The organism is Antrihabitans cavernicola, from assembly GCF_008297975.1.
Lineage (GTDB): Bacteria > Actinomycetota > Actinomycetes > Mycobacteriales > Mycobacteriaceae > Antrihabitans > Antrihabitans cavernicola.
In genome coordinates this window covers 455,858-510,925 of the sequence record NZ_VLNY01000001.1, presented here as the reverse complement: position 1 = coordinate 510,925, position 55,068 = coordinate 455,858, and the positions used below count along the sequence as shown (strand labels likewise).

Sequence of the window (55,068 nt, the reverse complement as noted above, 5' to 3'; positions counted from 1 at the left end):
CGAACAGCAGGCTTTCCTTCGTCGGAAAGAAGCCGAAGAAGGTTCGGGGTGCGATCCCCGCTGCCTTGGCGATGTCGGTGAGGGTGGTCGCCTCGTAGCCGCGTTCGGCGAACAAATCGCAGGCTGCGTCGATGATCGCTGATCGAGTCCGTATCCTCTTGCGCTCACGAAGCCCGAGCTCGGCCGTCTTCATGGCTGCCACTGTAGACGGATTCGTGCAGCTACCGCAATAATGCAGTTGACGCAAATTTGCAGTGACTGCATACTTGGATGATGGAAACACGAAGAGTTTTGATCAGCGGTGCTGGCATCGCCGGTGTCACCCTCGGGTACTGGCTCGCTCGTGACGGATTCGACGTCACGATTCTCGAGCGAACGCAACAACAACGCTCCAGCGGCAATCCCGTCGATATTCGGGGCGAGGCCATGTCGGTTGTGGCGAAGATGGGGCTGCTCGACGAGCTGCGCGCCTCGGCCACGACCGCACGTCGGGCGGTGATCGTCGCGGCCGACGGTTCAGCGGTGGCGCGGATGGCAACTCAGAACGACGTCGGTTCCGGACGCTCGAGCGAAGAGATCGAGATTCCCCGAGCAGACCTGGTCGGCGTGCTGATCCGTTCGGTGGCTTCGAAGGTCGACCTGCGCTGGGGTGAGAGCATCGCGTCACTCGCCCCGCGCGATCGCGGCGTGGACGTGACACTGACGTCGGGCGCGGAGATCACCGTCGATCTGGTGATCGGTGCGGACGGAGTGCGATCGCACACAAGAGGATTGGCGTTCGATGCGGACGCGCGGCGCACCTACCTCGGGCTCTACATAGCAACTACGCGCGCGCCGGATCTGGCCGTCCTGCCGGATGAAGTTCAGATCTACAACGAGCCAGGGCGGATGGTGAGCGTTCATCCCGGCACCGGCACGCCGATCATCGCGTATATGTTCCATCGACCCGAGGTGGCACGGTTCGACTACCGTGACGGCGACGCGCATCGCGCACTCGTCGCGGACGCCTTTGCGGGCGGTGGCTGGCGGACAGCAGAGTTGCTCGAACGCACGATGGCCAGTGACGACGTGTTCTTGGATGCGATTGCGGCTGTGCGAGTGCCGAATTGGTCGAATGGGCGCGTCGGGCTTGTCGGCGATGCGGCGTCCAGCGTCTCGCTACTGGGCAACGGCTCGTCGAAGGCGATCATCGGCGCGCACACATTGGCGGCCGAGTTGGCTGCGACCACCGACCACGCGCACGCGTTTCGCCGGTACCAGCAGATCCATCAGCCGAAGGTGTCGTCCGCAACGGCTGTCCGACTGGGAGCACGGTTTCTCGTGCCGAGGCACCGACTGGACCTGGCATTGCGGAACCGAGCGCTTCGGGCCGTGCGCTCATCGGCATGAGTTCCGCATTGGTTGCATTTCCTCCCGGAAAACGGGAGGAATTGCAACGGATCAGCAGGTCAGGCAACTCACGCTGTCAGCCTAGTTCCGCAAGCTTGCGTTCCAGCACCGTCCGCTCACGATCGTTGCTGCACAAGCGAACTGCCGATTCGAATTCGACGCGAGCCGCATCGGTCCGACCCAGCCGCTTGAGCAGTTCGCCTCGAACCGTCGGCAGCAGATGCGAATTGGTGAGCGAACCTGCAGCCACCAACTCGTCGACGAGGATCAAAGCGGCTGCCGGACCCTGTGCCATCGACACCGCTACCGCGCGATTGAGGTCGACCACCGGTGACGGCGCGAGCCGTCCGAGTGCTTCGTAGAGCAACACGATGCGATCCCAGTCCGTCGAACCCGCATCCGTTGCAACCGAATGGCATTCGGCGATCGCTGCCTGCAACCCGTAATAGCCCAAACCGCGACCGACGCGCATGGCCTGCGCGAGTTCCGCCCGGCCGCGCTCTATCGCCGACCGATCCCACCGCCGCCGATCCTGGTCCTCGAGCAGTACTGGCTCGCCGTCCGCGCCGGTACGTGCCGGAAACCGCGCGGCCGTCAATTCGAGCAGTGCCGCCAGCGAGTGAACCTCGGACTCGTCGGGCATCAGGTGCGTGAGGACGCGGGCAAGTCGTCGGGCCTCGCCTGCCAGATCGAATCGAATCAGATCGCCGCCCGAACTGGCCGTCGAACCCTCGGTGAAGATCAGATACACCACGCTGAGCACCGAGCCCAGCCGAGCGGTCCGCTCGTCCGCGGGTGGTACCTCGAACGGCACGCCCGCGGCACCGAGAGTCTTCTTGGCGCGGGTGATTCTGGCCTGGACGGTGGCTGCCGGGACCAGGAACGCTCGCGCGATCTCGTCGCTAGTCAGACCGCCGACCACCCGCAGCGTCAGTGCCACCTGAGCTTCCCGCGAGAGCAGCGGATGGCAGGAGACGAAGATCAGGGCGAGGACGTCGTCGTCGATCCGATCGGGATCCCACAGCTGGTCGTCCGCCTCGGGTGCCTCGTCCAATTCGCGGGCGATGCCTGCGTAGCGTGCGTCCAGCGCGGAGCGGCGTCGAAAGCCGTCGATCGCCCGCCGACGACCCACCGTGAGCAACCACCCCGCCGGATTACGGGGGACTCCTTCACGCGGCCAGTTCACGAGAGCCTCCGCGAGGGCTTCCTGCGCCAGATCCTCGGCCAGCACGAAATCGCCGGTGTAGCGCGCAAGCGCGCCGACGATCCGTGCCGACTCGATCCGCCATACGGCGGCGACGGCCTCGCGGCCCGTCGAGTCCGTCATCCTCAGAGCTGGCCCGTCGACTCGCGCCAGGCCCGCTCCTTCTGGATCCAGACGTTGTCCTGGGGAAGCTCGTCGATGGTGGTGACGCGGCGGATTTCCGCCTTGGAACCCTTGCCCGCCAGCGGGGCGCGCTTGGCCCACTCGACGGCCTCTTCCTTCGATGCGACGTTCAGCAGCCAGAATCCGCCGAACAGCTCCTTCGTCTCGCCGTACGGCCCGTCCGTCACCACCGGCGGCTCGGACGAGTAGTCGACGACCACGCCCGACGAGGCATCGGGGTCCAAGCCCTCGCACGACAGCAGGACACCCGCGCGGATCAGCTCGTCGTTGAACTTGCCCATCGAGTCCATGATCTCGTTGAAGTCGGCGCCCTCGAACGCCTCGAAGGTTTCATCGGTCGCGCGCATGATCAGCATGTACTTCATGGTGTGTCTCCTCGGTTTCTTCGAGCCTCGCTCGGGCTCGCTCGGCCATAGGTCGAACGGCCGCCGCCCGAATCGACAGCCGAGCAGAATCTTTTTCTTCGCGTCAGGCCGGGCGTCGCGCCAGCAAGCAGAACTCGTTGTAGATGAAGATCTTTCCCAGCTTGCGAGGGAACGGAAAGCTGAACGGAACCTGCGGAACAAGCCCGACGGTGCGACACAGCTCCACCAGATCGTCGCCGGTGGTGAAGCGTTCGTGCGTCGGGTCGCTGTCGTAGCCGCGCTCCTGCGGGCAAACGAAAAACACCTTGCCGCCGGGCTTGAGGAACTTCAGATATTCGCGCAGCAGCTTCTCGCCGCTGTCGGCGTCCATGTGCTCGATGACGTGGGCGAGCAGTATCCCGTCGAACGACGCAGGTGGTGTCGAACCCAGGAATTCTTTCGACGTGACGGCGTCGTAGCCCATCGACCGGGCGATGGCGACGGATTCCGAATTGTGGTCGACGCCGACGGAGCCTGCAGGGAGAACTGCCAGGTTGCGGCCGATGCCGCAGCCGACGTCGAGGGTTCGACCCAACCCTTGCCTGCGCAGATTCCAGTGGTACGGCGCCTGGACGTGCAGCGCCCGCTTCCACCAGACGGTCTGCTTCTTGCGTAATCGCTCCGCGTAATCGGCAGATTCTGTGCTCACAGTGGTCACCCTAATGTCACCTGGGTCACCGCCGGGGAATCCGACTTGGCGCGCGTCACGCCTCTGAGTAACCTGCGTTTACCGTTCGTGCATCGTTTTGTCACAGAGCAGTGACACGATCGGCGGCGCAACGGGTTCGGGACGTAACTTCTGGGAGCGGTTGAAATGCTAGCGAGAAAATTGGGTGCAGCAGCGGCTGCTGTAGCAGCAGTTGTATCCGGTCTGGTGGTCGGCGGCAGTTCGGTAGCGAATGCGGTTCCGGGCGCCTGCCCCGATCTGTATGTCGTTGCAATTCCCGGTACTTGGGAGACTTCCGACCACTCCGCAGCCCGCCCCGGCATGCTCACCAACGTGACGGCCGGATTGCCCGGCAACGTCCGCAGCGACTACGTCAGCTACGCCGCGACCGCTTTCCCGTGGGAGGGCGACGTCTACGGTCGCTCGAAGAATCAGGCCGTCGACAACGCGCGCGGCATGGTCGGCGCAATGGCACAGCAGTGCGGTAACACCAAGATCGCGCTCATCGGTTACAGCCAGGGTGCCGACGCTGCAGGCGACCTCGCGGCCGAGATCGGTACCGGCATCGGCGTCATCCCGCCGAACCGACTGGTGGCGGTCGGGCTGATTTCCGACCCGCGTCGGTCGCAGACCGACGCGCTGATCGGAGCGCCCGTCGCAGGTAACGGCGCAAGCGGCCCGCGTCCAGGCGGTTTCGGATTCGTCACGCCTGCGGTTCGTACCTTCTGTGCGGTCGGCGATCTGTACTGCGCAACGTCGAAGGACGATTTCGTGATGCGGTTCGCGGGCTTCCTCGCGCAGACCTCCGATCCGAACCCGGCCAAGTTCGGTCTGTACCAGCAGGAAGGCGCCGCGATTTTCGGCGACCTGATGACGTCCGGTGGCATTCCGCTGCTGCAGAGCCAGCTCAGCGATCAGGCCAACAAGGATCGCGTCAACCAGCTCGAGAAGTTCTACCAGTCGCAGATCCACACCGACTACGCCAACTATCCCGTGGACGGTGCCGGTAACTCGGCGACGTCGTGGGTGCGGAACTGGTTGCGCGACCTCGCCTGACCGAACGTCGGCTCACGGCTCGACCAGCCCCGACCTGATCGCATAGCGGGTCAGATCCAGTCGGTCGCGCATGCCGAGCTTCGCGAGAATGTTCGCGCGATGTCGGTCGACGGTCTTGGCGCTGATAACCAGGGTTTCGGCGATCTCCTTCGACGAGTTGCCCTCGGCGATCAGCTTCACGATCTCCTCTTCGCGCGGCGTGAGAATGCTGTCCGGCACTCGATCGCGTTGCAGGTAGTCGCGGATCAAGGCCGTCACCGCGCCCGGATAGATGAACGATTCGCCGCGCATTGCCGCCCGGCAGGCCTCGATCAGATCGCGATCCGCCACCGATTTGAGCACGTAGCCGCACGCGCCTGCCTTGAGCGCTTCGAAGAAGTACTGCTCGTTGTCGTACATCGACAAGATCAGAATGCGGATCCCCGGCGCCCGTCGCGAGATTTCGCGCGCCGCCTGAATGCCGGTCATGCGGGGCATCGCGATGTCGAGAATCGCGACGTCGACCAGGTCGGCGTCGGCGGCATCGACGGCTTCCGCGCCGTCGGATGCTTCGGCGACAACGGTCAGGTCGGGCTCGGCGTCGAGGATCAGTCGAAGGCCGCGCCGGACCAGTGCATGGTCGTCGGCGAGCAGGATCCGAATCATGCACGAGCCTTTCCGTTGGGGACGTCCAATCTGACCTCGGTGCCGCCGTCCGCCGGTGACGTGATGGTCAGCTCGGCGTCGACCAGCAGCGCGCGTTCGCGCATGCCGCGGATGCCCGCGCCGTCGTGGCGGACACCGCCGATGCCGTCGTCGACCACGCGCAGCGTCAGGGCGGTTGGATCCTTGGTCAGCCGCAGTTCGACGGCGCTCGCGTGCGCATGTCGGGTGACGTTGGTGAAGCTTTCCTGCGCGATGCGATACACCACCAATTCGACGTCGTTGCCGACCTCCAGCGGGCCCGGGTCGACGCGACGGGTGACGGGTATGCCGCTGATTCGGGAGAACTCGCTGCTCAGCGAGCTCAATGCGCTGTGCAGACCGAGATCGGCGAGCACGCCAGGTCGTAGGCGGTGCGCGACCTGTCGGACCTCGTCGAGGCTGGATCGCACCGTTTCCTGGACCGCGTGCAGTTCGGGGCGCAGCTCGGCGGGTGCGCGGTCGACCGCGTGTTTGAGCCCGAGCAGCACGACGGTCAGGCTTTGCCCGATCTCGTCGTGCAGTTCGCGCGCGATGCGCTGCCGCTCGCCCTCCTGCGCCGCGAGTGCGTGTGCACTGCTGGCGGTGCGTTCGGCTTCGAGACGATCGAGCATCGCGTTGAAGGTCTGGATCAGGTGTGTCAGATCTCCGCGCGGAGTCTTGTCGTCGATGCGGACTCCGGTGCGCAGCAGATCCACTCGTTGCATCAGTCCGGTGAGTTCCTCGAGTGGGGCCAAGCTGCGACGGACGAGCAGGGCGTTGGTGGCGACGATGATCGTCAAGCCGATCAGCAACACCGGAATCTCGGTCAGGTTGATCGGTGCCGACACCGTGGCGGGCGACAGCGCGAGGACCAGCGTGCCGATCGTGAAGACCAAGCCGTTGATGACGAACATGCGTCGAAACAGTGCGCGCGCAGGTTGGGTCGAGCGTGCGTCGAGCGCGGTGACCATGTGACCAGAGTTCCCCTGTGGTGCCCGGTTTGTCCATCGGGACCCGGCACCCACGCGTCTGCATAACGCACCCCCCATAGAGATGGGTGCTGGACCGGATAGTGCTCCGGACCTGCGGTGGCAAGACTTTGCACATGGAGATCAGTCGCAGCACCGTTCCCGGCGTCGGCGTGGTCCACCATCTCAGGACCCGGGGCGGTCAAAGCTTCGGCGTGCTCGTCGACGAATCGAACCATCGAACGCTGATGGTCTACGGCTGCGGACGTGGAGAAGCGGCCGACGTCGACGAGCCGCTGGAGACCATCGTGCTCGACGGCGACGAGGCCGATCAGGTTGCCGAAATGCTGCACAATCGCGCGATCGCCGACCGGCTCGCGACCGTAGAGCGGCGGCTCGCGCAATTGGTGGGGGAAGCGTCATGACCGTGACCAGTGCACGAAGGATCGCGGGCTTCGGCCGAGGAGATGACGTCATGCAAGCCGGCGATATCGCACAGCACGTTCCGACCGTCACCACCCGCGACACCGTCGCACGTGCTGTGCGGGTGATGGTGGTGAGTCGTCTACCCGGGCTGATCGTCGTCGACGATCGTGGCCGCCCCACTGTGGTGCTGCCGGGCACCCAGGTCCTGCGACTCGCGGTTCCCCGCGAGTACCAAGCGGATCCGGCGTTGGCTCGCACCATCGACGAGGCGCACGCGGACATCTTCTGGCTCGAGCTCGGCGACATGGTGGTCCGCGACTGTCTTCCTGGCCCGGCGACCACCCCGGTCACGGTGCCGCGCAACGCAACTCTGCTCGAGGTTGCCGCGCTGATGGCTCGCCAGCACAGTCCCCTGGTGGCGGTCGTCGAGCGGGACGGCACGTTGGTCGGGGCGATCACGTTGGAGCGCCTGCTCACCAGCCTGGCGGTACTCGGCCCCGACGACTGACCGGCGATGCCTCTCGGTGGCCCAATTGCGTTGGGCATCTTCGCTGTTGCGTTCTTCTTCATAGCCACCGAGAAGGCCGACAAGGTCAAGGTGGTGCTGATCGGCGCCGGTGTGATGGCGGCGCTGGGTCTGATCCCCGGCACCGAGGTGTTCTTCTCCGAGCACGAGGGCATCGACTGGAACGTCATCTTCCTGCTGCTCGGCATGATGATCATCGTCTCGATCATCAAGCAGACCGGGCTGTTCGACTACCTTGCGATCTGGGCCGCCAAGCGCTCCAAGGGCGAGCCCTATCGGCTGATGGTGATGCTGATGGGGATCACGGCGATCGCGTCGCCGTTCCTCGACAACGTCACGACGATCATGTTGGTCGCGCCGGTCACGGTGGTGGTGTGCAATCGGCTGCGGATCGCCGCGCAGCCCTATCTGATCGCGGAGGTGTTGGCATCCAACATCGGTGGTGCGGCAACACTGATCGGCGATCCGCCCAACATCATCATCGGTAGCCGAGCTGGGTTGACCTTCAACGACTTTCTCGCGAACATGGCGCCGATCGTGGTGATCACCTTCATTGCGTTCGTGCTGTTGACGCGCGTGCTGTTTCGAAAGTCGTTCCAGTACAACCCGGAGCACGTCGCGGCGGTGATGGCGCTGCAGGAGCGACGGGCCATCACCGACGTCAAGCTACTGGTGCGGTGCCTGGTGGTGCTCGGCGTCGTGGTGATCGGGTTCGTGCTGCATTCGGTGGTGCATCTGGAGCCGTCGATCGTGGCACTGCTCGGTGCGGGTGTGATGCTGCTGGTGTCGAAAGCCGAAGTGGGCGGCGTGCTTCGGGACGTCGAGTGGCCGACGCTCGTGTTCTTCATGGGTCTGTTCGTGATGGTGGCAGGCCTGGTGCACACCGGCGTGATCGAAGCGATGGGCACCTGGGCGGTGGAAGCGTTCGGCGACAACTACTTTGTCGCCGCGACGGCATTGCTGTTCGGGTCGTCGATCCTCGGCGCATTCTTCGACAACATTCCCTACGTCGCCACCATGGCCCCGGTAGTCGAAGGTGTGGTTGCCGAGGTGCCCGATCCGGAAACCGGTCGGGCACTGTGGTGGGCGTTTGCTCTCGGTGCCGATTTCGGCGGTAACGGCACAGCGGTCGCCGCGAGTGCCAACGTCGTCGCGATCGGCATCGCCGCGCGGACTGGTCACCCGATCTCGTTCTGGCAGTTCACCAAATACGGAATCGTGGTGACGTTCCTGACGACGGTGATGGCGTGGGTCTACGTGTGGTTGCGGTATTTCATGTAGTCACGCGCTGGCTCCGCCGTCGACCACGATGTCCTGACCCACGACGTACGACGCCGCATCCGACGCCAACCACAGGACAGCCGCGGCGATCTCGCTCGTATGTGCAGCTCTGCCAGAGGGATTCGCAGTGGCGAGACGAGCATCCCGATCACTCGGTGTTTCGCCGGGGCGTAGCGACATGGTCGTCTCCGTCGATCCCGGGCTGACCGCGTTGATGCGGATGCCGTCAGCGATGTTCTCCAATGCCGCCGTCCGGGTCAGCACACTCACCGCCGCCTTCGATGCGGCGTAGGCGCCCATCCCCGGTCTGCGTTGGTGCGCACCGATATTCGATGCGATGTTGACGATCGCGCCGCCGCCGCGCATCGCCGCGATCTGATGCTTCATGCACCACCAGAGGCCGCGGACGTTGGTGTCGAACAGGGCGTCAAAATCGCTGGTTTCCATCTCCGCAAGCGGTCCGGCACGCAGCAGACCTGCCGCGTTGACCGCAACGTCGATCGTGTTGTCACGCAGCGCAGTTGCTACCGATTCTTCTGCGGTGACGTCGATCGGTGCGATAGCGGCGTTGGGAATGAAGGTTGCCGTCTCGGCGAGGGCATCGCGTGATCGTCCTGCCAGCACGACATGCGCGCCCTGTTCGCCGAATGCGACGGCGACCGCGCGGCCGATTCCTGAGCCTGCGCCGGTGACAAAGACTGTGCGGCCGTCGAATTCGGTTGTGCTGCTATCCCGGGTCATCGGATCAGTCCCATCAAGGTGTCGACGGCGCGACGGTTCGCGGCATCGCTGTCAGCGACCCGTGCCGCGACCTGCAGGCCGTTGAGGGTGGCGTGGACGACGTCGGCCAACTCGTCCGACGACGGGCCGTCGGCGATGGTGCCGTCGAGCCGTCCCCGATCGATCAGAACGACCAGCAGATCGTGGAACTCGGCAAGGCTGTGGCGGGCCAATCCCGCGATCTCGGCGTCCGAACGCCCGACCTCCACAGCGGCGTTGACGACCATGCAGCTGCGTTGGTTCTCGACGTCGAACTGGCCGACGATCACGTCGTCGAGCAGGGCCCGAAGTAGCTCGCGGCCGGTACCGGTCCTGGTCAGATACGCCTGCCGTTCGACGTCCTTGGCAACGCCGTAGCGCTGCAGGGCCTGACGGTAGATCTCGTTCTTGCTCTTGAACGTGTTGTACAGGCTGCTGCGGGACAAGCCGGTCGAGCGGCACAGGTCCTCCGTGGACGTCCCCGCGTACGAGCCGTTCCAGAAGCAGTCCATCGCCTTGGCGACGACGTCATCGGTCGTGAACTCCCGTGGTCTGGCCATAGCCGCGAGCGTAGGCGTTTTGAACTGATCTGTCCAGAATTGGTCAGGCGGCGGGCTCCTGCTGCGTGGTGCAGTGGATTCCGCCACCGCCCGATGCGATTGCGTCGATGTCGAGTTGCACCACGCTGCGGCCTGGGAACAGCGTCTCCAGCTTCTGCTTCGCGTCGGCATCCGCCGCAGGGTCGCCGAACTGGGGCGCGATAACGCCGCCGTTGCAGACATAGAAGTTGATGTAGCCGGCAGCAAAATCTTCCGAGGGGGACTGCTCACGCAAATCCGTCGGGCCGTCGATGACGACGACCTCGATCTTGCGTCCGCGCGCGTCGGTGGCACCGTCGAGAATGTCGAGATGACGTTGGGTGACGTCGTGATCGAAGGATTGTGGGTCGGGGTCGTAGCCGGCGACCACCTTGCCCGGTCCGGCGAATCGGGCATAGAAATCGGTGTGGCCGTCGGTGATGTCCTTACCCGCGATGCCGGGCAGCCAGATGATCTTCTGCAGGCCGAGCACCCTGCCGAGTTCGGCTTCGACGTCGGACTTCGACCAGCCCGGATTGCGATTGGCGTTGAGAACACAACTCTCGGTGATGATCGCGGTGCCCTCGCCGTCCACCTCGATGCCACCACCTTCCAGCGTCAGATCGGTGCGCACCATCTCGGCGCCCGCCTGCGAGCACACGAATTGCGCCACCTTGGCGTCCTGGGCGTGCTCCTGCTTGTCGCCCCAGCCGTTGAAATTGAAGTTCAAGGCGGCGGCGGTTCCGTTGCCCTTGACGAAGACCGGTCCGGTGTCGCGCATCCACAGGTCGTCGAGCGGGGCCACCACAAGGTCGACGGTGGGTCCGACGAGGGTGCGCGCCTCGTCGAGATCCTCCTGTCGAACCAGCATGGTGACCGGCTCGAAGCGTGCGATCGTCTGCGCGATGGTCGCCAGGTTTCGGCGCACGTCCGGGAGTAGTTCGGCACCCCAGATGTCTTCGCTGGCACCGAAAGCCATCCAGGTGCGCTTGTGCGGATCGCCCTCGTCGGGCATGGTCCAGGCCCGTGGATCGGCTTCGGCGTGCGGTTGCGTTCCATCGGAATCGGTCTCACATGCCGACAGGACGATACCGGCGGTGGCCGCGAATCCCGCCTGGATGAAGAGTCGTCTTCGCACCTGTGACCTCCTGGTTTTCGAGTCACCATCTCACGTTTCGCACACTGTGGTCGACTACCTGTTGTGAGCTTGAAACCGTTCGATCAAGTGGTCGCCGAGTACGGGCCCATGGTGCTGCGCGTGTGTCGCGCGGTGCTGGGGCCCGTCGATGCGGACGACGCGTGGTCGGAGACGTTTCTGTCCGCGATGCGGGCGTATCCCGATCTCGACGACCGCGCGAACGTGGAGGCGTGGCTGGTGACGATCGCGCACCGACGAGCAATCGATGTAGTCCGAGTTGCGGGCCGCAATCCCGTTCCGGCGGAGGAACTGCCGGACCGCGCGTCGACGTTGGGCAACCCCGGTAGATCCGACCCGGATCTGTGGGCCGCACTGCAGGCGCTGCCGGACAAGCAGCGACAAGCCGTCGCCTACCACCATCTTGCCGGTCTGCCGCACGCCGAAGTTGCTCGGTTACTGGGTAATTCGACCGATGCTGCGCGGCGCGCCTGTGCCGACGGTCTCAAGACTCTGCGCACGCTCTACCCGAAGGAATTGCTATGACCGCATTCGACGAACCGTCCGACGGCGAGACCCTGCGCCGGCTACGCAACCGGCTGACGTCCGACGCCCATGCCGCGGGAATTCTCGATGTCGCATACCGAACCATCGATTCGCCGATCGGCACACTGCTTTTGGCGTCTACGCCGATCGGGTTGGTGCAGATCGCGTTCGAGAACGAGGATTCCGACGCGATTCTGACCATGCTGTCGGATCGAATCAGCCCTCGTGTGCTGGAGGCGCCGGCCCGCCTGGATGCTGCTGCCGCGGAGTTGGACGAGTACTTTGCGGGCACCCGCAGGCGTTTCGACCTGCCGCTGGATTTGCAGTTGGCCGGGGGATTTCGTCGGCAGGTGATAGAGCATCTGCGCGAAATCGACTACGGGAAGCGGGAGAGCTACGGCACGGTCGCTGCGGCGATCGGGAACCCGCGCGCTGTTCGCGCAGTCGGGACCGCGTGCGGACACAACCCGCTGCCGCTGGTGATTCCGTGTCACCGTGTTGTCCGAGCGGACGGGGCGATCGGGCAATACCGAGGCGGCGTCGAAGCAAAGACGGCCCTGCTGGCATTGGAGGCGGTATGAACGCTGTTGTGGACGAGCAGGACTGGGACGGTTTGTCGCAGCAGATCGATACCTATGGCTGCGCGCAGACCGGGTTGCTCCTGACACCCGACGAATGCGCGGAGTTCACGGCCATGTGGGATGACGTCGCACGGTTCCGCTCGACGATCGACATGGCCCGCTACCGCTTCGGGCAGGGCACCTACCGGTACTTCGGCGATCCGGTCCCCGACGCGATCATGGACCTGCGACGAACGTTCTATCGGCGGCTGCTGCCCATCGCGCGTGACTGGGCTGAGAAGCTGGGTGACCCGGCGCCGTGGCCGGACGACTTCGACGAATGGCTGGACGCCTGCCACCTTGCAGGCCAGTCCAAGCCGACGCCGATCCTGCTGCGATACACCGATGGCGATTGGAACGCCTTGCATCGGGACTTGTACGGCGACTTGGTGTTTCCGCTGCAGGTGGTGATCGGGCTCGACAGGCCACGTATCGATCACACCGGTGGCGAGTTCCTGCTGGTCGAGCAGCGGGCGCGTGCGCAATCGAAGGGCACGGTGACGGTGCTGGAACAGGGACACGGCCTGATCTTCACAACACGAGATCGGCCGACCCCGTCCTTGCGAGGATGGTCGAGATCGCCGGTGCGGCATGGTGTGAGCACAGTGCGGTCAGGAATTCGGCACACGCTCGGGTTGGTGTTGCACGACGCTGCGTGACTTGACTTGCACGGGGCAAGCACGGTGCTGCCGTGGGCTATCGGCCGCGCGCCATGTGTCCCGGCGGAGTATTCGGCGTGGAAGCACAGCATGGTCCTTGCCTAGGGATCGTCGTCGGCGGATTCGTTGGCCTGGTCGAGTAGTTCTTCTGGGTGGTGGCAGTGGTTGATTCTCGGTTTCTGTTCCGGATCGATATGTTTCGGTGCAATCCACAGGGTTCGGCCAGGGAATTCATGGTCGTTTCCGGCTTTGATGGTCTTCCAGCCGGTCTCGGTTTTGGTGATGAGGGCGTGGCAGCCGTCGCAGACGAATGTTTCGTTCTCGATATCGGTTTTGCCGTCGTCAGCCCATTCTTCGGGGTGATGGACCGCGCACAGCGATGGTGGCTTGTCGCATCGGGGTTTGGTGCAACCCCTATCGAAGGGGATCAGGACAAGGCGTTGTTCTCCGCTGGCGAGGCGGCTGGTTCTGCCGAGGTGCAACGGTCGGCCTGCGTGGTCGAAGATCGCCAACCACGGTCGCGTCTTTTCCGCCATTTTCAGTGCGTCGGGGACGGGGATACGACCGCCGGTCGCGGTGGTCGCGACCCCGGCGGCTTCTTCGAGCTGCTCCAAGGTCATCGTGATGATCGCAGTAACCGGTAAGCCGCGGTGGGTGCCGGATTCCCCGGACTCGAGGGCTATTTCGCAGATTCTCTTGAGCGCGTCGTGGTTGCGTTGGGCGGCGGTTCGCACATCTTTCGTGGCGGCGTCGGCGGGATCGGCCGGGTTCGGATCGTCGGGGTTGTTCATTCCTGGTTTGGCCTGCTTGGCGAGCAACGCATCCAGCAGGGCCCGCGCGGTGGGGTCGATGCATCCGGAGACCGGGGACATCAGATCCGGGCCTTGGGGGCCGATCCGAAACGCCCGTCGTCGGGCCCGGTCGCGGTCGTCGGTCAACTTCCCATCCGGATCCAGATAGGTCAGCAGCCGTTCACCGGCTTTCTGCACGTCTTCCGGTGTGCCCTCTTTCGCGCATTCGGCGAGGATCTTCTCCGCGTCGTCGCGGAGGGCCCGGGGTATGCCGGCGGGGACGTCGTGCATGACGGCGGCGATCTTGCGGGCATGCTCGGGTGAGATGTCACCGGATTGTTGGGCGGTGGAGGTGGCGGGAAGATCGACGGGAATCGGGTGTCCGCCGACGTCGTGCCAGGTACCCAGTTTCTTTGCCGCGGTGACGCGACCGGTGGCATCGGACCGGGACAGCCGGAGCACGTCTTGGAGGTACGACGCGGTCGAGGTGCACCCGGCTCGGCGTGGCATCGCCCGTTCGGTGGCCTGCACGATCAGCCGCGTCGAGACCGCAGCCAATCGACGGTTCACGCGTTCGACGATCCGCATCGCCTCGGCGATGTCGTCGTCGCAGAGTGGTGTGAAGTCGTCGTCGAGCACCGCGGACACCGCAGCAGCGAGTGCTGCAACAGGTCCTTCGGTGATCGAATGCATGTGCTAATTCTAGCGGCACCCACCGACACGAAATATCCTGAAACTGTTGGGGCTCATGGGAATTACTCCCAGCCGCCACTCCAGTGATCACGAGCAAATGGTGGCAATTTTCGTCTTGAACCCAAGGGGTCGATGCAACACGTCTGATCTGCGAGGAGTGTTGCAATGGCCTTTCCACCGTCACGTTTGTTGCTGCAACCGTTCTGGAATCGGGTTGCCGAGGGCCGTTCACCGGCTCAGGCTGCACTCGATATCGGCGTGGCTGAACACACCGGTCAACGCTGGTTCGGTGATGCTGGCGGTGTGAAACCTGCATACGCAGAACCGAAATCGGATGGCCCACGACCCCGGCTGACACTGGCCGATCGGATCGAGATCGAAATCGGTGTGCGTACCGACGAATCGATCCACTCGATCGCGAACCGGTTGCGGCGTGCACCGTCGACGATCAAACGCGAGATCGACAACGGGATCGAGCAACAGACCAGCCAGGACCACCCCTCGGGATACCGACGTAAACAATGTTTCGGGGCCCGCCAGTCCGGACGCACCGCACGGGTGGCGTACTCGGCGATCGCCGCGCAGCGACGTTCCGAACTGCGGGCTCGCCGACCCAAGCCGACGAAACTCGCCACCCACGATCGCTTACGTGAGGTAGTGCAGGATCGGTTGCAGGGCAAGTACAGCCCGGAACAGATCCAGGGCTGGCTGCGACTGGAATTTCCCGACGATCAGGACATGCAGGTGAGCGACGAAACCATCTACAAAGCGATCTACCTGCAAGGACGTGGCGGGCTCCGACGTGAGTTGCATGCCTGTCTACGCACCGGGCGTGCGCTGCGTAAACCTGCCCGTAGTAGCGACACGCGGGGACGGATCCCGAACATGATCAACATCGCCGACCGACCACCCGAAGCCGACGACCGCGCCATCGCGGGCCATTGGGAAGGCGATCTGATCATCGGCGCCGACAGCACCGCGATCGGAACAGTGGTCGAACGCCGCTCTGGGTTCGTGTTGCTGCTCCACCTTCCCGACAACCACACCGCAGCCACAGTCGCCGACCAAGTAATCCTGAAGATGAGTGCGCTGCCCAGAATCCTGCGTCGGACGTTGACCTGGGACCAGGGCAAGGAAATGAGCAACCACGCCCAGATCGCGTCGGCGACCGAGCTCGGCATCTACTTCTGCGACCCACACTCGCCCTGGCAACGCGGCACCAACGAAAACACCAACGGGCTCCTCCGGCAGTACTTCCCGAAAGGCACCGACCTCTCGGTCTTCCCCGCCGACTACCTCGACTACGTCGCCACCCAACTCAACAACCGGCCCCGCAAACGCCACGAATTCAAAACCCCCGCCCAGATACTCGACCAGATACTCTCCGAAACACCACCTGTTGCATCGACCGCTTAGATCCACCCGTAATTTCTGCCACCAATTGCTCGGTGTCGCGGGGCTTTCACATCATGATGTCGAGAATCGATAGACGGCTCCGACCCTATGGCGACGGGCTGCTCGGCCCGCCGCTGATCGCCGAAAGGAATGGCCATGGACTGGACACTCGAAGTTGTGAATCTGCCGGTCACCGATGTCGACCGCGCCATCGAGTTCTACCGGGACAATCTGGGTTTTCACCTCGACCATGACATCGAAACGCCACTGATGCGGGTCATCCAGCTGACGCCGACGGGCTCGGGTTGCTCGATCGTGCTGTCCCAGCAGGAGCAAAAGACGGACAACCCGACCAGTCTGCAGCTGGTGGTCTCCGATGCATACGCCGCCCGAGCGGAGCTGGCGGGACGGGGCGTCGAGGTCTCCGAGATGACTGTCTTCGACGAAGAACGCGACGCGTCGACGTTCTTCCATTTCGCCGACTCCGACGGCAATCGCTGGGCCGTCCAGCAGATCGCTGCGCGGGCGACGGTGCCGTTGGCGAAGTTGCTGGGAGATTCAGCGACGTAAGTACGCCTCGCGCCACCGAAGCACTCTGGCTACGAGGGCAAACCGTTCGAGTGGGCAAGGGAGCGCAACGCGTCGGCGAGTCCACGTAGCTGAGCGGGGGTGAGGTCGGCGGTCAGCGCGGCGTCGAGGCGATTGGCGATCGCGGTGCACGCAGCGAATACGTCGCGACCGCGGTCGGTCAAAGCCAAATTCTGACGCCGTCTGTCCGTGTCGTCGCGGATGCGTGTGATGAGTCCGCGCTGCTGCAAGTGATCCGCGAGCGCAACCACCAGGCTCGGCGCGACGCCCATGAGCTGGGCGACTTCCAGTTGCGACGTTGCCGCTCCGGACTCCAGCACTGACATCAGCCCGACATGCTTCGGCTTCAGCTCGTGTTCGTCGAGCCCGTCGGTCATCCGGGCGGTCGCCAATGTCCCCAACGTCCCCAGTCGAAACACCACCGTCGACGTCAAAGGCAGGTCCTTGTGTGCCGTCACAGTGCGATGCTACATTGCCAATATGATTCTAACTATGAATGATTTGCAAAGTGATGCAATGTCGGGCGCTGTCGCCGCCAGCAATGCCGCAGGTGCCATCGGGTCGATCGGGGCCGGACTCGTCGGCATGCGTCGGCCGATGCTGTTGATGCGCACCACCGGCGATGTCAGCTCAGCGGTCGACTTCTACGCGAACCTGTATGGGGTGCGGGCGATCCCACTCGGCGCGGCCTTGCTCGCGCTGCTGCGATGACCGCCGACACCCGCGACCGCAACGTAACTGCAATGGCCGCTGTGGGATTCGCGCTCTCGTGGGCTGTTGGGTTGACCGTCTTCTCGTCGTCGACATCTGTTCGTTCCACCGGAGCCGCCGTGATCGACACGTTTGCCGTTCATCAGGACCCAGCGATCGTCCAGTACGTCTTCACCGAAGGGATTCCAGCCATCACCTTGGCCGTGGTGGTATTCGGATTGGCACGATTCGCGAACATGACGGACCGGCTGAGGCTGATTCTGACGACGTGCGGGCTGGGTGCGGCGGCGGTGTCATCGGTCGAGTGCGCCTTGGGAATTCATCTTGTCGGCTGGGTTGTGCCACGTGCGGATGACGACGCTGCCGGGATGCTGTTCGATGCGATCAACAGACTCGACGGCGTGAAGATGATTCTTCTCGCGGCCGCAGCAGGCGTGACGGTCATGTTGGCGCGTGACGGCGCGCTGCCACGCTGGATGCTACTTCCCGCGATCGCGCTGGTCGTCACGATCCTGATCTCTGGTGTGGGCTATCTCTTTCTACTCAGCGGTCCAGCGGTTTTTGCGTGGGCATCATTGCCACTGCTGATCATGTGGGTGCTCAGCACTGGATTCGTTCTCCGGAAATCTCACGTCTCACCCGCGATGGCCGACTACACAGCATGACGACAACACTGACCACAACGATCCATCGCACCGCGCTAGCAACCCTCGAGATCGAGGCAAACGACGTCGGCATCACCCGAATTGCGTTCAGCGACAAGGAACCTACCGCCGAACAACCGGAGGGCCACATCGCCGACGCGATCGCGCAGATCGAGCAATATCTAGCGGGGGAGCGTCGTGATTTCACGCTCTCGCTGGACTGGTCGGCCGTCGGCGCGTTCGACGCCACCGTACTGCACGTGCTCGACGCGACGGTCGGCTACGGACAGACCATCAGTTACGGCCGACTGGCCGCATCGCTCGGACGGTCGGATGCCCGCAAGATCGGTGGTGCCATGGCGCGCAACAGGTTTCCCGTCGTCGTACCGTGCCATCGCGTCCTCGGAGCTACTGGCGACCTGACCGGCTACGCGGGCGGGCTGGTGATCAAGCGGGCTTTGCTCGACTTGGAATCGACGGACTTGATCCTCGACCTTGGGCGATAGCGGTCGCCTGCTCCTCGAGTTTTCGTTTCGCAGTCTTCGCTCGGAACCACATGTACAACGCCATGCACGGCAGGAGCAGGCCGCCGATGCCGAAGAGGACGAATTCCCAAGGGCTGGCGATATTGTCGACCAACCAGCCGAAGTTCTGGCCGAAGAAGCCGGTGACGAACGTCAGCGGCAGGAACACGGTCGACATGATGGTCAACTGCTCCATGAACGCACTCTGTCGCACGCTCACCTTGGTCTGCTCGACGGAGATGACCGCCATGTTGGCCTCCAGAATGGTGGCCAACAGGTCGCGCTGGGCGGAGACTTCCTCGTTGACGAGCACCAGGTGATCGTTGACGTCGCGGAAGTACGGCGTCAGCTCGTCGGCCCACCGGCCACGCTCGATGATCGCCGTCGCGGCCAGCAACGGGTGCACCGCGCGCCAGAAGTCGGTGACTTCGCGCCGGAGAAAGTAGATCCGCTCGGTGGGGGCGACGGCACCGGAGAACACCATGGCCTCGACGGCGTCGATGTCGTGTTCCAGATCGGCGACGACGGGTGTGTAGCTGTCGATCACCTGGTCCAGGATCGCCCACAGCACCGACTGTGTTCCCAACGCAAGCAGCTTGGGCCGCTGCTCCAATCGTTCACGGGCGCCGTGCAATTCACTTGCGACGCCCTGGCGCACGGTAATCACGAAGTTGCTGCCGATGAACACGCTGATCTCGCCGAAGTCGACGCTGCCGTTGTCGTAGCGGGCGGTTCGCAGGATCACCAGGTGGAAATCGTCGTCGCCGTACTGCTCCACCTTGGGACGCAGATGGAACGACTGGGCATCTTCCACCGCCAGCTCGTGGAGTCCGAACGCCACCCGAACCTCTTCGAGTTCCGCCTGGTCGGGCTCGAACATGCCGAGCCATACGAACCCGCCTTCGGTGCACCGTCGGGCCGCGTCCTCCAAGGGCATTCGCTCTTCGTGTTGGCGTTGCCCGTTCTTGTACAAGGCGCAATCGATGATCACGTATCGATCCTGCCCCTGCGCCGCGGGGTCTGCACGCCGAGATGCAAGTCAGACCGGTTTGCCCTTCTTGTCCGTTGAATTCAGCTCGACATCGGCCACACCACGGCCTGCGCAACGATCACCGTCTCCTTGGCAAACGTCACCGACGGGCCGCCATGGAGCACGAAGCCGAGGTCGAGCGCCTCACTCACGCGGCGGCAGAACGATTCGTCGTCGGGTCCGGTCAGGACGCGATAACGCGGCAGTCCGTCTGGCGGTGTATTCATCTGCTCAGCCCTCTCGCTCGGCGATGTTGCGAGGCAGTAGATCCCAGACATGGGCGGTTTCGTTCACTGCCGCGACCGTACGGCGTCCACTGCGGGAGAACAGAATTCGAGTGATCGAGCAGTAATCGATGGGAAACATCAGGGTGCGAGGCGTATCCAGGACGTTCTGCAGATAGGCATTGATGACCCCGCCGTGCGCGAACGCGGCCACTGTTTCGGAGTGATCGGCGGCGGCAGCGATACCGGCTACGGCATCGACCACACGCGTGATGAAGGCCTGCGGATCCACACCTTCCGGGAGGTCGCCGCGCTTGATGCGGTCGTACTGGGCCCGGAACTCCGTCTTCGCTTCTTCGATTGGAACGTACGAGCTGGTGCCGTGGTCGTATTCGGCGATGCCGGGTACCAGATCGACAGGCAGGCGCAGGCCCAGTGCCGTTGGCGCGGCGGTCTGTTGGGCGCGCAACTGCGGACTGCTGACGACGCGACTGATCCGGTGCCGCGCCAATGCGTCGGGTACGCGCTGCGCCTGCTCGGCGCCGAGCTCGGCCAGCGCGGGATTCGCACCGTCCGCGGCATTGTCTATCCGTAGCGGGAGGGCGTGCCGAATCAACAGAAGTTGCACGGTTGCCACTCTGCCCTACGACGCAGGCTCAACCGGCCGCGGGCGCAGGGAGCGTGAAGTATCCGGTAAACCGTTCGACCGCCGCGGGATCGCCGGTGATGACGACCGTGCCGTCGCGAACTGCCGCTGCCAGGTCGCCAGTGGGGTCGTAGACGATCTCGGCGAACACGTTGGGTGAGGTATCGATGATCGCGTCGGGCTTGGCCGCGCTGCCGCGATGGATCTCGAAGGTGCCGTCGTCGATCTCGGCGTGAAAGACGTCGTCGCCGACGCGCAGTTCGTACGACGCGTGGACACCGACCGCGGCCGACGGCGTGAACATGGTCCGGAAGGACATGACGAGAGAGTCGATGCCGAGGCAGGCTTCCCGGTCGAACGTGGGCGATTGTGCTGCCCAGCGGCCGAGATCTTGCAGCACGATCTCGAGTTGGCGACCCCAATCTGTCAGGTCGTAGACCTGCGCGCTGACCGGCGGCGGCAACTTGCGCTTGCGCACGATGCTGGACTGTTCCAGCTCGTCGAGGCGCTGCGACAGCACGTTCGGGCTGATGCCGGGCAGTCCGCTGCGCAGATCGGTGAACCGCTTGGGTCCGAGCAACAGTTCGCGCACTACCAAGAGCGCCCAGCGTTCGCCGACCAAGTCCAAGGCTTGGGCGGCACCACAGCCGTCGTTGTAGCTCCGTTTCATCGCCACTCCCGAACTATACCACTGAATAGCTAATCAGGAACTGTTAGTTGTTTTTTAGGATCAATCGATGTTAGCGTGCAACCAATAGCCCGAACATCGACGCGAAGGCAGAGACCGATGACCAGCAGCGAAACCCGTGACGTAGCCGATCGATCCCGATGGAAGGCCCTCTACCTCCTGTGCGGCGGGATGTTGATGATCGTGCTCGACGCGACGATCGTGAACGTCGCGCTCCCCGCGATCCAGGACGACCTCGGCTTCACTCAGTCGAGCCTCGCGTGGGTGGTCAACGCGTACCTGATCTCGTTCGGCGGGCTGCTGCTGCTCGCAGGCCGGCTCGGCGACCTGATCGGGCGCCGCAAGATCTTCCTCGCGGGCCTGGTGGTCTTCACCGCCGCGTCGTTGCTGTGCGGTCTCGCGCAGAACGAGCTGATGTTGGTATCGGCACGCTTCCTGCAAGGCATCGGCGGCGCCATGACCTCGGCCGTGATCCTCGGCATGATCGTCTCCATGTTCCCCGAGGCCCGCGATCAGGCGAAGGCGATCGGCGTCTACGCATTCGTCGCCTCGGCAGGCGGTGCGATCGGCCTCATGGCAGGAGGGGTGCTCACGCAGGCGATGAGCTGGCACTGGATCTTCTTCATCAACATCCCGATCGGCGTCGCCGTCTTCTTGTTCGCGACCCGACTGCTCGACGACGACGCGGGTATCGGCCTGGGTTCCGGCACCGATCTGCCTGGCGCAGTGTTGGTTACGGGTGCCTTGATGCTCAGCGTCTACACGATCGTCAAGCCGGCCGCCGAGTACGGCTGGACGGATACGACCACGTTGGTTCTTGCCGTGGTGTCCCTGATCCTGCTCGCCGCATTCGTCGCCCGCGAGGCCACCGCCGCCACGCCCTTGATGCCGCTGCGAGTGTTCAAGTCGCGCAATCTCTCCGGCGCCAACATCGTGCAGTTGTCCAGCGTGGCAGGCATGTTCGGCATGTTCTTCATGGGCTCGCTGTACCTGCAGCGCGTTCTCGGATACAGCCCGCTGCAGATCGGTGCGGCCTTCCTGCCGATGACAGTCATCATGGGGACGTTGTCGGTGAAGTACTCAGAGCGTTTGGTCATGCGATTCGGGGCCAAGCAGACACTGCTGCCCGGCATGGTGCTGATCCTGGCGTCGCTGCTGTTGTTCACGCAGGCCCCGATCGCAGGGAGCTACCTGGTGCACGTGTTCCCGTCGATGGTGCTGCTGGGAATCGGTGCGGGCCTTGCCTTCCCGGCACTGATGAACCTGGCGATGTCAGGCGCCGATCCCGAGGACGCGGGCTTGGCCTCCGGTCTGGTGAACACCACGGCGCAGGTCGGCGGTGCGCTGGGCCTAGCGGTACTGGCGACGCTCTCGGCGAGTCGCAGCGAGCAGTTGGTGCGCTCCGGTACCGCAGACCTGATCGCCTTGACCGACGGCTACCACTTCGCCTTCTGGATCGCAGCGGGGCTGGTCGGCCTCGCTACCGTCATCGCGGCAACGGTGCTGAAGCAGGTTGCGGTGCCCGAGCAGCAGGTCCTGGAACCGGTGCTGGTGGACGCCTAGCGCTTACGAAGGCCGTTGCCCCCCTGCGGCTTTCGGCTTCGCCAACGGGAACGCCAGAGTCTCGCGGATGCTGCCGCCGGTGATGAGCATGACGACGCGATCGACGCCCATGCCCAGTCCACCGGTCGGCGGCATCGCGTGTTCGAGGGCCTGTAGGAAATCCTCGTCCAGCTCCATCGCCTCTTCGTCACCACCCGCAGCCAGCATCGACTGATCCGTCAGCCGCTTTCGCTGGTCTACCGGATCGGTGAGTTCGCTGTAGGCAGTGCCCAATTCGACACCCCATGCGACCAGATCCCACTTGGCGGCGACGCCGGGAATGGTCGGATGCGGCCGGGTCAGCGGGGACATCGAGGTCGGGAAGTTCGTGTAGAACGTGGGGAACTCGGTGAGGTCCTCGACCAGGTGCTCGTACATCTCCTGCGCCGTCGCACCGGCATCCCAGTCGGCTTGGTACGGAATTTCGTTCTCGTCGCACAACTCTCGCAAACGCTGCACCGGCGTAGCGGGTGTCACCTCGACACCCAGCTTCTCCGCCACCGCACCGTGCATCGTCTTGATCGGCCACTCGCCGGAGATGTCGACCTCCACCAACCCGCCGTCGGGACCGGGGCGCATGATGATCTCGCGTCCGTGCGCGGCAACGGCGGCGGCCTGAATCAGCTCGCGGCACAGCACCATCATTCGCTCGTAGTCGCTGTGCGCCTCGTATGCCTCCAGGATGGTGAACTCAGGATTGTGTTTGAAATCGACGCCCTCGTTACGGAATACCCGGCCGATCTCGAACACCTTCTCCATGCCCGCGACGCACAACCGCTTCAAATACAGCTCGGGTGCGATGCGCAGGTACAGATCCAGATCGTAGGCGTTGATATGCGTCTGAAACGGTGCCGCGTTGGCGCCGCCGTGTACCTGCTGCAGGATCGGAGTCTCGACCTCCAGAAAGTTCAGTGCCGCAAGCGAATCGCGCAGCGATTTGACCACAGCACTGCGCGCGACCAGCAGCTTGCGTGCATCGGCGTTGATCGCCATGTCGACATAGCGTTGGCGGACCCGGGTTTCCGGGTCGGACAGACCCTTCCACTTGTCCGGCAACGGGTGCAGGCACTTGCCGATCATGCGCCAGTCGGTGGCGAGCAACGACAGCTCGCCGGAGCGGCTGGTCCCGATCGGCCCGCTCACCTCGATCAGGTCACCGAGATCGAAGTCCGACGCGAACTGGTCGCTCTTCTCCGCGCCGACCCGCTCCCGATCGACCAGCAGCTGGATATCGCCTGACCAATCGCGCAACACCGCAAATGCGACGCCACCGTAGTCCCGGATTCGCAGCAACCTGCCCGCAAGGCGAACGGTGGTGCCTGCCGGTGATTTCAGCGCTTGCGCAACGGTATGCGTCGGGGGATAGGCCACCGGATAGGCGTCGATGCCCGCGGCGTTCATCCGCTCGAGCTTGGCCATCCGCACCCGAACCTGATCGGGGCGCCGCGGTCCCGTGCTGGCGGACGGAAGCTCCAACGGTTGGTCCGGGGCGCTGCCGTCGGAATGCAGTAGCCCGCTGGTGGCGACCGCAGCCGGTACTGCGTCGTGAATACCGGTGTGCGCAACGGTGGATTGCCTGCCGAACCGCGGAATGAAGCCCTCCGCGATCGCGGCTGCGATACCGACGCGCGGCAAGGCGCGATTGTCCTCGAAACACAGGAAGCGGGGCTCCCATTCGGGCTGGTACTTCACGTTCGACCGGTAAAGCGCCTCCAACTGCCACCAGCGCGAAAAGAACAGCAGCACACCGCGCCACAGCCGCAGGATGGGTCCGGCACCGATGCGCCCACCCTCCTCGAACACCGACCGGAACACCGCGAAGTTCAGCGATACCTTGGTGACGCCGAACTTGTCGCCGCCCAGCATCAGCTCGGAGACCATCAGTTCCATCACACCGTTGGGACCCTTGGGATCCCGACGCATCAGGTCCAGTGAGGCACCGGTACGGCCCCACGGCACCAACGACAACATGCCGAGCACCGAGCCGTCCGCTTCGACGGCCTCCACCAGCAGGCAATCGCCGTCGGTGCTGTCGCCGAGGCGGTCCAATGCCATCGAGAAGCCGCGCTCGGCTTCGGTGTCGCGCCACGCGTCCGCACGCCGAATCACCTCGGCCATGTCCTCGGGCGAGATGTCGCGATGGCGTCGAATACGGACCTCGACGCTCTGCTTCCGGAGCCGGTTCACCGCCTGGCGAACGGGTTTCATCTCGCGGCCGTTGAGGTTGTAGTCGCGGGTATAGAGGATCGCCTCGTCGCCCAGCTGCAGCACCGAGAGGCCTGCGCGCTTGTACGCCGTCGCACCGAGTTCGCTGGCGCCCATCACGGCGGGGGCCCAGCCGTATCGTTCGGACAGATCCATCCATGCATCGATCGCGTGCGGCCACGCTTCTTTCAAGCCGATCGGATCGCCGCTCGCGAGACAGACGCCCAGTTCGACGCGGTACGTCACCGCGGCCTTGCCGCTCGGGGCGAAGACGACGGCCTTGTCGCGGCGGGTTGCGAAGTAGCCCAGCGAATCTTCGACGTCGGAGCGGTCGAGCAGCCCGCGCAGCGCGGACTCGTCGGGACCGGTCAGCGCGTTGGTGGAGCGCTGCGAACGAAACAGGGTGACAACCGCGGCCAGCAACGCCAGTGCGCCGAACAGACCGAGGATGGTGTTGACGAATCCGTGTGGGCGACCGTCGAATTGCTCGTTGTCGAAGAACACCAGTGTGGTGACGCGGTTGAGCGCCCAGAACGGGCGTTGCGACGAGGGCAGCGAGCCGGGGAACAGCTCCACCATGCCCCAGCCGAGCAACGAACCGACTGCGAGGCCGGCGATCAACACCCCCAACGACTTCCACAGCGCGCCAGGCCGAACCTTGGTGTAGAACTCGGTGCGCGAGAAGATCAGCAGCCCGATCACCGCAACGTGAATCACCAAAGCTATTGCGGCATGGACGTTGTGATCGTTCACCACATCGACGACGTTGACCGCCGTGAACAGCGTCAGGTAGATCGAGAGCACCCACCATGCGATCCGCTTACGACTTGCCAGCGCACCCGCCAGCAGCGCGACAACCAGCGTCCAGGCCAGGCTGGTATCGGGTGCATCGAAGTAGTAGGCGTCGATGTATTCGCGTGGCACGCGTGTGAAGAAGCGCAGTACGGGCGACACGCTCCACAGGAAGCACAGCACCGCAAAGACTCCGACGATCAGCCCGGCGATATGCGGCACCTCGGACAGCTTGCCGCTGGGGTGCGGGTGGATCTCGCGACGTTTGCCCGCTGCCGCGTGGTCAGGTGTGGACACCCGATCGTTGACCACCCGATCGTCGAACTCCGTTGTCACAGGTGAGCCTCTCTTTACTGCGCTGATTCTGCTCCTAAACCGTAGTGCCGCACAACGCGTGCGAGGCCAGAAAGCGAGCCGGAAGAGACGATAGTGCGCGCAGGTGTGAGAAAGCTGGGAAGTCGATGCCAATCAGGATGCAGTCGACACCGCCGTCCGCTGGGCGGGCGTCAAGGAGGCGGGGCCGAGATCCAGGTGATCGCGCAGCGTGTCGCCGGTGTATTCGGTGCGGAAGAGGCCGCGACGCTGCAGTTCCGGGATCACCGAGTCGACGAAATCGTTGAACGTTCCCGGCGATTGCGCGGCCGAGAGGATGTAGCCGTCCGCTTCACCACCGTTGAACCCATCCTCGATCTGATCGGCGATATCGCTCGCGGTTCCGACGAATTGCGGCAACAACACACCTTGGGCGTACAACTTGCCGATATCGCGCAGCGTGAGGCTGTCGCGCTGGCTGAGCCGGCGAGCGACGTCGAACAGCCCCTGCGTGCCTGTGACCTGGATGTCCTCGACGGGCGCGTCCAGATCGTAGGTCGAGAAGTCGTGGTCGGTGTGCACCGACAGGGTGATCAGCCCGGAGATCGGATCGGCCAGCTCGTTGTGGAACGCCTGCTTCTCGCGGGCGATGGACTCGGTCTCGCCGACGAACGGGATGAACGACGGGAAGATCTTGACGTCGTTCGGGTTGCGGCCGAAATCGTCGGCACGCGACTTCACGTCGTCGTAGTAGGCGCGTCTGCCCTCCGGCGTCGGATCGATCTCGAAGATCGCCTCGGCCCACTGCGCCGCGAAGTCCTTACCCTTGCCGGACGAGCCGGCCTGGATCAGCACGGGGCGGCCCTGCGGCGACCGCGGAACCGTCAGTGGCCCTCGGGTTTTGAAGTACTCGCCGTCGTGCGCGATGGCGTTGATCCGATCCGGATCGGCGAACACGCCGGCAGTCTTGTCCTGGACCAACGCGTCGGAATCCCAACTGGACCACAGCTTCAGCGCCGTCTCGACGAACTCCTGAGCGCGGAGGTAGCGCTCGTCGTGGCCCAGATGCTGGTCGTGCCCGAAGTTCTGAGCCTCGGCCTGCGACAGCGACGTGACGATGTTCCAAGCGATCCGGCCCCGGGTGAGGTGATCGAGCGTGGCGAAAATGCGTGACAACTCGTACGGGTGGAAATAGGTGGTGGACTTGGTGATTGCGATGCCCAGCTTCGACGTGACCGCTGCGATGCTGGCCGCCACCAACGACGGATCCAGCGTGGCGGTGGCCTGCGTGCCGCGCCGCAGCGGCTCCTCGATGCCGTTACCGAAGCGAATCGGCGTCGCGAGGAGATCGGCGAAGAAGACGAAGTCGAACTTGCCGCGCTCCAGGATCCGTCCGATTCGGTGGTAGTACTCGGGGGTCAGGAAGTTCGGATCGGACGCGGGATGGCGCCATGCCGCGTGCGAGTGCGTGACGTGCGAGGCGATCTGGAAGCCGCCGAGGTGCAGTTGACGAGTCATGCGCTATTTCTAGGCGGCGGCCATCGCTCGAACACCCGTTGCGATCAGCGGGACGGGAACTGTCGTTGGCTTGCATCGACCGGCGCGGGCCTGTCGAATTACGGGATGGCCGAACCCGTAGATGTGCCCATTCGCGACGAATCGATTCGACTGGGCCAGTTCCTCAAGCTCGCGAACCTGATCGAGTCAGGCGCCGAGGCCAAGGGCGTGATCGCCGACGGATTGGTCGACGTCAACGGGGACGAGGAGTTGCGTCGAGGCAGGCAGTTACGCGATGGCGACGTGGTGTCGGTCGGTGCCGTGTCAGCGCGGGTGGTCACGAACGCGCCTTAGCAGTCCTCGCGCCGCGGTATGTTATCGGCGTCACAGCGTTGTGCTGTTCGGGGAGGATTTGCAATGAAGCGTCTGCGGTTGTTGTGTGGGGCTGCTGCGGCAGCGGTTGCTGTGGCGATCGCGGGCATGCCTGCGGTGTCCAACGCGACGGATTCCTTCTACGCCTACCAGGGTGAGAAGCCGCTGTCGTCGTACGCGCCCGGAGCGGTCCTGAAGACGCGGACAGTGCCCTATCACCTGCTGAACGTTCCCACTCCGATAAATGCACTGCAGATCTTGTACCGGTCCACCGACGCCATGGGTGAAGCGACCGCGAATGTCACCTCGGTGCTGCAGCCGCCGGTGTCGTCGGGTCCGGCGAAGGTCATCTCGTTCCAGTCCTTCTACGACTCGCTGAACCCTGAGGACAGCCCGTCCCGTGTCGTAGCCGGAAATGCCGAGCTGCTCGGTTTCACGCCGCTGACCAAGGGCCTCAACGAGAACCATCTGCTCGACCACGTCCGCTCCGGCGGAATCATCGCCACTACGGAAAACACGTTCTTCGACCCGCTCCTGCTTGCGGGCTTCACCATCGTGCTCCCCGACACCGAGGGCCAGAGCGCGCACTTCGCTGCAGGACCGGAGTACGGAAAGCTCACCCTCGACTCGCTGCGAGCCGCGCGCAACGTCGCGGCCACGGGTATCACCGATTCCACCAAGATCGGGCTGATGGGGTATTCGGGCGGCTCAATCGCCTCCAACTGGGCCGCCATCGAAGCGCCGAGCTACGCCCCCGATGTCAACAAGAACCTGATCGGCGTCGCCGAGGGCGGCGTGCTGGTCAACCCCGCCCACAACATGACCTACGCCAGCGGAAGCTTCGGCTGGGCAGGCATCGTCGGCATGGCCGTGGTCGGCATCGCCCGCTCGTATCACATCGACTTCGACAAGTATCTGAACGACTACGGCAAGGAAAACGTCGCACGACTCCAGAACGCCTCGATATCCAACGCGTTTCTGCAGTACGCCGGCTTGCGTTTCGACCAGATGGTGAAGCCGCAGTACGCCAACCCGAATTCGATACCCGAGTACGTGGAGGCGGCGAACAAGATCAACATGGGCACCGCGCCGATTCCGACCGTTCCGATGTTCATCGCACAAGGCACCTTCGGCATTTTGGAAGGCACCCAAGCGGGTCCTCCCGGCGTCGGAGCGGGCGACGGCATCATGGTCGCGGGCGATGTCCGGGCGTTGGCCAATCGCTACTGCGACGCCGGTCTGAAGATCCACTACGACCAGTACGACACGCTCAGCCACGTTCCCAGCGCGATGCTGTGGTACCCCGGCGCCGTCGGTTGGTTGCTCGACCGCTTCGCAGGCAACCCCGCACCGTCGAACTGCGGGCACATCCCCGCGGGCAACTCGCTCGCTCCGCAGCAACTTCAGGTCGGCTAGCCTTCGGAGCCGGTCAGCCCGCAGTGACGGTGTGACACACAGCTTCGACGTTGTTGCCGTCAGGATCGCGGACGAACGCGCCGTAGTAGTGCTCGTGATATTCCGGCCACATTCTCGGCTCGTGCAAAGTCTCCGCACCGGCCGCTACCGCAGCAGCGTGAAACGCGTCGACCTGTTCTGCCGAGTCAGCCGCGAACGCGATGTGGACTTCCCGGTTCGGGCCGACGCCGTCGAAGGTCGAGATCCAGAAGTCGGGCTTGTCGGTGCCGTAGCCGATCGCCACGCCGAAATCCATCAGGCGACGGTGACCGAACACGGCCAACACCGTGTCGTAGAACGCCGCACCCGTCGCCATGTCTGCACAGTTGATGCCGAAGTGATCGATCATGTTCGAAGTCTGACAGGCACGGGACAGCAGAACTAGCCCTCTCGGACGACAACCCCGTCGTCGTCGCTGTAGGCCGTCTCGCCCGGATTGAAGACGACGCCACCGATCTCGATGCGCACGTTCTTCTCACCGGAACCGGTCTGTGTGCTCTTTCGCGGGTTGGTACCCAACGCCTTGATGCCGATGTCGAGAGTCCGCAGGATCGCCGAATCGCGGACGGCGCCGTTCACGATCACGCCCGACCAGCCGTTGTCGACACCGCGACCCGCGATGATGTCGCCGACCAGTGCGGTGTGAATGCTGCCGCCGCCGTCGACCACCAGCACGCCGCCGTTACCGGGTTCGCTCAGGGTCTGCTTCACCAGCAGATTGTCCTGGAAGCAGCGGATGGTGGTGATAGGGCCCGAAAATGCTGCGCGACCGCCGAATTGGGTGAACTGCGTATCGCAGCTACGGATGTCGGGGCCGATTTCGTCGGCGAGATCGGCGGTGGCGATCGTTTCAGGGCTGCCCTTTTCAGACACAGAATTGTCGGTCACGGCTCCCAGAATAGTGGAGCCGTGCTGCGCGGTCGGCGGTCAGCTACTGGTGGCCGTACCGCATCTCGTATCGCGCGCGGTCGCCGTCGGAGGTTTTCACCCGGCCGACGAGACCCGGATCCAGCCCGTGCTGCTCGAGCCGGAACCTGCGCCAGACATAACTCAGCGCCACCGTGAAGATCACCAGCGGCACCACCATCATCGCGATCATTCCCACCTTCAACAGCACGGCTCCCGGGAACAGGAAAACCAGGGCGAAGAAGGGAATGATCGGCACGAGGAACCGGACCAAATAGCGTTCCATCGCACCGTGACCGACCAAATCGTTGCGGACCCAGTCGCGAAACTCACCGGGGAGTTCGCGGCCGAGATCGTAGGCGATCCGCTGCCTGATTGTCGGGGTGTTCATCCTGTTGATGGTAGGCCCGATTCGGCAGGTCTGACCTGCCCATTTGCGGTTGAGGGCACAATCGAGACATGGCGTGGGACTGTCCGGACTGCGGCCGCCGTTTCGCCCGGGATCGGCAGGGGCACGAGTGTGCTCCCGCGATGACGCTCGACGAGTATTTCGAGACCGGTCCCGAGCGTGAGCGGCCCATCTTCGACGTCGTCTACCACCACGTCGAGTCCCTCGGCCCGGTCCACGTGGAGCCGCTGTCGGTGGGCATCTACTTCAAGTCTCCACAGACCTTCGCGACGCTACGGCCGATGCAACGCTGGGAGGCGTTGTCGTTCTCACTGCCGCGAATCGTCCACCACCCGTTGATGACGCGGAAGCCGATCCCGCACGGCGGCCGCTACTTTCACACCGTCAACGTGACCGAGCCTGCCGACATCGACGATCGGATCCTCGACTGGCTCACCGAGGCATACCTCGGCTGAGTGCTAACTGCCTGGTCAACTTGCCGAAATGGCACTGTTCGGGTATGAACGGCATGTGCACACCACCCGACTTTTCCGACGGATCACCGTCGATCTGTGTCGTACGTGCACCTCTTCCTGCTGTCGCTGACGCCCGCTCGGATTCCATCCCACACGTCACGTCTCAGGAGTACCCATGTCAGTCGACTCTGCTTTGACCAACGACACTGCAATAGACAGCTTGGTCATCGATAAATTCGGGCCGCATTTCGGCGGCGAGGTGATCGGCCTCGACGTTGCATCCGCGTCCGACGAACACATCGTTCAGATTCGAGATGCCTTGGTGCAGCACAAGGTTCTGGTCCTGCGCAGTCAATCGATCGACGACGCGGGCCAGATCGAGTTCGGTCGACGCCTCGGCGAGCTGACGGCCGGGCATCCGGTGCACGACAGCGGCAACGTGGCCGCCGAGGTCTACGCGCTGGACAGTCAAGACAACGGCTTCGCCGACGTCTGGCACACGGATGTCACCTTCATGGAGCGCCCACCGCTCGGGTCGATCCTGCGTCCGGTCGTATTGCCGCTGCACGGCGGCGATACCAATTGGGCGGACAGCCAGCTCGCCTACGAATCGCTATCGGCGCCGGTGCGCCAACTCGTCGACCAGCTGACCGCAGTCCACGACGGCAACCGTGAATTCGGCTACTACCTGGCCCAGAAGCGTGGCGGCAAGGGCAACCTGTGGGATGGCAAGGAAGTCACCGCGCTGGTTCCCGTCGAGCATCCAGTCGTACGTGTGCACCCGGAGAGCGGACGCAAGGGTTTGTTCGTCAACCCCGGATTCACGTCGCACATCGTCGGGGTGTCCGAGGCCGAGAGCCGCGGTATCCTCGACTTCCTCTACGCACACATCACCAAGCCGGAGCACGTGGTTCGCCACCGCTGGCGGCTCGGCGATCTGGTGCTGTGGGACAACCGGAGCACGCTGCACTACGCCAATCGCGACTACGGCACCGAGCACCGCGTCATGCATCGCATCACGTTGCGTGGCGATATCCCCGTCGGTCCCTCTCCCCGCTGATCACGAGCAACGGGCTGCAAATTTCGCGAAATCAGCCACCCGTTGCTCGTGATCACGGCAGAAACTAGACCTGCTCGGCGTTCGCCACCACGATGTCGCGAACGTATTGGGCAAGCCCGGGTGCGACGCCGTCGTAGTAGCCCCGCATCCGCTCGTCGGACAGGTAGGTCTCGGCGACCTTGACCTGCATGGCGTGATCGCAGTCGTAGAACGCCGCGATGCCGGCCCGATGCTCCTCGGCAAGCGCGTTGGCCTCGGTCGATCCCGGCTCGACTCCGTCCGCCATCGCCTGCGCCAACTTCGCTGTGAACGCGTCGCCATCGTCCTTGATCTTCTGCCAGTCGGCCTTGCTGAACTGCGCTGTCCGCTGCTGCGACTGCTTCCACTGCTCGCTCTCGCCCCAGCGCTCCTCGGCGTCGGCGGCGTAGTCGTCGCCCAGCCACTTGTCGCCGAAAATCTCCCGTTGTTCCTGCGGGGTCAGTTGCACACCCATGCTCTTCGCCTCCATCATCTTCTCCACGGCCGCGGCCATCTGATGCAGTCGATCGATTCGCTCGTCGAGCAGCTCGCGTTGACGACGCAGATGCGCCATCGCGTCCACCGAGTCGGCGCCGACGATCTCCTGCACTTGCGCGAGCGAAAACCCCAGCTCCCGATACGTCAGCACCTGGTGAAGGCGCTCGATGTCGGCAGCCGAGTACGTCCGGTATCCGACCGACGTGCGATCCGACGGGACCACGAGGCCGATGTCGTCGTAGTGGTGCAGTGTTCGCACACTGACGCCTACAAGCTTGGCAACGGCCCCGACCGTCAATTTCGCGTTCTCGCTCACCAGATCCACGATGGCGCCTCTCGTTACGTGAGGGTCAAGACGAAAGATGTCGCAGCGAGTAGTTTGTGTGTAACCGCAAGAACTACTCATCAGTAGAGGTGCGCTATGCCTGCTCCGTCCCCCGCCACATTCTCTCGTCTGCGCGCGTTGATCGCCATCGACGACCTGGACGCGCGTCAGCCGCGGCAGATCATGGAGATATTCACGGGCAAGGAGCTGGCAACCGTGCCGATCGGCACCGCAGACGACGTCGACGCCGCATTCGTGAAAGCCCGCGCCGCTCAAGCGAAATGGGTCGAACGGCCGGTCAAGGAGCGGGCAGCGATCTTCGAGAAGTTCCGTGGGCTCCTGATGGACAACCGAGAATTTCTGATGGACGTCGCCCAGGCCGAGACCGGTAAGGCTCGGTCCGCGGCACAGGAAGAGATCATCGACATGGCTCTGAACGCGCGCTACTACGCGCGCGTTTCCGAAGGACTGCTCAAGCAGAAACGCGTGCAAGGCCTGCTCCCCGGCCTGACGAAGACGGTGATCAACTACCAGCCCAAGGGCGTGGTCGGGGTGATCTCGCCGTGGAACTACCCGATGACGCTGTCGATCTCCGACGCGATTCCGGCGCTGATCGCGGGCAATGCGGTGGTGGTCAAGCCGGACAGTCAGACGCCGTACTGCACGCTCGCCAACGCCGAGCTGCTGTACCAGGCGGGCCTTCCGAAAGAACTGTTCGCCGTGGTGACCGGACCGGGCTCCGTGGTCGGTACCGCGATTGTGAACAAGTGCGACTACCTGATGTTCACCGGTTCGTCCGCAACAGGTTCGACGTTGGCCGAGCAATGCGGCCGCCGTCTGATCGGGTTCTCGGCGGAACTCGGTGGCAAGAATCCGATGATTGTCACCAAGGACGCAAACCTCGACACGGTTGCCAAGGCCGCAACTCGCGCGTGTTATTCCAACGCCGGTCAGCTCTGCATCTCGATCGAGCGAATCTATGTCGAGCAACCGGCCGTGGAGGCGTTCACCACCAAGTTCGTCGAGCAGGTCGGGAAGATGAAACTGGCAGCCGGCTACGATTTCGACGCCGACATGGGCAGCCTCATCTCCGAGGATCAGGTCAAGACCATCTCGGGGCATGTGGACGACGCAAGGGTCAAGGGCGCCAAGGTGGTTGCCGGTGGCAATGCGCGTCCGGACATCGGCCCGTTGTTCTACGAGCCCACAGTTCTGACCGGTGTCACCGATGAGATGGAATGCGCGCGCAACGAGACCTTCGGGCCGCTGGTGTCGATCTATCCGGTCGCCGATGTGGACGAGGCGATCGAGAAGGCCAACGACACCGAGTACGGCCTCAACGCCAGCGTCTGGGCGGGCAGTACGGCCGAGGGCGAGGCGATTGCACTCCGATTGCGCAGCGGCACAGTCAATGTCGACGAAGGTTATGCGCCTGCATTCGGCAGCACCGCCGCACCGATGGGTGGCATGGGGGCCTCCGGTGTCGGTCGTCGGCATGGTCCCGACGGTCTGCTGAAGTACTGCGAGTCGCAGACCGTGGCAACCACCCGCGTGATGAATCTCGGTACACCACCGGGGGTTTCGCCGACGGTGTGGCAGCAGGCCCTGGCGCCGCTCATGGGTGTGGTCCAGAAACTGCCGAAGCGTTAGCTTTACGACGCGCCGGTATTGGACACTCGGTCGGGTGCGGCAGGCGGCGGCAGGGGCAAGATCGTCCTGGTGCCGTGACCTTCAGCTACGTCGGCGGCTGAGCATTCGGCACAGGGTGGAATCTGTTGGCCGTCAGGGTTTGTCGGTGGCGGATACGGCTGAATCGATCAGCCGTGTCAGCCCCGTGCGGACATCGTCGAGTGGCTGGGTCGAATACGAACTGCGACTTTGGGCGATTGCGCCTTCGATCGCACTGATGGCCATGCTCGCGATGGGTTTGGCAGTTGCGGGGTCGACGCCGACCGACTCCATGGCGCCCGCGATCTTGTCGACCCAGCTGCCGAACACCGTCGCGGAGGCGGCCTGCACGGCAGGTTCTTGCGGGCCCGCCTGCGCGGCGGCCAGGATCGGGCACCCCATCGTGTAGTTGCTGCCGACGAGGACTTGCTTCCAGTAGTCGATGATTCCGTCGACCGCTGACGTCGGATTGCGTGTGGCGAGTAGTTCGTCGAGTACGGCGTCGATCGAGCGCCCGGCGGAATAGGTGGCTTGCTCCATGAGCTCGGACTTTCCGCCGGAAAAGTGCTGGTAGATCGATCCGCGCGCAGTATGGCTGTGCGCGAGCAGGTCGGCGACTCCTGTCGCATGGACTCCGCGCTCGCACATCAATGTGATGGCGCTGAGCAGGAGTCGCTCCCGTGGCCCGTTCGAATGCATTGTGCCTCCCTCTCGAATCCCATCGTAGACCGATCAGTCCATCGTGTTGTACGCTCGGTTCCCGCATGGACCAATCGGTCTATCCGCGAGGTTGGGAGCAGCGAATGCAGGACTGGGACGCGATCGTGATCGGAAGCGGCATGGGCGGTATGACCGCCGCCGCATATTTGGCCGCTAACGGTCATCGCACACTCGTTCTCGAGCAGGGCGACGTACTCGGTGGCTGCACGCATGTGTTCCGCCGCAAGGGCTACGAGTTCGAGGTGGGTGTGCATTACCTCGGTGATTGTGGGCGTCCGGAGGGCAACATCCCGACCATGCTGCGCGGCGTCGGAGTGGACAAGCGCATCGAATTCGCCGAGATCGACCCGGACGGATTCGACGTGCTGACCTATCCATCGGTCACCTTCAAAGTGCCGCGCGGCTGGGACAACTACCAGAACCGACTGCTGGAGACCTTCCCCGACGATCAGGCTGCGCTGCGTCGGTACCTGCGCATCATCCGCAAGCTCGCTGGCGCCGTCGATCGCGCGACCACGCCCGCTTCCACGCGCGGCCTGGTGACATTCCTCGTGCGAGCCGGCTGGGCGGCGCCGTTCGCAATGGTGCCGCTGGCACGCTTACTCGACATCTGTGGCGTGGGCCCCGCTCCGCGTCCGGTCCTGTGTGGACAGACTCCGGCGTACGCAGCTCCCGCCGATCGCGCCCCGGCGATCGTGCAAGCGGGTTACCTGGAGAACTATGTCGGCGGCGGGGCCTACTTCCCGATCGGTGGCGGCCAGGTGCTCTCCGCCACGTTGGCCGAGGTCGTTCGTGCCAACAACGGCGACTTCCGACTCAACGCCCGTGCCGCGAAGATAGTCGTCGAGAGCGGCAAGGTGAGCGGGGTCCAACTCGCCGACGGTGAAGTGATCACGGCACCGGTGGTGGTATCGAATGCCGACCTCAAACGCACATATCTGGAGTTACTCGATCCATCGGTCGTCTCGCCGATCAAACGCAAGCTGGTGTCGAGCTATTCGATGGCGTGGCCACTGTTCAACACCTACCTCGGCCTCGACATCGACCTGTCCGAAACAATGACCAGCAGCCAGATCTGGAAGTTCGGCACAGACGCGGACTTCGGTCCGATGCGCAAGGCAGGCGATTGGAAAGCCAACGGTCGCAACCTCGACCGCTGGCTCGCCGTATCGCGGGAGAATGCGTCGGCGATGATCCATATCGCTACCAACAAGGACACGATGACTGCGTTGGCACCCGCAGGTCACTCGGTGGTCGAGGCGATGACCTACCTGCCGCCGGACCACGATCTGTGGGGTCTCGGCGCGGGCGGGCCGGTGCACGGCGAGAGCTACCGCACCAACCCTGACTATCAGGCCGTCAAGGACGCAGTCACGGAGATGCTGATCGACGTCGTCGATCAGGTCATCCCGAACGTTCGCGACCACATCGTGTGGCAGGAAGCCGCGACGCCCATCACACAGGAGCGATACACCCGGTCCACTGCGGGTGGCTCCTACGGCATCGAGATGAACGTGCGCCAGGTCGGTCCGCTTCGACCGGGACCCAAAACCGACATCCGGGGTCTGTACCTCGCAGGCGCAAGCACGAGTTGGGGTCCGGGCGTAGAAGGCGTGATGCTCTCGGGCGTCGGTGCGGCAGGCGCAGTATTGGGTCGTGACCTCTTCGGTGAGATCCGCAAGGGCGCCGTCTTCGGAAACGCCGACCAGCTGCCCGAACGCGGTGACGACTGGGATCCCCTTGCGATCGCAACCGACGCCACCCCACGCGGCCAGAAGGCCCGCGCCGGCGTCCGCCGCTGACGAAACCGAAAGACGAACGAGAGGAAACCGATGACTATCGAGGCAACGCGAGCGCGCTCGAAGTTCCGTGTGGAGCGCGCTGTGGGACGCTATTTCGCCAACCCGATCGTGCGCGGTCTCGGTCGGATTGGAATACGCACAACCTTCGCCACCGATCTGGAGACGCTCGGCCGCAAGACCGGCACCATTCGCCGGGTGCCTGTGTCGGCCACCTTCGACGAGAACGGCGCCTGGCTGATCTCGCAGCATGGCACGCGATCGGGCTGGGCAGCAAACATCACCGCCGACCCGCAGGTCCGAATACGACAGGGCGGACACTGGCGCACCGGGACGGCACGGTTGATGCCCGGCGACGATGTGGTCGCGCGGGCTAGAACCTTCGCGTCGCATCCAGCGTTCGCCGGGCTGACCGTAGCCACGTTTCGCGCCCTGCAGAGCGATCCGATCTCTGTCCGAATCACGTTCACCCACAACGACTCCGACGAACGAAGGACGTGAATGCACCCATGACCGGACTCGATCCGACGACTATGAGCGGTCTCGAATTGCTGCGGACGGCGTTCGACAATGCCGGTCCGCCATCGGGTATCGGCAAGCTTCTCGGCATGGCGGTACGCGCCGTCGACGAGGGGACGGTCAGCTTCGCGGTGACGACCAGTCCGGACTTCGCGAACCCGCTCGGTTCGGTACACGGCGGGATCTGCGCGACGCTCCTTGATTCCGCGATGGGCTGTGCTGTCCACACAACGCTGCCGGCAGGAGTCGGTTACAGCACCCTCGAAATCAAGGTCAACTACATCCGAAGCGTTCCGATTGACGCAGGCGAGCTGGTCGCAATCGGCACGGTGATACATCGTGGTCGGACGACGGCCACTGCCGAAGGCAAGGTTGTGGACAGCGCTGGACGGTTGATCGCGCACGGTAGCACCACGTGCATCATTTTGGGATAGGCGATTGGAACTAGGCCGTAGTCGCCAACGCCGCAGCAAGCCCGAATGCGACGGTGATAGCGACAACTTCGACGACAGCGCGCCGTAGCGAGTCGTCGGCGTTCATGCGATGTCCGGCAACCTGATCGACCCAGGTTCGACGCCACCACCACGCCAGGATCAAGATCAGGAGCAGCACGATCGCCTTCGCAAGCACGATCCGCCCGTAGCCGGAATCCAGCAGTGGCGCAAAGCCCTTCAGTCGCACAGCGGCATTGATCACGCCGGTGACGGTCAGTACGACGACGCTCCGCAACGCCCAGGTCGAATAGCGCGGAAGGGCCGCTGCCCAGTCGCTACGACTGCGCAGCATGATCGCCAGCGCCGCGAGCAAACCGAACCACAGGGCCGCCGCCAGCACATGCACTGCTGCCAGCACGGATCCGAAGGTTTGCTGCGACATGTGGCCGGTGATCTGCCGCAGCACCAGGGTCAAGCCGGCGACGGCCAGCAGCGGATCGGTGGACCACTCTGCTCGACGTCGAAATGCCACAATGCCCGCCAGCGCAATCCCGCTGGCACACAACACTGTTGCGATACCCACCTGGCCGGTGCTGATGTGCGAGACGAACTCCGCGAACTCGTCCGCGTGGAGTTGCCCGACGCCGTAGCCGCCGGCCGCTGCCGCCGAGTAGACCAGCAGCGCCAACTCGCTCAGCGCCCACACGCCGCCGAGTGCGGCGATCGCTCGCCAGAGCTCGGCGCGATCGACGCGAGCCTTGCTCGACCCATGCAGCCGATCGACCGCGGCCAAGCCGAGCACCACCGCGCCGACGCAATCCGCCGTTGCGCGAAGCAGATTGGACGGATCCGGCGAATCGGGAAGTGCCAACTGCCACGCCGTTCCCACGCCCAGGATCAAGGTGAACACGGCGAGCAGGAGAGACCATCTACTGACGGTGATCCCCTGCCCAGCCGTGTTCATTCGATCAACCCCGCTTGCGTGGAGTCCGCAGCGCGAACGCCAAGCCGCCGCCGAACAGCACGATCGCCGCAACGATGAACGGCCACAACGGAATACCGCTGTCACCGCCCGACGCATCGGCATCGGCCTTGGCGCCCGGCGTGCCCGTACCCGCCTTGGTGAGGGTGAAGGTTCGCGTTCCACTCACCGGGTGTCCGTCGGCAGAGGTGACGCGATACGCGATCGTGTACTTACCGACCGGACCAAGCTCGCCCACGTCCACACTGACGGTCGGACCGTCGACCACCGGCTTCGATTCCTTCGACCAGAGGTTGCCGTCCGGGCCGACGACGGTCAATGACGCGAAGCTGGTCTGCAATGCCTCGTTGAACGTGATGCTTGCCTTCGGCGGACCCGCGTCGATCTGCGAGCCGTCCGCGGGCGAGCTCGATACCGGAATCGAATGCGCACTCGCGGTACCCACCCCGAACAGCGCGGCGACCAGCACCGCAATCGAGGCGACCAGCAGCCGGCGAATCATGACCTGCGACCCCGAACCACTGCGCCGATTCCGAGTGCTGCACCCAGCGCGCCGAGGACGAGCCCGATACCGCCGAGCCACCGAGCGGTGGTGTCGGAGCCGGTTGCGTCGTCATGGGTCACGGGCGCAGCCGCCGGAGCAGCGCTGCCGTGGTCGTCGTCATCGGACGCGCCGGCCGCGGCGAGCTCGATCGACGGGGCCGGATGCTCGGGCTCACTGCCGTCGGCGCCCATCGGCTGATTCCAGTCGACCACCTTGCCGTCGCTGTATGTCTGCACAGCGGGCAAGGAGAGTTCCTTCTCCTGCGGGAGCGGACCCACCGACAGCACGAACCGCTGGAACTGCCCGGGGGCAACGCCGACGTTGGGATCGGCAGTCCAAGTCACCGAGGTGGCCTGCAGCTTGTCGTCCTTCTGCACGGTCGACGTCCACCCTGCCAGCGGCTCGGTTCGCGCCGATTTGAACGAGGGCAAGGTGACGGTGAGCTTGGTGGTGCTCGCGGTCTCCGACTCGGTGGGCACCTGGAAGGTGAGCACGGAGTAGCCGCCCTGCGCGGCCTGCGGCGCGTTGACGGTGACGTGCGCGGACGCGATGCCCGCTGTGAGCAGTAGTGCGCTGCCGGTTGCGCCTGCAGTGATCAGGGCACGCGAAATAGAGGTCTTCATCTGAGTTGTCGTCTTTCTCGAGTGAGGTTTGTGTGCTGTGCGTGTCAGAACACGGGCAGCGGGGGTCCTCGACGAGAGATGGCACCGCGGAGCGGCACTCCGAACAGTGGGCGGGCCGCACGACGCGGCAACACCTGCGGCGTCGCTGTCGTGACGGGTCGGAAGAACAGGATCGCGACGATGCGCAGGACGTTCGTGATGACCGAGTAGAGCCGATCGGCGGCGAGAATCAAGAGTGCGCAGAGTGCGGTCGCGAGTGCGTGCGCGAGCAGCATCGGCACGGAACTCGGGCTGGTGGCACCGTGCGCGTGGCCCATGCCGGTCATCATCATTTCCGAGAGCGCATAGTGGCCTGCGACCTGCCCCGCGCCGAGAAGGCCGAGCGTGGTGACCGCCCCACGCGCGGGCGCGGTCGCTGCGAGCGCGCCGATCGCCGCGCAGACGGCGAGGAGCAGGGTCAACGACGACAGGTCCGGATACCCGGCTCCGCCGATGCCGTGCGCCGCGATCGTCAGCAGACCCGCAGCTACACCGACTACGGCGCCGCGGGCGCGATCGGCCTGCGGGTCGATGGACATGGTTGTTCGGGGTGGGTCAGCGAACGCCGAGACGGGCAAGCAGGTCCGCCTCGATTCCCGCGAGCTCGTTCGAAATTGCCTGGTGAGCGGCCCGACGCCGAGGGGTCGGCATCTGCTCGGCGGCCTGGACGGCCGTGCTCAGATCGGTGAGGCGCTGGTGGGTGGCGTTGCCGAAGTCGTTGGTTTCGCCGTGGCCTGCGTTCTTCGCGAGGATCTGCGCCGTCGAGTTCTCGGCGTTGGCGATCCGCGCGGTCAGCCTGGCACCGTGGCCTGTGAAGTCACCGAGCTGCTCGACGCCGACACCCAGTTGGCGCGCGCGGCGGTTGTCGACCTGGCCGCGCACATAGGTGGCGCCGCGGTACGCGACGGGAGCGAGTACGGGTGCGAGAACCCGAGCGACACCCAGGTACTTCTTGACTTGGCCGACGCTGAGCCTGTCCCGTGCTGCCTTCTCGGCGGCGACGTTGGCGGCCTTCTCCTGCGCCTTCAACGACGAGATCTGGGCCTTCGAGACCTTCTTCTCAACCTTGTTGGCCGATTTCACGCGCTTCCGCTCGGACTTGTGACCGAGTTTGGCCTCGACCTTCGCCTTGTGCTTGAGGGCCTTTGCCTCGGCCTTTCGTGTCGAGCGCCGCTTGCTCTTCTTGAACAACCCCATTGAAAGGCCCCTCCATCAGTGTTGTGTCCATTGGCGCTTCGGCGGTGTGCAACCACCCTATCGTTTCGCGATCTTGCCTTGCGAGGAACGTGCGGTGTTCTTCGCCGCTTGGTTCGTCGCCGCTTGGTTCGTCGCCGCTTGGTTCGTCGCTGCCTGCAGCGGTTTGCGTCGGCGGGCAGACATACTCTCCATATCGTGTACTCCCAGTTCGATCCCCGAACCGACCCCGAGGTGGTCGCGCGTCCGATCCTGATCGACGCGCGGCGGCTGACCAGTTGTCGGCATCGCCTGCACCTCGATCTCACGCATCCGCTGCTGATCGAAGGTGTCGGCGAGGATTCCGGTGTTCGGCAGCGACGTGAAGCGGCGACGGCGCATCGAGCCGCGGTTCGCGACACCTTGACCGCCGTCGGCGACGGGTGGGTGGTGATCGATGCAGGCCAGTCGAGTCGCGATCGTGCAGAGGCGACGTTGGCCGCGATGGCAGCAGGTGCCAGCCGGATCTGGGATGCGGTGCTGCCGTCGGAGCCGGATACCGGTCGTCGGGGCAAGTCGGAGCTGTTGATTCGTGACGACGGGCGCGGCGGGTACATCCCGGTGATCGTCGTCAATCACAAGATCACCGATCCGCGCAGCGAGGCCGCCGAGGGCGGCGCCGTCACCTCCGACCTGTTCACCTGGGATCCGCACGACGACGCCATGCGCAAGGTTCGCCCGCAGCTGCGTGATCAACTGCGATTGGTGCACATCTATCGAATGCTGCAGCGGCACGGCTATGCGAGTCCGGGGCTGGTCGGCGGGGCGATCGGGTTCGGTTTCGACTGCATCCTTGTCCACGATCTGTCCACCGTGCTCGACGAGTACGATCGCCGTTTCGCCGACCGGATCGCCGTCGCCCGCGGCCAGGTGCAGACGCTTCCGTCGAACATCCCCGAGTGCAGGTCGTGCCCGTGGTGGTCGCGGTGCAGCGAGCGCTTGATCGACATGCGCGACGTGAGTGTGGTGGCGCCCGGCTCGCGGGCCGAGGTGCTGCGCGGCGCAGGCGTGTCGACGATCGACCAGCTCGCGGGCTGGGTCGGCGATGCGCCGGAAGACTGGCAGCACGGCGAGTTCGGTGACGCTGTCGTGACGGCGAAGGCGTGGCTGCGGGGGCTGCCGTTGGTGCGTCGGGTTCCGAACGTGCGGGTGCAGCGTGCCGACGTCGAGGTCGACGTGGATATGGAGAGCTATCAGGAGCACGGCGCTTACCTGTGGGGGACGCTGCTCAACGTCGACGGTACGTCCGAATACCGTGCGTTCGCGACGTGGGATCCGGTGCCGACGTTCGACGAGGCGCGCTCGTTCGCCGAGTTCTGGGGCTGGTTGATGCAGACCCGCGCGCAGACCGTCGCGGCCGGTAAGACGTTCGCTGCCTACTGCTATTCCCGTGCGGCAGAGGACAAGTGGCTGCTCGACTCGGCTCGACGGTTCGAGGGGATGCCCGGCATTCCCACCGTCGAGGAGATTCTGGGGTTCATCAACGGCCCCGAATGGGTCGACATCTACCAAGCGGTCAGCGACCAGTTCATCTGCCCGAACGGCAAGGGACTGAAGAAGGTGGCTCCTGTGGCCGGCTTCAACTGGCGCGACGCCGAGGCGAGCGGTGAGGCCTCGATGTCCTGGTACCGCGAGGCCGTCGGGTTCGAAGGGGAGCCGGATCTCGGCGAACGAACACGTCTGCTCGAATACAACGAGGACGACGTCTACGCCACCAAGGTGCTGCGCGAGTGGATGGATGCCCGCGCCGATGCGGAGATTCCGTTCGCGGGTGATCTGTGAGTGCGCTGCGCGCAGGTGAGTGGTTTGTTGGCCTCTGGACCCCTTAAACGCTCACCTGCGCGTAGCGCATAAAATGTGCCGGTCGATCGAAGGGGAGAACATGACTGCGCAAGTCGAAGAACTGGAATTCCAGGCCGAAACCCGGCAACTGCTGGATCTGATGGTGCACTCGATCTACTCGAACAAGGACTCGTTCCTGCGCGAGCTGATCTCCAACGCCTCCGATGCGCTGGACAAGCTGCGGCTCGAGTCGTACCAGAACAAGGATCTCGACGTCGACACGTCGGACCTGCACATCGAGATCGACCTCGACAAAGAGGCTCGCACCTTCACGCTGCGCGACAACGGCATCGGTATGTCGCGCGCGGAGGTGGTCGACCTGATCGGCACGCTGGCCAAGTCGGGCACTGCGGAGCTGCGACGCAAGCTGAACGAGGCGAAGAGTGCGGCGGCCTCCGAAGAGCTGATCGGGCAGTTCGGCATCGGCTTCTACTCGACGTTCATCGTCGCCGACAAGGTCACTCTGCTGACCCGTCGCGCAGGCGAGACCGAGGCGACTCGCTGGGAGTCGACCGGCGAGGGCACCTACACGATCGAGACCGTGAACGAAGCGCCCCAGGGCACCACGATTACGCTGCACCTGAAGCCTGAGGATTCCGAGGATCACCTCTACGACTACACGTCGGAGTGGAAGGTCAAGGAGATCGTCAAGCGCTACTCCGACTTCATCGCGTTCCCGATCCGCATGGACATCGAGCGCACCACGCCTGCCTCGAAAACCGAAGATGGCGAAGAGGTTCCGGCCTCGACCACCATCGAGACTCAGACGCTGAACTCGATGAAGGCGCTCTGGACGCGTCCGAAGAGCGATGTGAGCGACGAGGAATACAAGGAGTTCTACAAGCACGTCAGCCACGCGTGGGACGAGCCGCTGGAGATCATTCCGCTCAAGGCCGAGGGCACGTTCGAATACCAAGCGCTGCTGTTCATTCCGTCGCAGGCGCCGTTCGATCTGTTCAACCGCGACTCGGCCCGCGGAATCCACCTCTACGTCAAACGCGTCTTCATCATGGACGACTGCGAAGAGCTGATGCCGGAGTACTTGCGCTTCGTCAAGGGTGTGGTGGACGCACAAGACCTGTCGCTCAACGTCTCTCGAGAAATCCTGCAGCAGGACCGCCAGATCCGTGCCATCCAGCGGCGCCTGGTCAAGAAGGTGCTGTCCACGATCAAGGACATGTCGGCGGAGAAGTACGACACATTCTGGGGTCAGTTCGGCCGAGTCCTCAAGGAGGGCTTGCTGTCCGACTTCGACAACAAGGACGCGATCCTGGGTGTCTCGTCGTTCGCCACCACCAACGACGACGATAAGCTGACCCGCCTCGCCGACTACGTCGAGCGCATGAAGGACGGTCAGGAGCAGATCTACTACATGACCGGTGAAACCCGGCAGGCTATCGAAAGTTCGCCGCACATGGAGGCTTTCAAGGCCAAGGGCCTCGAGGTGCTGGTGCTGACCGACCCGGTCGACGAGATGTGGGTCGGGTCGGTACAGGAGTTCGACGGCAAGACGTTCCAGTCGATCGCCAAGGGCGAGGTGGACCTCGACACCGAGGACGAGAAGCAGGCCACCGAAGCGTTGCGCGACGAGCAGTCCAAGGAATTCGCGGATCTGCTGCTGTGGATGACGTCCACGCTCGAGGATCAGGTCAAGGAAGTCCGGCTGTCTTCGCGGCTGACCACCTCACCGGCCTGCGTGGTTGGTGGCGACATGGACATGTCTCCGCAGTTGGAGAAGATGTACCGCGCATCGGGTCAGCCGCTGCCGCAGTTCAAGCGGATCCTGGAGCTGAACCCCACGCACCCGTTGGTCGAGGGGCTGCGGAAGGCGCATGCGGAGAAGAAGGACGACGCCGATTTGGCGCAGACGGCCGAGTTGCTCTACGGCACAGCCGTTCTCGCCGAAGGCAGCGAGCTGAAAGATCCCGCCGCCTTCGCCAAGCTGTTGGCCGATCGGTTGGCGCGGACGCTGTAAGGATTGCGCGAGGTCGGCAACGAGTGGTTGCCGACCTCGCGCACCTGCGGGCGATCAGTTCGCCAACGTCCAGGTTCCGCATCGCTTGGTGGTGAACGCGACGTCCGAGGCCTGGATGGTCACCACGGCTGGGCCGGATTCGTTGCCGTTGGCGAGAATCTCGTCGAGGCTACCGCTGGTACCGCTCGATCGCTGCCAGTAGCAACCTTTGTTGCCGGTGTTGCGGTAGGTGCCGGGATTGATGTCCTTGCCGACCAGAAAGATGCCGTCGCCGCGAATGGTGTACTTCGCTGCTGCCTGCTCTTTCGGTAGCAGCGCCTGCTCGCGACTGGCCAGACCTGCCTCGCGCTGATCGAGCTGCTGTTTGCGAGTGTCGAAGGCTGTGCTTGCGGATTGCGTCTTGCCCGCGAGCTGATTTTCTCGTTCGGTGATGGCCTGATCGCGGTCTTCGACCGACTTCTCGCGCTGCTCTATAGCCGCTGTCCGCTGCGTGAGGGGATCGGCGGGCTCGGGCTTCGCGGTGATTCCGATCGCTGTGCCGAGTATCAGCGTGACGAGCAACCCCAAGATCCAGGGCCACTTGCGGGGTTTGCGAACGACTGCGGGATGCGGGGTTTGGTTGATGTGGGACATGAGTCGACTCCTCGTCGAGATCAGCGCCGACGTGCGACGCGCCCTCGGTCGAGGACTGCACAGAATGACGTAAGGCACCGACAAGTTTCGGTCGACGGTTTACCAATCCCGGAACTAGGGCGATTCCGCGCAGCTAATCTGCTGCTCATGGCCCTGAAAAATAACGCCGACCCCGGGTGGAAGCCTGACGGTGTTATCGAAAAGTGGGCTCGCGAGCAGGGCTACGGACGTGGCTACGCGCTGACCGAGGAAGGGCTACGGGAACTCCGTGCAGCGCATGACGGATCCGTTGCAGGCCTGTACCTGATCGAAAGCACCAATCATGATATCTACGTAGGTATTTCGACCTCCGACGTGACAAGGCGTTTGCGAACGCATGCCGAGACATGGCCCGATATGCAGGGGTTTCGGTTCATCCCCAGTTCGGCGTCCGCGTCAGAGATTCGCAGTATGGAATGTCGTCTTGTGCACGACGCGGAGCGGCATGGCTTGGTCAACAGAAATACCGAATGGGCCAGCTCTATCGTCGGCGCCTCCAGCCTGGACGAGCTGGTACCGATCGATGATCAACAATCCTGGTTGGCAGCTCCGCGAGCCACGGCGAACGCATGTGATTGCGGCGAGTTGACCGAGTTCAGTGCAAGCGCGGTTGCCCGGAACCGGCACAAGTACGACGCCCTGCTGCGCCTGCCGCACTCGGATTCGATACTCGACGCCTTCGCTGCCTACCTCCGATACTGCGTACCGTTCCCGCGAACCACCGAAGCGACATTCTGGACGGCGACAAGTCTCCCCGCATGGTCGCAGGGGCGGAGAATCCTCACCTGCACGATGGCCGTGATCGAGGTCTTCTACATCTTCGAAACGACCAGTGGTGAGGATCCACACGCCATGCTGTTCGTCGACCGGAGGCACCTTCCTGGCCGTGGACTCGCTAGGCTGGGATTCAGGCGGGAACTGAGACAGTTCGGCGCGCGGCAGGTGATGGATTGCCACCCGAGTGGCGGCAATTGGGAACAAGGTATCCGCTTCGACAACCTCGGGCTCTTCGTTGCGGCACTGGAGTCGATCCCTGAACTACAGTTTGCTGCAGCTCATTTCGCGCTCGATCGGATGCGTAGGCCGGGATCGGGATACGCCCAGTCCCACAACAGAAGCCTGGCTGAGGCAGCGCTCCTTCGCGCTTTCGCGCCGACCCCCTGATGCAGACGTGGTGATTGATTCACCCGCCTCGGAATCTGTCGGTCCCGCCGTATATACAGTTCTGTTTATCTCCGACAAGTACGAAGACAGGGTGGGACACCAGTGATTACCGGTGAGATCAAGAGCAAAGTCGACGCGGTGTGGGACGCGTTCTGGACCGGCGGAATTTCCAATCCGCTCGAAGTGATGGAGCAGATCACCTACCTGCTGTTCATTCGTCGCCTCGATGACGAGCAGACTCTCGCGCTCAACAGGGCGAACCTGCTCAAGAAGCCGATCACGGATAATCCGTTCCCAGTCGGGCAGGACTACGACGGTCGCGATTGGGAGGACTTGCGCTGGTCCCGATTCAAGAACATGGACGCCGCCCAGGCGTTCGAGGTGGTCGACAAGCGGGTTTTCCCGTTTATCAAGGACATGCGCGGCGAGGACTCGACGTACGCGCACTTCATGAAGGACGCTCGCCTGACGATTCCCAACGCCGGGATGCTGCAGCGCGTGGTGGATCGGCTCGACAAGATCCCGATGGACAACCTCGACACCAAGGGCGACATCTACGAGTACCTACTCGCCAAGATCGCCAGCGCCGGCCAGAATGGTCAGTTCCGCACGCCGCGCCACATCATTCAATTGATGGTCGAGATGATGCGGCCAGAACCGGGCGACCGGATCGTCGACCCAGCATCGGGTACCTGCGGTTTCCTGGTGGCGACGACGGAGTACATGCGCGCCAACTATGCCGACGCGATCAGCTCCGGCGCGGGCAGGGAGCAGTATCACCACGACATGTTCCACGGATTCGATTTCGACAACACCATGCTGCGAATCGGTTCGATGAACATGCTGCTGCACGGCGTCGAGCAGCCCGACATTCGATACCGAGACTCGTTGGCGCAAGCCAGCAATGACGACGCCGGTGCGTACTCGATGATCCTTGCCAACCCGCCGTTCGCTGGTTCGCTCGATTACGAGAACACCGCCAAAGACCTGCAGCAGATCGTCAAGACGAAGAAGACCGAGCTGCTGTTCATGGCCCTCTTCCTCCGTCTGCTTAAGCCGGGTGGCCGAGCCGCAGTCATCGTGCCCGATGGTGTGCTCTTCGGATCGTCCAAGGCGCACAAAGAACTTCGACGAATCCTCGTCGAAGATCACAAGCTCGACGCCGTGGTGAAACTGCCGTCCGGCGTGTTCAAGCCGTACGCCGGTGTCTCGACGGCCATTCTGTTCTTCACCAGAACCGACTCCGGCGGCACCGATCATGTCTGGTTCTATGACGTACAAGCTGACGGATTCTCGTTGGACGACAAGCGAACTCCGCTGCTCGATGAAGGCAAACTCGGCGTCTCGGGGGTGCTTAACGATCATGAGCACGCCAAGAACAATCTGCCGGATGTGTTGAAGCGCTGGTTCTTACGAGACTCTTCCGAACTGGAACAACAACGTACCGAGCAATCGTTCTGCGTGCCGAAGGACGATATCGCGGCGCAGGGCTACGACTTGTCACTGAATCGGTACAAGGAAATCGTGCACGAAGAGGTGGAGCACCGGACGCCCGAAGTGATTCTCGACGAGCTCGATCGGCTGGAGAAGGAAATCACCGACGGCATGGCGCAGTTGCGCGAGATGCTGGCTGGCGGTGCGGCGTGACAGCGTGGCCGATGGTGACGTTGGGGGAGTTGATGGTCAAGCGTGCGGGGTCAGTAGATCCCGCCAAGCACCCCGACGAGTCGTTCGACCTCTACAGCATTCCGGCGTTCGATAGCGGTCTGCCCGACGTTGTCGTCGGTGCCGAGATCGGGTCTTCCAAACAGGTAGTACGGACGGGCGATGTCCTGTTGTCGCGGATCGTCCCTCATATCCGTCGGGCGTGGGTTGTCGGTTCCGAACGGGGGCGCCGGATTATTGCGTCCGGCGAATGGATGGTATTCCGGTCGGACCGTATTCACGCCGGATGGCTTCGTCACGTGCTTGTCGGCGACCTCTTTCACTCGCAGCTGATGCAAACTGTGGCAGGCGTCGGCGGTTCACTTATGAGGGCGCGGCCGGCGCATGTTGCGACGATTGAAGTACCGCTCCCTCCCCTCCCCGAACAGCGCCGTATCGCGGCGATCCTCGACCACGCCGACGCCCTCCGCACCAAGCGCCGCGAAGCCCTCGCCCGCCTCGATGAGCTGACCCAGTCGATCTTCATCGACATGTTCGGCACCGAACTGGCCAATGCTGGCGGACACGTGCCTTTGGGTGAGCAGCTTTCGTTCCTGACCAGCGGCTCACGGGGTTGGGCCAGGTATTACGCCGAATCAGGAGAGATCTTCCTTCGTATTCAGAACGTGGGAGACGACGAACTGCGGCTACGGGATGTTGCGTATGTAGATCCGCCTAGTACTGCGGAGGCGAAGAGGACAAAGGTGAGGGTTGGTGACGTCGTGCTAAGTATCACAGCTGATCTGGGGCGGACAGCGGTGATCTCAGAAGCGGCGGCGGGCGGATACATCAACCAGCACCTCGCGATTCTTCGAAGTGACCGCTTCGAACCGAGGTTTCTGTCACGCGTTATCGCAAGCCCAGCTGGGCAAAGGCAGATTTCGGCCAAAAGCAGAGGCGGGACGAAGGCGGGCCTGAATTTCGACGATGTTCGGAGTTTGCTAGTTCCCTGTCCCGATAGAACAAGACAGCGACACTTTGTTAAGCGCGTCGAGAATATTGAAGCCATTCGTGAGGAGGGGCTATCGGCCCTGACCGAACTCGACACCCTCTTTGCATCTCTTCAATCTCGCGCGTTCCGAGGTGAACTGTGACCGACTTTGTCCGTGTTTCTGGCATGCCGGTCTGGTCCGGATTCCTATCGCCGATTCTGAAAGTCCTTTCCGACGGCGGGACATGGCGCAAACGCGAATTGCACGAGGCTGTAGCAAACCACCTCGCCCTGACCGACGATCAACGCGCGGAGGTTCTGTCCTCTGGACAACACCGGGTTGACAATAGAATCGGTTGGGCGCTCAGCGGATTGAATCGAGCGGAGTTGGTCTCCAAGCCCGAGCGGGCCACGTTCACGATTACCGATGCAGGTCGCGCTCACCTGGCCGCCCATCCAGAGGGTTTGGATGAGAAGGTTTTGAAGAACATTGCCGCGTATCGCGCCTATGTTCCTCAAAACAGAACCGACGCGATTGAACAGGAATCCAACTCGTCTGGAGAGCCCGACATCGGCGCGGACCCACTCGAACAGATCGAAAGCGGTGTTGCGCGCCTACATGCGGAGGTGGCCGCAGAACTCCTGAAGCGGCTGCGCGGGCAGCACCCAGACTTCCTCGAACAATCCGTGCTTGATGTGCTTGTCGCGATGGGTTACGGAGGCGCGGAACAACGTGCGAAACGGATCGGTGGCTCGGGGGACGGTGGCGTTGACGGCGTCATCGACCAGGATGCGCTTGGACTCGATCGCATCTACGTGCAGGCTAAACGATACGGCGCTGACAACACCGTCGGCCGGCCAGAGATCCAAGCGTTCGTCGGTGCCTTGCACGGCGTGGGGGCAGCGCGCGGTGTATTCATCACCACGAGCCAATTCACCGCGGGCGCAATCGATTACGCAAGCACTATTGGTACCCGTGTCATCCTCATCGACGGACAACGGCTTGCTTCGTTGATGATCAAATATGAGGTTGCCGTCCAATCGCGGCAAACCTTCAGGGTTGTCGAGGTCGACGAAGACTACTTCGAGTGACCGAGGCTTTCTGGCAGTCGCCGGTGCGTCTCGCGATCGTATCTGGCGTCGTCCACCATTTCGTACTAGTCGACGGCGGATTTTACGAATTTGTCGCACGGGTGGGACAGGTAATTAGACAGGACAAATTCGCCAACGGATGCCCAGCGAACGCCGATCGGCCCGAGGCAGTCCGACCGATCGGCTTCGTTATCGGGTTTCGTCGGTGGCGCTCAGTTCAGCCTCAAGCGGGGCCGCTACAGGCTGCTCCGTGTCGAGGGCGTCGAGCCCCGTCACCCGTCGATACCGCCGGCGGATGCGGCCGAAGCGCTCAGCACGGTCGTTGGCTGTCGGGCCCCCGGAATTTAACTTCTCGAGAAGAATTGCGCGCTCGACCAGGGATGAGCGCAGACTCTGCCTCGCCGTTCTTCCTGGAAGAATCGAGCCTTTCCACAGAAGCCCAGCTGCGATCAACGCGAGCGGCCCGAACGTGGCGATCGCCACGGTTGCCGCTAGCCCGATGCTGGCCCCGACACTGCGGTCCGGCCAATTCGCTGTGGCGAACACAACTACCCCCATCGACGAATACCAGATCACCCCGGTCAGTACCTGCACAAGCAGCAAAGAATGCTTTCGTCGCATGAAACTCCACGCAGCGCCATAAGCGACGTACAGCCCAACCGCCGTGGACATGCACGTCAACAGAAATGCGAGCACGCAGAACCAAACTCGCGCCGGCAACGAGTCGTGCTCGACGCCGAATACACCTATCCACGCGATCAACGGCGCGGCTGACGTGGCCGCCACGAACACTCCATCGAGCCACCTCCGCTTCCGTTTTCTCCCATCACGCCCGTCGTCAAGTCGCGCAGCGGCGGCTCGAAGTACCGTGGCCTCGCGCTCACGCCTCTTCGTCGCGACTGCCTCTTCGATGTCCTTATCCAGGTCCAGCGCGAAACTGGCGTCCGTCGCGAGCAAAGCGATTACGACAGCCCCGATCGCCAGCGGTAGACGCCCGGCGAAGTCCATGACCCGCGGTGCGTCTTGAAACAGCACCGCAGCGCCCACCAGCAACGATGCGCTCGACACAGCAAGACCTGCCTCGGAGAGGAGTTGGCTGCGCGCATGTATGAAGCTCGCAGGCCCATTCGTCGTACGAGATGTCCACACCGCTACGTTCAGCGCCACCACCAGGCTCGCCAAAACGGCGAGGATTGCCGCGCCGTCGCTCCGCCCGATCGTCAATGGGACAAGCATTACCGGGGCGGACTCGTGCGCCTTCGACCACGACAACATTCCGGATGAAACTGCCAGAATCGCGTAGGTCAGCAGCCCGGCAACGACGCTCCAGACGAATCGCCGCCGCAAATCGTCGTACTCGTCCAACACTTCGCGCCCGATGTCACGTACACCTTCGGGCCGGTCTTTTGTAGCCATTGGCTTCTCCATTCAGTAGCTGATCAAGCGGATTGCCACGTCGGATTGCGCAGCCGAACACAGTCGCACAGGCCTACGACAATTCAGCTCCGACGAACGGCTGTCGGTGCTCGCACGTAATGTCTCCCGGCTCTGCACATTGCGGGCACCGCTCTGTGTCAAGATCACCGTGGGCGGGCACTACCGGGAGGGAAGCGGTCATGAACGGAAACTTCGAATTCTTGCGAGCCGAATGGCCGCAGCTGCACGCGGAAGCAAAACGGGCGGAACAGGATGCCCTGTTCGACCCGCGCACCACGTGCTTCTATGCGCGTCGGACCACCGAGCTCGCCGTGAAGTGGATCTACCGGATCAAATCGCTGGAGACCCCGTACAGCAACGATCTGGCTGCGCGCCTGCACCAGGCGGCGTTCATGAAAGTCGTCGACCGCCGTGTCCAGGTGAAGATGGACTTGATCCGCAAGATGGGAAACAAGGCGGTTCATGAGGGAAAGCCGGTTCCGCAGGACGATGCCCGGAAAGCCCTGACAGAGCTCTTTCACGTCCTGTCGTGGTTCGCCCGTGAATTCGCGAGCCAGCCGTCGAGCAAACCCAGCCCGGACCAACAGTTCGACGCGAGCCTGTTGCCCAAGCCCGGCGGCGGGCAGGCCGTGGCCAAGTCGCTCGAGCAGGTCAAGAGGCTCGGCGACGAGCTCGCCGACAAGGATGCGCGGCTGGGACAGGCTGAGAGCCAGATCGCCGATCTCCTCGCACAGTTGGCGGCGCGTGACGCGACGTTGACAGCCCGAGAGGCTGAGCAGTCGTCGACCGACGAACTCGTCGCACGGTTGCAGAAGGAAGTTGCGGTCGCGCAAGCCACGGCGAACGCCATCCCTGACACGCACGATTATCAGGAAGCGCAGACGCGCACCGACATCATCGATCTCTTGCTGCACGAAGCCGGCTGGCCGCTCACGGACAAGCGTGACCGCGAATTCCCGGTTGCCGGAATGCCCAACGGGAAATCCGGCTTCGTCGACTACGTGCTGTGGGGTGCTGACGGCTTACCCCTGGCGGTCGTGGAGGCCAAACGAACCTCACGCGACGCCAAAGTTGGCCAGCATCAAGCGAAACTATATGCCGACTGCCTGGAGACGATGACGGGCCAGCGCCCGATCATCTACTACACCAACGGGTTGGAACACTACATCTGGGACGACACGCGGTACGTTCCACGAAGAATCGAAGGGTTCCACACCCGCGACGAACTCGACCTGATGATTCAACGACGCACCACCCGTCGCGCGTTGGCAGACATCGAGATCCGGAAATCGATCGTCGACCGGCCCTACCAAGAACGTGCGATCCGTCGCGTCGCTGAGCGATTCGACAACGATCATGCGCGAGAAGCGTTGCTGGTCATGGCAACCGGAGCCGGGAAGACACGCACCGTCATCGCGCTGACCGACGTCCTGATGCGTGCGAACTGGGCCAAACGGGTGCTGTTCCTGGCGGACCGTCGTGCACTCGTCCGTCAGGCGATCAACGCGTTCAAGACCGAGCTGCCGGATTCGTCGCCTGTCAACCTGCTGACCGAGCGCAACACCGACGGGCGGGTGTACGCCGCCACGTACCCGACGATGCTCGGATTGATCAACGAGGTCGAAAATGGTCGACGGCGTTTCGGTCCAGGTTATTTCGATCTCGTCGTGATCGACGAAGCCCACCGCTCCGTCTACCAGAAATACCGCCACATCTTCGAGTACTTCGATTCGCTGCTGCTGGGGCTCACCGCAACACCGAAAGACGAGGTCGACAGGAACACCTTTCAGCTGTTCCATATCGAAGACGGCGTACCGACCGACAACTACGGGCTGGACGAGGCGATCGCCGACAAGTGGCTCGTCCCGCCGCGAGCTGTCAAGGTGCCCTTGACGTTTCCGTCACGCGGTATTCGCTACGACGATTTGACGGAAGACGAGAAGCAGCGGTGGGATGCGGCCGAGTGGGACGAGGACGGCGAGATCCCCGACGGCGTCGATCCTGAAGCTGTCAACAAGTGGCTGTTCAACAAGGACACGGTGGACAAGGCGCTTTCCACGTTGATGGATCGTGGGCACAAAGTCGCCGGCGGCGATCTGATCGGTAAGACCATCGTGTTCGCGAAGAATCAACGGCACGCGGACTTCATCGCCGACCGGTTCAACGCCAACTACCCCGAGTTCAAAGGTCGCCTCGCCAGCGTCATCACTGCCGCAGTGGAGCACAACGAGCATTTGATCGACGAGTTCTCCAACCCCGACAGGGCGCCACACATTGCTATCTCGGTGGACATGCTCGATACCGGCATCGACGTCCCCGAGGTCGTAAATCTTGTTTTCTTCAAACCGATTCGGTCGAAAACCAAGTTCTGGCAGATGGTGGGGCGCGGTACCCGGCTCCGCCCGGACCTGTACGGGCCGGGGCAGGACAAGACCGATTTCTTCATCTTCGATCTGTGCGACAACTTCGAGTTCTTCGCCGCCAACCCGAATGTCAGCGACGGGTCGGTAACGCCGTCGCTGACCCAGCGGTTGTTCACCACCCGCACCGAGTTGGTGGCCGAGCTCGACCACAAGGGTATGGACATCGCACTGCGCGACGACACCATCGAGATCCTCTACGACTACGTCGACGGAATGCGTTGGGAGAACACCTTCGTTCGGTCTCGTCGTCGGGAAGTCGAGAAGTACAAGGTCAGATCCGCCTGGCAGCCGATGACGCGAGAGAAGGCGACCGAGATCGTCGAAACGCTCGCGCCGCTGCCGAGCACGGTCGGCGATTCCGAC

The 55,068-nt window shown here is 63.6% G+C and carries 58 protein-coding genes (2 of these 58 only partly in view); 29 read left to right on the top strand and 29 right to left on the bottom strand.

Annotated features, from left to right (window positions below):
• On the bottom strand, positions 1-193 hold the beginning of the coding sequence (locus FOY51_RS02535; protein ID WP_149428601.1) for a TetR/AcrR family transcriptional regulator. Its footprint begins 428 nt before the window's first position; 193 of the gene's 621 nt are visible here — the first part of the coding sequence; the start codon lies at positions 191-193; its stop codon lies beyond the left edge, outside the window.
• 80 nt (positions 194-273) lie between these two features.
• On the opposite strand from FOY51_RS02535, the gene FOY51_RS02530 reads away from it, so the two are divergent.
• Positions 274-1,389, top strand: a complete 1,116-nt coding sequence (locus tag FOY51_RS02530; protein WP_187776139.1) for an FAD-dependent monooxygenase — start codon at positions 274-276, stop codon at positions 1,387-1,389.
• A gap of 76 nt (positions 1,390-1,465) precedes the next feature.
• Here the strand turns inward: FOY51_RS02530 and FOY51_RS02525 are convergent, their stop codons facing one another.
• The 3 genes from FOY51_RS02525 to FOY51_RS02515 all read right to left on the bottom strand — a co-directional run bounded on the left by FOY51_RS02525 (position 1,466) and on the right by FOY51_RS02515 (position 3,829).
• Complete coding sequence (locus FOY51_RS02525; protein WP_149428599.1) at positions 1,466-2,716, bottom strand: RNA polymerase sigma factor; 1,251 nt, start codon at positions 2,714-2,716, stop codon at positions 1,466-1,468.
• A gap of 2 nt (positions 2,717-2,718) precedes the next feature.
• Positions 2,719-3,141 carry a YciI family protein gene (locus FOY51_RS02520; protein WP_149428598.1) on the bottom strand — a complete coding sequence of 141 codons (423 nt, stop codon included), beginning with the start codon at positions 3,139-3,141 and terminating at the stop codon, positions 2,719-2,721.
• Positions 3,142-3,244: 103 nt separating this feature from the next.
• Positions 3,245-3,829 carry a class I SAM-dependent methyltransferase gene (locus FOY51_RS02515; protein WP_149428597.1) on the bottom strand — a complete coding sequence of 195 codons (585 nt, stop codon included), beginning with the start codon at positions 3,827-3,829 and terminating at the stop codon, positions 3,245-3,247.
• A 165-nt stretch (positions 3,830-3,994) separates the two neighbouring features.
• Between FOY51_RS02515 and FOY51_RS02510 the strand changes: the two genes are divergently transcribed.
• Positions 3,995-4,903 (top strand): cutinase family protein, encoded by a 909-nt coding sequence (locus FOY51_RS02510; protein ID WP_149428596.1) that lies wholly within the window; start codon positions 3,995-3,997, stop codon positions 4,901-4,903.
• Positions 4,904-4,915: 12 nt separating this feature from the next.
• Here the strand turns inward: FOY51_RS02510 and FOY51_RS02505 are convergent, their stop codons facing one another.
• Positions 4,916-5,548, bottom strand: a complete 633-nt coding sequence (locus FOY51_RS02505; RefSeq protein ID WP_149428595.1) for a response regulator — start codon at positions 5,546-5,548, stop codon at positions 4,916-4,918.
• Positions 5,545-6,537 (bottom strand): HAMP domain-containing sensor histidine kinase, encoded by a 993-nt coding sequence (locus FOY51_RS02500; RefSeq protein ID WP_149428594.1) that lies wholly within the window; start codon positions 6,535-6,537, stop codon positions 5,545-5,547. Before FOY51_RS02500 ends, FOY51_RS02505 begins: the two co-directional genes overlap by 4 nt.
• A gap of 134 nt (positions 6,538-6,671) precedes the next feature.
• Here FOY51_RS02500 and FOY51_RS02495 point away from each other — a divergent pair, with 134 nt between their 5' ends.
• The 3 genes from FOY51_RS02495 to FOY51_RS02485 are packed head-to-tail and all read left to right on the top strand — an operon-like array spanning position 6,672 to position 8,767.
• Entirely contained in the window at positions 6,672-6,959 is a 288-nt protein-coding gene (locus FOY51_RS02495; RefSeq protein WP_149428593.1) for a cation:proton antiporter regulatory subunit, read from the top strand.
• On the top strand, positions 6,956-7,468 hold the full coding sequence (locus tag FOY51_RS02490) for a CBS domain-containing protein (RefSeq protein ID WP_235916055.1): 513 nt from the start codon (positions 6,956-6,958) through the stop codon (positions 7,466-7,468). Before FOY51_RS02495 ends, FOY51_RS02490 begins: the two co-directional genes overlap by 4 nt.
• A 6-nt stretch (positions 7,469-7,474) precedes the next feature.
• The gene (locus tag FOY51_RS02485; protein WP_149428592.1) at positions 7,475-8,767 is read left to right on the top strand and encodes an ArsB/NhaD family transporter; all 1,293 of its coding nucleotides are present in this window, start codon (positions 7,475-7,477) and stop codon (positions 8,765-8,767) included.
• On the opposite strand, the gene FOY51_RS02480 is transcribed toward FOY51_RS02485, so the two are convergent.
• From FOY51_RS02480 to FOY51_RS02470, 3 genes are read right to left on the bottom strand one after another with little or no spacing between them, the layout of a single operon-like run.
• Positions 8,768-9,508 (bottom strand): SDR family NAD(P)-dependent oxidoreductase, encoded by a 741-nt coding sequence (locus FOY51_RS02480; protein WP_149428591.1) that lies wholly within the window; start codon positions 9,506-9,508, stop codon positions 8,768-8,770. It lies immediately after the preceding gene.
• On the bottom strand, positions 9,505-10,086 hold the full coding sequence (locus FOY51_RS02475) for a TetR/AcrR family transcriptional regulator (RefSeq protein WP_149428590.1): 582 nt from the start codon (positions 10,084-10,086) through the stop codon (positions 9,505-9,507). Before FOY51_RS02475 ends, FOY51_RS02480 begins: the two co-directional genes overlap by 4 nt.
• A 43-nt stretch (positions 10,087-10,129) precedes the next feature.
• Complete coding sequence (locus FOY51_RS02470; RefSeq protein ID WP_371830394.1) at positions 10,130-11,242, bottom strand: agmatine deiminase family protein; 1,113 nt, start codon at positions 11,240-11,242, stop codon at positions 10,130-10,132.
• 69 nt (positions 11,243-11,311) lie between these two features.
• Between FOY51_RS02470 and FOY51_RS02465 the strand changes: the two genes are divergently transcribed.
• Genes FOY51_RS02465 through FOY51_RS02455 form a run of 3 tightly spaced genes read left to right on the top strand, consistent with a single transcriptional unit; the run spans position 11,312 to position 13,064 of the window.
• Entirely contained in the window at positions 11,312-11,785 is a 474-nt protein-coding gene (locus tag FOY51_RS02465) for an RNA polymerase sigma factor (RefSeq protein WP_149428854.1), read from the top strand.
• Positions 11,782-12,366 carry a methylated-DNA--[protein]-cysteine S-methyltransferase gene (locus FOY51_RS02460; RefSeq protein ID WP_149428589.1) on the top strand — a complete coding sequence of 195 codons (585 nt, stop codon included), beginning with the start codon at positions 11,782-11,784 and terminating at the stop codon, positions 12,364-12,366. The genes FOY51_RS02465 and FOY51_RS02460 overlap by 4 nt, the downstream gene beginning before the upstream one ends.
• Positions 12,363-13,064, top strand: coding sequence for a 2OG-Fe(II) oxygenase (locus tag FOY51_RS02455; RefSeq protein ID WP_149428588.1), 702 nt, complete (start codon positions 12,363-12,365; stop codon positions 13,062-13,064). The genes FOY51_RS02460 and FOY51_RS02455 overlap by 4 nt, the downstream gene beginning before the upstream one ends.
• A 101-nt stretch (positions 13,065-13,165) precedes the next feature.
• Here the strand turns inward: FOY51_RS02455 and FOY51_RS02450 are convergent, their stop codons facing one another.
• Positions 13,166-14,548: an HNH endonuclease signature motif containing protein gene (locus FOY51_RS02450; protein WP_149428587.1), complete on the bottom strand. Its 1,383-nt coding sequence runs from the start codon at positions 14,546-14,548 to the stop codon at positions 13,166-13,168.
• A 165-nt stretch (positions 14,549-14,713) separates the two neighbouring features.
• Here FOY51_RS02450 and FOY51_RS02445 point away from each other — a divergent pair, with 165 nt between their 5' ends.
• Together FOY51_RS02445 and FOY51_RS02440 are read left to right on the top strand one after the other, a co-directional pair.
• On the top strand, positions 14,714-15,964 hold the full coding sequence (locus FOY51_RS02445) for an IS30 family transposase (RefSeq protein ID WP_235916054.1): 1,251 nt from the start codon (positions 14,714-14,716) through the stop codon (positions 15,962-15,964).
• 135 nt (positions 15,965-16,099) lie between these two features.
• Positions 16,100-16,513 carry a VOC family protein gene (locus tag FOY51_RS02440; RefSeq protein ID WP_149428586.1) on the top strand — a complete coding sequence of 138 codons (414 nt, stop codon included), beginning with the start codon at positions 16,100-16,102 and terminating at the stop codon, positions 16,511-16,513.
• A 29-nt stretch (positions 16,514-16,542) separates the two neighbouring features.
• Here FOY51_RS02440 and FOY51_RS02435 read toward each other — a convergent pair whose 3' ends face one another.
• Complete coding sequence (locus FOY51_RS02435) at positions 16,543-16,989, bottom strand: MarR family winged helix-turn-helix transcriptional regulator (protein WP_149428585.1); 447 nt, start codon at positions 16,987-16,989, stop codon at positions 16,543-16,545.
• A gap of 34 nt (positions 16,990-17,023) precedes the next feature.
• Between FOY51_RS02435 and FOY51_RS02430 the strand changes: the two genes are divergently transcribed.
• Genes FOY51_RS02430 through FOY51_RS02420 form a run of 3 tightly spaced genes read left to right on the top strand, consistent with a single transcriptional unit; the run spans position 17,024 to position 18,392 of the window.
• On the top strand, positions 17,024-17,242 hold the full coding sequence (locus FOY51_RS02430; RefSeq protein WP_149428584.1) for a hypothetical protein: 219 nt from the start codon (positions 17,024-17,026) through the stop codon (positions 17,240-17,242).
• Positions 17,239-17,907: a hypothetical protein gene (locus FOY51_RS02425; protein ID WP_149428583.1), complete on the top strand. Its 669-nt coding sequence runs from the start codon at positions 17,239-17,241 to the stop codon at positions 17,905-17,907. Before FOY51_RS02430 ends, FOY51_RS02425 begins: the two co-directional genes overlap by 4 nt.
• Positions 17,904-18,392 carry a methylated-DNA--[protein]-cysteine S-methyltransferase gene (locus FOY51_RS02420; RefSeq protein WP_149428582.1) on the top strand — a complete coding sequence of 163 codons (489 nt, stop codon included), beginning with the start codon at positions 17,904-17,906 and terminating at the stop codon, positions 18,390-18,392. The genes FOY51_RS02425 and FOY51_RS02420 overlap by 4 nt, the downstream gene beginning before the upstream one ends.
• Here the strand turns inward: FOY51_RS02420 and FOY51_RS02415 are convergent.
• From FOY51_RS02415 to FOY51_RS02400, 4 genes are all read right to left on the bottom strand, one after another.
• The gene (locus FOY51_RS02415) at positions 18,334-19,347 is read right to left on the bottom strand and encodes a magnesium and cobalt transport protein CorA (protein WP_371830401.1); all 1,014 of its coding nucleotides are present in this window, start codon (positions 19,345-19,347) and stop codon (positions 18,334-18,336) included. The two genes, FOY51_RS02420 and FOY51_RS02415, sit on opposite strands and share 59 nt — an antisense overlap.
• A gap of 134 nt (positions 19,348-19,481) precedes the next feature.
• The gene (locus FOY51_RS02410; protein WP_149428580.1) at positions 19,482-19,667 is read right to left on the bottom strand and encodes a DUF1737 domain-containing protein; all 186 of its coding nucleotides are present in this window, start codon (positions 19,665-19,667) and stop codon (positions 19,482-19,484) included.
• A 4-nt stretch (positions 19,668-19,671) separates the two neighbouring features.
• The gene (locus FOY51_RS02405) at positions 19,672-20,292 is read right to left on the bottom strand and encodes a histidine phosphatase family protein (protein ID WP_149428579.1); all 621 of its coding nucleotides are present in this window, start codon (positions 20,290-20,292) and stop codon (positions 19,672-19,674) included.
• A gap of 28 nt (positions 20,293-20,320) precedes the next feature.
• A complete protein-coding gene (locus tag FOY51_RS02400) occupies positions 20,321-20,980 on the bottom strand; it encodes a winged helix-turn-helix transcriptional regulator (protein ID WP_235916094.1) in 660 nt (219 codons plus the stop codon).
• Positions 20,981-21,097: 117 nt separating this feature from the next.
• Between FOY51_RS02400 and FOY51_RS02395 the strand changes: the two genes are divergently transcribed.
• Positions 21,098-22,561, top strand: coding sequence for an MFS transporter (locus FOY51_RS02395; RefSeq protein ID WP_149428577.1), 1,464 nt, complete (start codon positions 21,098-21,100; stop codon positions 22,559-22,561).
• 3 nt (positions 22,562-22,564) lie between these two features.
• Here FOY51_RS02395 and lysX read toward each other — a convergent pair whose 3' ends face one another.
• The gene (lysX, locus tag FOY51_RS02390) at positions 22,565-25,909 is read right to left on the bottom strand and encodes a bifunctional lysylphosphatidylglycerol synthetase/lysine--tRNA ligase LysX (protein WP_149428852.1); all 3,345 of its coding nucleotides are present in this window, start codon (positions 25,907-25,909) and stop codon (positions 22,565-22,567) included.
• A 156-nt stretch (positions 25,910-26,065) separates the two neighbouring features.
• Complete coding sequence (locus FOY51_RS02385; protein WP_149428576.1) at positions 26,066-27,427, bottom strand: LLM class flavin-dependent oxidoreductase; 1,362 nt, start codon at positions 27,425-27,427, stop codon at positions 26,066-26,068.
• 105 nt (positions 27,428-27,532) lie between these two features.
• On the opposite strand from FOY51_RS02385, the gene FOY51_RS02380 reads away from it, so the two are divergent.
• Together FOY51_RS02380 and FOY51_RS02375 are read left to right on the top strand one after the other, a co-directional pair.
• The gene (locus tag FOY51_RS02380) at positions 27,533-27,760 is read left to right on the top strand and encodes an RNA-binding S4 domain-containing protein (RefSeq protein ID WP_149428575.1); all 228 of its coding nucleotides are present in this window, start codon (positions 27,533-27,535) and stop codon (positions 27,758-27,760) included.
• Between the two features lie 126 nt (positions 27,761-27,886).
• Positions 27,887-29,194: a lipase family protein gene (locus FOY51_RS02375; RefSeq protein ID WP_371830400.1), complete on the top strand. Its 1,308-nt coding sequence runs from the start codon at positions 27,887-27,889 to the stop codon at positions 29,192-29,194.
• Positions 29,195-29,207: 13 nt separating this feature from the next.
• Here the strand turns inward: FOY51_RS02375 and FOY51_RS02370 are convergent, their stop codons facing one another.
• The 3 genes from FOY51_RS02370 to FOY51_RS02360 all read right to left on the bottom strand — a co-directional run bounded on the left by FOY51_RS02370 (position 29,208) and on the right by FOY51_RS02360 (position 30,530).
• Positions 29,208-29,582: a VOC family protein gene (locus FOY51_RS02370; RefSeq protein WP_149428573.1), complete on the bottom strand. Its 375-nt coding sequence runs from the start codon at positions 29,580-29,582 to the stop codon at positions 29,208-29,210.
• Between the two features lie 32 nt (positions 29,583-29,614).
• The gene (gene rraA, locus FOY51_RS02365) at positions 29,615-30,079 is read right to left on the bottom strand and encodes a ribonuclease E activity regulator RraA (protein WP_371830399.1); all 465 of its coding nucleotides are present in this window, start codon (positions 30,077-30,079) and stop codon (positions 29,615-29,617) included.
• 85 nt (positions 30,080-30,164) lie between these two features.
• The gene (locus tag FOY51_RS02360; RefSeq protein WP_149428572.1) at positions 30,165-30,530 is read right to left on the bottom strand and encodes a DUF5313 family protein; all 366 of its coding nucleotides are present in this window, start codon (positions 30,528-30,530) and stop codon (positions 30,165-30,167) included.
• A 140-nt stretch (positions 30,531-30,670) separates the two neighbouring features.
• Between FOY51_RS02360 and FOY51_RS02355 the strand changes: the two genes are divergently transcribed.
• Together FOY51_RS02355 and FOY51_RS02350 are read left to right on the top strand one after the other, a co-directional pair.
• Entirely contained in the window at positions 30,671-31,003 is a 333-nt protein-coding gene (locus FOY51_RS02355) for a DUF5655 domain-containing protein (RefSeq protein ID WP_149428571.1), read from the top strand.
• Positions 31,004-31,178: 175 nt separating this feature from the next.
• Positions 31,179-32,063: a TauD/TfdA dioxygenase family protein gene (locus tag FOY51_RS02350; protein WP_149428570.1), complete on the top strand. Its 885-nt coding sequence runs from the start codon at positions 31,179-31,181 to the stop codon at positions 32,061-32,063.
• Between the two features lie 64 nt (positions 32,064-32,127).
• On the opposite strand, the gene FOY51_RS02345 is transcribed toward FOY51_RS02350, so the two are convergent.
• The gene (locus FOY51_RS02345; RefSeq protein WP_235916052.1) at positions 32,128-32,895 is read right to left on the bottom strand and encodes a MerR family transcriptional regulator; all 768 of its coding nucleotides are present in this window, start codon (positions 32,893-32,895) and stop codon (positions 32,128-32,130) included.
• 105 nt (positions 32,896-33,000) lie between these two features.
• Between FOY51_RS02345 and FOY51_RS02340 the strand changes: the two genes are divergently transcribed.
• On the top strand, positions 33,001-34,554 hold the full coding sequence (locus FOY51_RS02340) for a succinic semialdehyde dehydrogenase (protein ID WP_149428568.1): 1,554 nt from the start codon (positions 33,001-33,003) through the stop codon (positions 34,552-34,554).
• Positions 34,555-34,686: 132 nt separating this feature from the next.
• Here FOY51_RS02340 and FOY51_RS02335 read toward each other — a convergent pair whose 3' ends face one another.
• Positions 34,687-35,271 (bottom strand): TetR/AcrR family transcriptional regulator, encoded by a 585-nt coding sequence (locus FOY51_RS02335; protein ID WP_149428567.1) that lies wholly within the window; start codon positions 35,269-35,271, stop codon positions 34,687-34,689.
• A gap of 65 nt (positions 35,272-35,336) precedes the next feature.
• On the opposite strand from FOY51_RS02335, the gene FOY51_RS02330 reads away from it, so the two are divergent.
• The 3 genes from FOY51_RS02330 to FOY51_RS02320 are packed head-to-tail and all read left to right on the top strand — an operon-like array spanning position 35,337 to position 38,044.
• Positions 35,337-37,094, top strand: coding sequence for a phytoene desaturase family protein (locus tag FOY51_RS02330; RefSeq protein WP_149428566.1), 1,758 nt, complete (start codon positions 35,337-35,339; stop codon positions 37,092-37,094).
• A 30-nt stretch (positions 37,095-37,124) separates the two neighbouring features.
• Positions 37,125-37,592 (top strand): nitroreductase family deazaflavin-dependent oxidoreductase, encoded by a 468-nt coding sequence (locus FOY51_RS02325; protein WP_149428565.1) that lies wholly within the window; start codon positions 37,125-37,127, stop codon positions 37,590-37,592.
• A gap of 8 nt (positions 37,593-37,600) precedes the next feature.
• The gene (locus FOY51_RS02320; RefSeq protein WP_149428564.1) at positions 37,601-38,044 is read left to right on the top strand and encodes a PaaI family thioesterase; all 444 of its coding nucleotides are present in this window, start codon (positions 37,601-37,603) and stop codon (positions 38,042-38,044) included.
• 10 nt (positions 38,045-38,054) lie between these two features.
• Here FOY51_RS02320 and FOY51_RS02315 read toward each other — a convergent pair whose 3' ends face one another.
• Genes FOY51_RS02315 through FOY51_RS02295 form a run of 5 tightly spaced genes read right to left on the bottom strand, consistent with a single transcriptional unit; the run spans position 38,055 to position 41,429 of the window.
• Entirely contained in the window at positions 38,055-39,008 is a 954-nt protein-coding gene (locus FOY51_RS02315; RefSeq protein WP_149428563.1) for a CopD family protein, read from the bottom strand.
• Positions 39,009-39,012: 4 nt separating this feature from the next.
• A complete protein-coding gene (locus FOY51_RS02310) occupies positions 39,013-39,528 on the bottom strand; it encodes a copper resistance CopC family protein (RefSeq protein WP_149428562.1) in 516 nt (171 codons plus the stop codon).
• Positions 39,525-40,193 (bottom strand): YcnI family copper-binding membrane protein, encoded by a 669-nt coding sequence (locus FOY51_RS02305; protein WP_149428561.1) that lies wholly within the window; start codon positions 40,191-40,193, stop codon positions 39,525-39,527. Before FOY51_RS02305 ends, FOY51_RS02310 begins: the two co-directional genes overlap by 4 nt.
• Positions 40,194-40,237: 44 nt before the next feature.
• Positions 40,238-40,771 (bottom strand): hypothetical protein, encoded by a 534-nt coding sequence (locus tag FOY51_RS02300; protein WP_149428560.1) that lies wholly within the window; start codon positions 40,769-40,771, stop codon positions 40,238-40,240.
• Between the two features lie 16 nt (positions 40,772-40,787).
• Positions 40,788-41,429 (bottom strand): DUF6474 family protein, encoded by a 642-nt coding sequence (locus tag FOY51_RS02295; protein ID WP_149428559.1) that lies wholly within the window; start codon positions 41,427-41,429, stop codon positions 40,788-40,790.
• A 249-nt stretch (positions 41,430-41,678) separates the two neighbouring features.
• Here FOY51_RS02295 and FOY51_RS02290 point away from each other — a divergent pair, with 249 nt between their 5' ends.
• A complete protein-coding gene (locus FOY51_RS02290; RefSeq protein ID WP_149428850.1) occupies positions 41,679-43,247 on the top strand; it encodes a TM0106 family RecB-like putative nuclease in 1,569 nt (522 codons plus the stop codon).
• Between the two features lie 100 nt (positions 43,248-43,347).
• A complete protein-coding gene (gene htpG / locus FOY51_RS02285) occupies positions 43,348-45,282 on the top strand; it encodes a molecular chaperone HtpG (RefSeq protein WP_149428558.1) in 1,935 nt (644 codons plus the stop codon).
• A gap of 54 nt (positions 45,283-45,336) precedes the next feature.
• Here htpG and FOY51_RS02280 read toward each other — a convergent pair whose 3' ends face one another.
• Positions 45,337-45,915 carry an Rv1352/Rv1906c domain-containing protein gene (locus FOY51_RS02280; RefSeq protein WP_149428557.1) on the bottom strand — a complete coding sequence of 193 codons (579 nt, stop codon included), beginning with the start codon at positions 45,913-45,915 and terminating at the stop codon, positions 45,337-45,339.
• 147 nt (positions 45,916-46,062) lie between these two features.
• Between FOY51_RS02280 and FOY51_RS02275 the strand changes: the two genes are divergently transcribed.
• From FOY51_RS02275 to FOY51_RS02260, 4 genes are all read left to right on the top strand, one after another.
• On the top strand, positions 46,063-47,118 hold the full coding sequence (locus tag FOY51_RS02275; RefSeq protein WP_149428556.1) for a hypothetical protein: 1,056 nt from the start codon (positions 46,063-46,065) through the stop codon (positions 47,116-47,118).
• A gap of 102 nt (positions 47,119-47,220) precedes the next feature.
• Entirely contained in the window at positions 47,221-48,765 is a 1,545-nt protein-coding gene (locus tag FOY51_RS02270) for a type I restriction-modification system subunit M (RefSeq protein WP_149428555.1), read from the top strand.
• 14 nt (positions 48,766-48,779) lie between these two features.
• The gene (locus tag FOY51_RS02265) at positions 48,780-49,916 is read left to right on the top strand and encodes a restriction endonuclease subunit S domain-containing protein (protein ID WP_187776138.1); all 1,137 of its coding nucleotides are present in this window, start codon (positions 48,780-48,782) and stop codon (positions 49,914-49,916) included.
• A gap of 23 nt (positions 49,917-49,939) precedes the next feature.
• Complete coding sequence (locus tag FOY51_RS02260; RefSeq protein WP_149428849.1) at positions 49,940-50,845, top strand: restriction endonuclease; 906 nt, start codon at positions 49,940-49,942, stop codon at positions 50,843-50,845.
• A 189-nt stretch (positions 50,846-51,034) separates the two neighbouring features.
• On the opposite strand, the gene FOY51_RS02255 is transcribed toward FOY51_RS02260, so the two are convergent.
• Positions 51,035-52,261: a hypothetical protein gene (locus FOY51_RS02255; RefSeq protein WP_149428553.1), complete on the bottom strand. Its 1,227-nt coding sequence runs from the start codon at positions 52,259-52,261 to the stop codon at positions 51,035-51,037.
• A gap of 200 nt (positions 52,262-52,461) precedes the next feature.
• Between FOY51_RS02255 and FOY51_RS02250 the strand changes: the two genes are divergently transcribed.
• On the top strand, positions 52,462-55,068 hold the 5' portion of the coding sequence (locus tag FOY51_RS02250) for a DEAD/DEAH box helicase family protein (RefSeq protein WP_149428552.1). 828 nt of this gene lie beyond the right edge of the window; the window shows 2,607 of its 3,435 coding nt (coding positions 1-2,607); it begins with the start codon at positions 52,462-52,464; the stop codon falls past the right edge of the window.

What these genes read in the sequence shown, in the direction of transcription:
- FOY51_RS02350 (WP_149428570.1), top strand. Translation starts at nt 31,179, where the DNA reads ATGTCAGTCGACTCTGCTTTGACCAACGACACTGCAATAGACAGCTTG.
- FOY51_RS02505 (WP_149428595.1), bottom strand. Translation starts at nt 5,548, where the DNA reads ATGATTCGGATCCTGCTCGCCGACGACCATGCACTGGTCCGGCGCGGC.
- FOY51_RS02430 (WP_149428584.1), top strand. Translation starts at nt 17,024, where the DNA reads ATGAATGATTTGCAAAGTGATGCAATGTCGGGCGCTGTCGCCGCCAGC.
- FOY51_RS02450 (WP_149428587.1), bottom strand. Translation starts at nt 14,548, where the DNA reads ATGCATTCGATCACCGAAGGACCTGTTGCAGCACTCGCTGCTGCGGTG.
- FOY51_RS02305 (WP_149428561.1), bottom strand. Translation starts at nt 40,193, where the DNA reads ATGAAGACCTCTATTTCGCGTGCCCTGATCACTGCAGGCGCAACCGGC.
- FOY51_RS02395 (WP_149428577.1), top strand. Translation starts at nt 21,098, where the DNA reads ATGACCAGCAGCGAAACCCGTGACGTAGCCGATCGATCCCGATGGAAG.
- FOY51_RS02255 (WP_149428553.1), bottom strand. Translation starts at nt 52,261, where the DNA reads ATGGCTACAAAAGACCGGCCCGAAGGTGTACGTGACATCGGGCGCGAA.
- FOY51_RS02355 (WP_149428571.1), top strand. Translation starts at nt 30,671, where the DNA reads ATGACGCTCGACGAGTATTTCGAGACCGGTCCCGAGCGTGAGCGGCCC.
- FOY51_RS02400 (WP_235916094.1), bottom strand. Translation starts at nt 20,980, where the DNA reads ATGAAACGGAGCTACAACGACGGCTGTGGTGCCGCCCAAGCCTTGGAC.
- FOY51_RS02300 (WP_149428560.1), bottom strand. Translation starts at nt 40,771, where the DNA reads ATGTCCATCGACCCGCAGGCCGATCGCGCCCGCGGCGCCGTAGTCGGT.
- FOY51_RS02530 (WP_187776139.1), top strand. Translation starts at nt 274, where the DNA reads ATGGAAACACGAAGAGTTTTGATCAGCGGTGCTGGCATCGCCGGTGTC.
- FOY51_RS02475 (WP_149428590.1), bottom strand. Translation starts at nt 10,086, where the DNA reads ATGGCCAGACCACGGGAGTTCACGACCGATGACGTCGTCGCCAAGGCG.
- FOY51_RS02295 (WP_149428559.1), bottom strand. Translation starts at nt 41,429, where the DNA reads ATGGGGTTGTTCAAGAAGAGCAAGCGGCGCTCGACACGAAAGGCCGAG.
- FOY51_RS02375 (WP_371830400.1), top strand. Translation starts at nt 27,887, where the DNA reads ATGCCTGCGGTGTCCAACGCGACGGATTCCTTCTACGCCTACCAGGGT.
- FOY51_RS02415 (WP_371830401.1), bottom strand. Translation starts at nt 19,347, where the DNA reads ATGCCCTTGGAGGACGCGGCCCGACGGTGCACCGAAGGCGGGTTCGTA.
- FOY51_RS02370 (WP_149428573.1), bottom strand. Translation starts at nt 29,582, where the DNA reads ATGATCGATCACTTCGGCATCAACTGTGCAGACATGGCGACGGGTGCG.
- FOY51_RS02420 (WP_149428582.1), top strand. Translation starts at nt 17,904, where the DNA reads ATGACGACAACACTGACCACAACGATCCATCGCACCGCGCTAGCAACC.
- FOY51_RS02275 (WP_149428556.1), top strand. Translation starts at nt 46,063, where the DNA reads ATGGCCCTGAAAAATAACGCCGACCCCGGGTGGAAGCCTGACGGTGTT.
- FOY51_RS02385 (WP_149428576.1), bottom strand. Translation starts at nt 27,427, where the DNA reads ATGACTCGTCAACTGCACCTCGGCGGCTTCCAGATCGCCTCGCACGTC.
- FOY51_RS02525 (WP_149428599.1), bottom strand. Translation starts at nt 2,716, where the DNA reads ATGACGGACTCGACGGGCCGCGAGGCCGTCGCCGCCGTATGGCGGATC.
- FOY51_RS02325 (WP_149428565.1), top strand. Translation starts at nt 37,125, where the DNA reads ATGACTATCGAGGCAACGCGAGCGCGCTCGAAGTTCCGTGTGGAGCGC.
- FOY51_RS02330 (WP_149428566.1), top strand. Translation starts at nt 35,337, where the DNA reads ATGGACCAATCGGTCTATCCGCGAGGTTGGGAGCAGCGAATGCAGGAC.
- FOY51_RS02455 (WP_149428588.1), top strand. Translation starts at nt 12,363, where the DNA reads ATGAACGCTGTTGTGGACGAGCAGGACTGGGACGGTTTGTCGCAGCAG.
- FOY51_RS02440 (WP_149428586.1), top strand. Translation starts at nt 16,100, where the DNA reads ATGGACTGGACACTCGAAGTTGTGAATCTGCCGGTCACCGATGTCGAC.
- FOY51_RS02340 (WP_149428568.1), top strand. Translation starts at nt 33,001, where the DNA reads ATGCCTGCTCCGTCCCCCGCCACATTCTCTCGTCTGCGCGCGTTGATC.
- FOY51_RS02480 (WP_149428591.1), bottom strand. Translation starts at nt 9,508, where the DNA reads ATGACCCGGGATAGCAGCACAACCGAATTCGACGGCCGCACAGTCTTT.
- FOY51_RS02320 (WP_149428564.1), top strand. Translation starts at nt 37,601, where the DNA reads ATGACCGGACTCGATCCGACGACTATGAGCGGTCTCGAATTGCTGCGG.
- FOY51_RS02490 (WP_235916055.1), top strand. Translation starts at nt 6,956, where the DNA reads ATGACCGTGACCAGTGCACGAAGGATCGCGGGCTTCGGCCGAGGAGAT.
- FOY51_RS02510 (WP_149428596.1), top strand. Translation starts at nt 3,995, where the DNA reads ATGCTAGCGAGAAAATTGGGTGCAGCAGCGGCTGCTGTAGCAGCAGTT.
- FOY51_RS02495 (WP_149428593.1), top strand. Translation starts at nt 6,672, where the DNA reads ATGGAGATCAGTCGCAGCACCGTTCCCGGCGTCGGCGTGGTCCACCAT.
- FOY51_RS02280 (WP_149428557.1), bottom strand. Translation starts at nt 45,915, where the DNA reads ATGTCCCACATCAACCAAACCCCGCATCCCGCAGTCGTTCGCAAACCC.
- htpG (WP_149428558.1), top strand. Translation starts at nt 43,348, where the DNA reads ATGACTGCGCAAGTCGAAGAACTGGAATTCCAGGCCGAAACCCGGCAA.
- FOY51_RS02335 (WP_149428567.1), bottom strand. Translation starts at nt 35,271, where the DNA reads ATGCATTCGAACGGGCCACGGGAGCGACTCCTGCTCAGCGCCATCACA.
- FOY51_RS02410 (WP_149428580.1), bottom strand. Translation starts at nt 19,667, where the DNA reads ATGAATACACCGCCAGACGGACTGCCGCGTTATCGCGTCCTGACCGGA.
- FOY51_RS02315 (WP_149428563.1), bottom strand. Translation starts at nt 39,008, where the DNA reads ATGAACACGGCTGGGCAGGGGATCACCGTCAGTAGATGGTCTCTCCTG.
- FOY51_RS02485 (WP_149428592.1), top strand. Translation starts at nt 7,475, where the DNA reads ATGCCTCTCGGTGGCCCAATTGCGTTGGGCATCTTCGCTGTTGCGTTC.
- FOY51_RS02380 (WP_149428575.1), top strand. Translation starts at nt 27,533, where the DNA reads ATGGCCGAACCCGTAGATGTGCCCATTCGCGACGAATCGATTCGACTG.
- FOY51_RS02260 (WP_149428849.1), top strand. Translation starts at nt 49,940, where the DNA reads ATGCCGGTCTGGTCCGGATTCCTATCGCCGATTCTGAAAGTCCTTTCC.
- FOY51_RS02310 (WP_149428562.1), bottom strand. Translation starts at nt 39,528, where the DNA reads ATGATTCGCCGGCTGCTGGTCGCCTCGATTGCGGTGCTGGTCGCCGCG.
- FOY51_RS02460 (WP_149428589.1), top strand. Translation starts at nt 11,782, where the DNA reads ATGACCGCATTCGACGAACCGTCCGACGGCGAGACCCTGCGCCGGCTA.
- FOY51_RS02445 (WP_235916054.1), top strand. Translation starts at nt 14,714, where the DNA reads ATGGCCTTTCCACCGTCACGTTTGTTGCTGCAACCGTTCTGGAATCGG.
- FOY51_RS02520 (WP_149428598.1), bottom strand. Translation starts at nt 3,141, where the DNA reads ATGAAGTACATGCTGATCATGCGCGCGACCGATGAAACCTTCGAGGCG.
- FOY51_RS02425 (WP_149428583.1), top strand. Translation starts at nt 17,239, where the DNA reads ATGACCGCCGACACCCGCGACCGCAACGTAACTGCAATGGCCGCTGTG.
- FOY51_RS02360 (WP_149428572.1), bottom strand. Translation starts at nt 30,530, where the DNA reads ATGAACACCCCGACAATCAGGCAGCGGATCGCCTACGATCTCGGCCGC.
- FOY51_RS02500 (WP_149428594.1), bottom strand. Translation starts at nt 6,537, where the DNA reads ATGGTCACCGCGCTCGACGCACGCTCGACCCAACCTGCGCGCGCACTG.